Source organism: Agromyces sp. NPDC056523 (genome assembly GCF_042794545.1).
Lineage (GTDB): Bacteria > Actinomycetota > Actinomycetes > Actinomycetales > Microbacteriaceae > Agromyces.
Genome location: NZ_JBHTTM010000003.1, coordinates 452,340 through 508,600, shown reverse-complemented (window position 1 = coordinate 508,600; position 56,261 = coordinate 452,340). Strand labels below are relative to the sequence as shown.

The window sequence follows — 56,261 nt, the reverse complement described above, 5'->3', positions numbered from 1 at the left end:
AGCAATTCGAGTTCGTCCATCGCCGTGCCGACGACCGTGTCGTCCGCGGCATCCGGGCACGCGATGCCGGAGGCGCGAAGGGTGTCGAGGATCCGCGCGACCTCGGCCGAGCGGACGGGATCGGCGGTCGGGACCCGCACCAGGTCGGCCGCAGAGGCGGCCGGAGTGCGCAGCGCCTCCGGGTGGTGGGCGACCGGGCTGCGCTCCACCAGTTCGAGTCCCCTGCCGCCCGGCGGGAGGTCCTCGTCGAGCAGCGAGCCCCAGCCGTCGGCGGCCACGCAGAGCGCGTCGCGGACGAGGAATCCCGCCTGCTCGGCACGTCGCACGACCTCCGTGAGCAGCTCGGCCTCCGGCAGTCCGTCGCCGGCGAATCCGGCGTCGGTGTACGCGACGGGGACGACGGCGTCCACGTGCGGCATGCGGCAGAGCGTGCCCACCACGGCGGTCACGAGCACCTCGCGGTCGGCCGCGCCGCGAGGCAGGTCGTGCCTGAGGACCCCGGCGGTGCGGTTGCCGTCGAAGGCGACGCAGAGCAGCGATCGGGACGGGAGGTAACCGACCAGGGTCGGGACGAGGGCGAGGAAGTCGTGGGCGGCGCGAGCGCGGATGATGGTGGTCATCCCGCGAGGATGGCGACAGGCCGCGGACCGGCGCGGCGGGCGCTCGCAGACGGGTCGCGCGATGCCCTGGGCGGTTCTGTGGAGGACGAGTGGCGGGGACTCGTCCTCCACTGCACGCCGCCGGCGAGGACTGTTCGCGGTGTCCGATTCCCGCCAGTCGATGACGGTGGGCGCGGTTACCCTCGGAACATGACCACCCCAAACCTCCTCCGGTTCGAGAGCCCGATCGGCCGCATCGAACTGGTCGGCGATGACGAACGTCTCATCTCCCTCTCGATCGAGCGCGACGGCGCGCTGCCGCACGACGACCAGCCCGATCGTCCGAATGCCGTGCTCGAGTCCGCGCGCGACCAACTGGTCGAGTACTTCGCCGGCAGGCGCACCGCGTTCGACATCCCCGTCCGGCTCGACGGCACGCCGTTCCAGCAGGCCGTCTGGGCCGAACTCGTCCGGCTCGGCTGGGGCGAGGCGACCTCCTACGGGGCGCTGGCCGCCGCGGTCGGGCGCCCGGGCTCCGCTCGTGCGATCGGCGGCGCCGTCGGTGCGAACCCGGTGCCGATCATCGTGGGCTGCCATCGCGTCCTCGCCTCCGACGGGCGCATCACGGGCTACTCCGGCGGCGACGGCATCCCGACCAAGCTGTGGCTGCTCGCGCACGAGCAGATCGGCTTCGCGGCGTGAGCGGCCCGGCCCGCGCCGAGGTGGTCGTCGGCGACGACGGACTCGCACGCTGCGCCTGGGGCGCGTCCGATCCCGAGTACCGCCGATACCACGACGAGGAATGGGGCACGCCGCAGCACGATCCCAGCCGTCTCTACGAGAAGCTCTGCCTCGAGGGCTTCCAGGCCGGCCTGTCCTGGATCACGATCCTCCGGCGCCGTCCCGCCTTCCGCGAGGCATTCCTCGGCTTCGATCCCGAGCGCGTGGCGGCCATGACGGACGACGATGTCGACCGGCTCGTCGCTGATGCGCGCATCATCCGCCACCGCGGGAAGATCGAGGCGACGATCGCCAACGCGCGTGCCACGCTCGACCTCGACGGGCCGCTCGACGAGTTGCTGTGGAGCTTCGTACCCGCGCCGCGGGCGACGCCGCCCGTGTCGTTCACCGAGGTCCCCGCGACGACGCCGGAATCCACGGCGATGAGCCGGGCCCTGCGCGCTCGCGGCTTCCGGTTCGTCGGCCCGACGACGATGTACGCGCTGATGCAGTCCACCGGCATGGTCGACGATCATCTCGCCGGCTGCTTCCGCTCCCCGGCCGCTGCGGCATCCGTCGCCTGACTCCGCGGCGCGGACTCGTCAGGCGACGAGATGCAGTTCGTGGTGCGCCGTATCCTCGTCAACCGGTTCGAGGCGGATGCCTCGTCCACGGGCCCACGCGAGCAGGCCGGCGACGTCGGCCGGATCGGCGCGGTCATCGAGCAGGGCGCGGGCGAACAGGCCCTTCGCCCGCTTGTTGAAGTGGTTCAGCGCTCGGCGTCGGCCGCCCTCGTCGATCGTGACGACCCGGACGAACACCGAGTCCGGGCGCTGCGGTGCCGGACCGAGCTCGGCGTACCCCTCCGAGCGCAGGTCGACGACGAGTCCGGCCGTCGCTTGGAGCTCCGCGCCGATGGGTTCGCGCCAGTGGGCCTTGAGTCGGAGCCCGGGCAGTCGCGAGTCGTGCGACAGCCGGTACGCGGGGATGCGATCTCGGGCGCCGACGAGACCCAACAGTGCAGAGTGCACGGCGACGTGCCGGCCGGCGTGCGAGCGGGTCGCGGCATCCAGCGACGGCGCGTCGAGCGCGTCGTAGAGCACGCCGGTGTAGCGGTCGATCGCGGGCATCGTCGGAGACTCACTGAGTCGCCGGTTCCGGTCGACCTCGGCCGCCTGTCGCGGGCCCAGTTTGAGGGCGCGCATCATCTGGTCGGAGTCGGCCGCCAAACGCACCGTGGCATCGAGCACCGTCGCGCGCGCGTCACGCAGGCTCGAGAACGAGAGCTCGCTCAGCTCGAGCGGTGGACCATCCCCTCCGTCGCGCTTCGTCTCGGAGGGTGGCAGGAGGAGCAGCACCGGGGGCGCCCTCCTAGGCGGCGATGAACGCGAGCGCGGCCTCGACATTCACGCCGAGGGGCTGGGCGCTGTCGATCGTGACGCGCGGGAGCGCCGAGGACGGACCGGACCACGGCGCGTAGCCCTCGAGGCTCTGCTCGACGGCGCGCCACGTGGTCTCGTCGAGGTGCGGCAGCCTGCGCTCCCGCTTCTCCAGCCGTTCCCGGTGAACGCGAGGGTCGGAGCACACGACCTCGATGACCCGGAGGCGAACGTCATTGCGCTCGGCCAGATCGCGCCACTGGAGCCTCGCAGACTCCGCGGCGTTGACCGCATCGACGATGACGGTGCGACCCGAGGCGAGCTCCTTCTCGGCGATCTGCTCGGCCACCAGGTACGCTGCGAGCCCGGTCGGCTGGTCGGCCTCGATCCCCGCGCGCAGGATCGAGGACTCGATTGGATCGACCGACACGACCGTGGCGCCGAGCCGGGCGCCGACGATCTCGCCGATCGTCGACTTGCCCGCGCCCGGCAGCCCGGCCATGACGATGAGCTGGGTGACGCTGAGGTCACCGAACTGGCGGTCGAACGGCTGCTCCCCCTGCATCCGCGTCCTCTCAGGCCAGCGACGCTCGGGAAGCCACGACCTGGACGGCGTCGGAGTGGACCGAGAGGAAGCCGTCCTCCGCGTCGGCGGTGATCTTCTCTCCACCGGGCAGGGTGACACGCACCTCGCCGCCGGCGAGGATCGCGAGCATGGGCTCGTGACCCGGCAGGATGCCGATCTCGCCTTCGACCGTGCGCGCCACCACCATGGCCGCCTCGCCCGACCAGACCTCCTGGTCGGCCGAGACGACGCTCACGTTGAGGGCGGCCATGATCAGCCGTTCTCCTTCTGGATCTGCGCCCACTTCTCCTCGACGTCGGAGATCGGGCCCACGTTGAAGAAGGCCTGCTCGGCGACGTGGTCGAAGTCACCGCGAGCGATCGCGTCGAACGACTCGATGGTGTCCTTCAGCGGAACCGTCGAGCCCTCGACGCCCGTGAACTTCTTCGCCATGTAGGTGTTCTGCGAGAGGAACTGCTGGATCCGGCGCGCACGCGACACCGTGATCTTGTCCTCCTCCGACAGCTCGTCGACACCGAGGATCGCGATGATCTCCTGCAGCTCCTTGTTCTTCTGGAGGATCTGCTTGACCGTGGTCGCGACGCGGTAGTGGTCCTCGCCCAGGTACCGCGGGTCGAGGATGCGCGACGTCGAGGTCAGCGGGTCGACCGCGGGGTAGAGACCCTTGGACGCGATCTCACGCGAGAGCTCGGTGGTCGCGTCGAGGTGCGCGAACGTGGTCGCGGGCGCCGGGTCGGTGTAGTCGTCGGCGGGCACGTAGATGGCCTGCAGCGAGGTGATCGAGTGGCCGCGCGTCGACGTGATGCGCTCCTGGAGGATGCCCATCTCGTCGGCGAGGTTCGGCTGGTAGCCCACGGCGGAGGGCATGCGGCCGAGCAGCGTCGACACCTCGGAACCGGCCTGCGTGAAGCGGAAGATGTTGTCGATGAAGAGCAGCACGTCCTGCTTCTGCACGTCGCGGAAGTACTCGGCCATGGTGAGGGCCGAGAGGGCGACGCGAAGGCGGGTCCCGGGCGGCTCGTCCATCTGGCCGAAGACGAGGGCCGTCTTGTCGAAGACGCCCGCCTCCTCCATCTCGTGGATGAGGTCATTGCCCTCACGCGTGCGCTCGCCGACGCCGGCGAACACGGACACACCACCGTGGTCCTGCGCCACGCGCTGGATCATCTCCTGGATGAGGACGGTCTTGCCGACGCCCGCACCACCGAAGAGGCCGATCTTGCCACCCTGCACGTAGGGGGTGAGGAGGTCGATGACCTTGATGCCGGTCTCGAAGAGCTGCGTCTTCGACTCGAGCTGGTCGAAGCTCGGCGGCTTGCGGTGGATGGGCCAGCGCTCGGTGATCTCGATGGTCTCGCCCGGCTCGCCGTTGAGGATCTCGCCGATGACGTTGAAGACCTTGCCCTTGGTGACGTCGCCGACGGGGACCGAGATCGCCTCGCCGGTGTCGTGCACCTCCTGGCCGCGGACCAGGCCGTCGGTCGGCTTGAGCGCGATCGCACGGACCACGTCGTCGCCGAGGTGCTGCGCGACCTCGAGGGTCAGCTCGGTCGTCTGGCCCTCGATGTCGATCTTCGTCTTCAGGGCGTTGTAGATCTCGGGGATCGAGTCGTGCGGGAACTCGATGTCGACGACGGGGCCGGTCACGCGGGCGATGCGGCCCACGGTGCCCGCCGTGCCCTGGACTGGCGCGGTAGCGGTGTCAGTCATGTTCTCTTCCTTCTGGTGAATCTGTAGCTACTTGGAGGAGGAGAGCGCGTCCGCTCCACCCACGATTTCTGCGATCTGCTGCGTGATCTCGGACTGGCGTGCCTCGTTGGCCAGGCGCGTGTAGTCGAGGATCAGCTTGTCGGCGTTGTCGGTGGCCGACTTCATGGCCTTCTGCGTGGCCGCGTGCTTCGCGGCGGCCGACTGCAGCATGGCGTTGAAGATGCGGCTCTCGATGTAGACCGGGAGCAGCCCGTCGAGGACCGTCTCGGCGTCGGGCTCGAACTCGTAGAGCGGGAAGACCTCGGCCTTGCCCGACGGGGCCGCCTCTGCCTCGGCCTCGACGACCTCGAGCGGGAGGAGGCGGGTGACGACCGGCACCTGGCTGATGCGGCTGACGAAGCGGTTGTAGACGATATGGATCTCATCGACGCCGCCGTCGGCCGAGTCGCGGAGGAACGCCTCGAGCACCGCGTCGGCGATCTCCTTGGCCGTCTCGAACTCCGGGTTGTCGGTCCCTCCGATCCAACTGCGCTCGAAATCGCGCCGACGGAATGAGAAGTAGCCCACCGACTTGCGGCCCACGAGGAAGTACACGACCTCCTTGCCCTGGCTGCGGAGCAGCTCGGTGAGCTCCTCTGCCTCACGCAGGACCTGCGAGTTGAAGGCGCCCGCGAGGCCGCGGTCGGAGGTAAAGATCACGACCGCCGCGCGGTCGACGCGCTCGGGCTCGGTGGTCAGCACGTGCGACACGTTCGAGTAGCTCGCCACCGCCGAGACGGCGCGAGTGATCGCGTTCGAGTACGGCGTGGACGCGGCGACGCGCGCCTGCGCCTTGGCGATCCGCGAGGCGGAGATGAGCTCCATCGCTCGCGTGATCTTCTTGGTCGTCTGCGCCGACTTGATCTTCTGGCGGTAGACCCGAAGCTGCGCTCCCATGTTTCTCCTGTGTCCTGGGTTCCTGTCCCTGAGGCTGTCGGCCCGGCCGATCCGACCGGTTCCCCGAGAGCCTCAGGGAACGGAGGAATCGACTAGCGACGGCCCTTGACGATCTTCTCCTGCACGACCTCGTCCTCGCCGATCGCCTCGAACTGCTCCTTGCCGACCGACGCGAGGGGCTTGCCCTCACCGGTCTGGAATTCGAGCTTGAACGTGTCGACTTCGGACTCGAGCGTGGCGACGGTCTCGTCGCTCAGCACGTTGGTGTCGCGCAGGTCGCCGAGCACGGTCGTGTTGCGGCCGAGGTAGTCGAGGAACTCGCGCTCGAAGCGCAGGATGTCCTCGACCGGCACCTCGTCGAGCTTGCCGTTCGTGCCGGCCCAGATCGAGACGACCTGCTCCTCGACGGGGTACGGCGAGTACTGCGGCTGCTTGAGAAGCTCGGTCAGGCGCGCGCCGCGCGCGAGCTGACGGCGGCTCGCCGCGTCGAGGTCGGACGCGAACATCGCGAAGGCCTCGAGCGAGCGGTACTGGGCCAGCTCGAGCTTGAGCGTTCCCGACACCTTCTTGATCGACTTCACCTGGGCGTCACCGCCGACTCGCGAGACCGAGATGCCGACGTCGACCGCAGGACGCTGGTTGGCGTTGAAGAGGTCGGACTGCAGGAAGATCTGGCCGTCGGTGATCGAGATCACGTTGGTGGGGATGTACGCCGAGACGTCGTTCGCCTTGGTCTCGATGATCGGCAGGCCGGTCATCGAGCCCGCGCCGAGCTCGTCGGACAGCTTCGCGCAGCGCTCCAGCAGCCGGGAGTGCAGGTAGAACACGTCGCCGGGGTACGCCTCGCGGCCCGGCGGGCGACGCAGCAGCAGCGAGACGGCGCGGTAGGCCTCGGCCTGCTTCGACAGGTCGTCGAAGATGATCAGGACGTGCTTGCCGGCGTACATCCAGTGCTGGCCGATGGCCGATCCGGTGTACGGGGCGAGGTACTTGAAGCCCGCGGGGTCGGAGGCGGGAGCGGCGACGATCGTCGTGTACTCCATCGCGCCGGCGTCTTCGAGCGCACCCTTCACCGAGGCGATGGTCGAGCCCTTCTGGCCGATCGCGACGTAGATGCAGCGGACCTGCTTGGTCGGGTCGCCCGACTCCCAGTTCGCCTTCTGGTTGATGATCGTGTCGATCGCGATGGCGGTCTTGCCGGTCTGGCGGTCGCCGATGATCAGCTGGCGCTGGCCGCGGCCGACCGGGATCATCGCGTCGATCGCCTTGATGCCGGTCTGCAGCGGCTCGTGCACCGACTTGCGCTGCATGACGCCGGGCGCCTGGAGCTCGAGGGCACGACGACCCTCGGTCGCGATCTCGCCGAGGCCGTCGATCGGAGCGCCGAGCGGGTCGACGACGCGGCCGAGGTAGCCCTCGCCGACGGGCACCGAGAGGACCTCGCCCGTGCGGGTCACCTCCATGCCCTCCTCGATGCCGGTGAACTCGCCGAGCACGACGACACCGATCTCGTCCTCGTCGAGGTTCAGCGCGAGGCCGAGCGTGCCGTCGGCGAAGCGCACGAGCTCGTTCGCCATGACCGAGGGCAGGCCCTCGACGTGCGCGATGCCGTCGGCGGCGTCGCGCACGTAGCCGACCTCGGTCTTCTGGGCCGCGCCCGGCTCGTACGCCTGGGCGAACTCCGAGAGAGCCGAACGGATCTCGTCGGGGCTGATGGAGAGTTCTGCCATTGCCATTTCCTTTAGCTACTGGGATGTCGTGGCGCGGACGCCGGTCGTGGTCGGTCGGCGTCAGCCGGCGAGCTTCTGCCTCAGGTCGTTGAGGCGGCTGGCGACGCTGCCGTCGATGACGTCGTCGCCGATCTGCACCCGGATACCGCCGAGCAACGAGGGATCGACGATGGCGTCGAACCGGACGCGGCGGCCGGCCTGGGCCCCGAGCGACTGCTCGAGGCGGGCGAACTGGGCGTCGGTGAGCGGCACCGCAGTGGTCACGGTCGCCACGTCGAATCCGCGCTGGTCTGCGACGACGGATGCCGCGCCGCGGAGCATCTCGCCGATGCGGCGGCCCCGGGGCGACTGCACCAGGTGGCGCACGACGAGCGTCGTCGCGGGCGACGCGGCCGGAGCGAGCAGGCGCTCGACCAGCTTCACCTTGGCGTCGCTCGAACCGAGCTTCGACCCGAGCGCGAGCTCGAGCTCGGCGTCGGAGGCGACGGTCCGCTGGAACGCGTACAGCTCGGCATCGACCTCGGCGTCGGCGGCATCGGCCGCGACGCGCAGGCCGAGCTCCTCGAGTCCGTCGAGGAAGTCGGCCGACGAGGACCACCGCAGCGACGCCGCGCTCACGAGGAGCGTGACCGCCGCCGGCGCGATCCGGCCGCCGAACACGCGCTCGGCGAGCGCGCGCTTCTCAGCCGGGTCCACCTCGTTGTCGGTGAGCGCCGTGCGCAGCTGCGGCGTCGCGGCGACCACCCGGGTCGCGGCGAGGAGGTCGCCGGCCACCGGGAGCTCGGCCCGGCCGAGCTCCGCGAGCTCGGCTCGCGTGCCGGCCAGGGCCTCTCTCGTAGCGCTGCCCATGGACTACTTCTTCCCTCCTGCGGCGGCCTGCTCGGACGCCTCGAGGTCGGCGAGGAAGCGGTCCACGACCGCCTGGGCCTTGGCATCCTCGGAGAGCGACTCGCCCACGACGCCCGACGCGAGGTCGATGGCGATGGTGCCCACCTCGCTGCGCAGCGACACGAGCGCCGCCTGGCGCTCGGCCTCGATCTGGGCCTGGGCGCTCGCGGTCACCCGCGCCGCCTCGGTCGTCGCCTGGTCCTTGGCCTCGGCGACGATCCGCTTGCCGTCCTCGCGGGCGGTCTCGCGGATCCGGCCTGCCTCGCTCCGAGCATCGGCGAGCTGCGCCGTGTACTCCTCGAGCGCGGCCTCGGCCTTGCGCTGGGCCTCGTCGGCCTTCGCGATGTTGCCCTCGATGGCCTCGGCACGCTCGTCGAGCAGCTTCTGCATGCGCGGCAGCACGTACCGCCAGAAGAAGACGAGGATGACGATGAAGCAGACCGCCGACCAGACGATGTCGTAGGTCGCCGGGAGGACCGGGTTCGGAGTCGCCTCGTGACCCTCCTCAGCAGCCCTGAGTACTGCGTGAAGCACAGTTGCCTCCTTGGTGGCCGCGGAGCGACTAGGACGTGAAGATGAAGTAGGTCGCGATACCGATGAAGGCGAGCGCCTCGGTGAAGGCGATGCCGATCCACATCAGGACCTGGAGGCGACCGGCGAGCTCGGGCTGGCGAGCCACGCCCTCGATGGTCTTGCCGACGACGATGCCCACGCCGATGGCGGGGCCGATGGCGGCGAGGCCGTAGCCGACCGTCGCGATGTTGCCGTTGATCTCAGCGAGAACGGTGGTTGCGTCCACGTTGGGGTTTCCTTTCTTGGGGTTCTCTTCGGGCGGATGCCCTGGCTCAGTGCTCCTCCGCCACCGCGAGCTGGATGTAGACCGCGGTGAGGAGCGTGAAGACGTAGGCCTGCAGGACGGCGACCAGCACCTCGAACAGCGTGAACACGAGGCCGAAGGCCAAGCTGCCCGCGCCGAGCAGGGTGTACCAGCCGCCGAGCGTGAAGACGAAGAACTGCGTCGCCGCGAAGAAGAGCACGAGCAGCAGGTGGCCGACGATCATGTTCATCATGAGTCGCAGCGTCAGCGTGACGGGGCGGATGATGAACGTCGAGATCAGTTCGATGGGCGTGACGATGATGTACACCGGCCACGGGACGCCCGACGGGAAGAGGGAGTTCTTGAAGAAGTTGCCGGGGCTCTGCTTGATGCCGGCGTAGATGAACGTGACGTACGACACGATCGCGAGCACGAGCGGCACGCCGATGACCGAGGTTCCCGCGATGTTCAGGCCGGGGATGACGCCCGTCAGGTTCATGAAGAGGATCAGGAAGAACATCGTCGTCAGGATCGGCAGGAACCGCTTGCCGTCCTTCTTGCCGAGCAGGTCGTCGGCGACGTTCACGCGGACGAGGTCGAGCCCCATCTCGACGAGGCTCTGGAACCGGCCGGGCACCACGCGCATGCTGCGCGTGCCGAGCCAGAACACGAGGAGCAGCGCGATGACGGCGACCCAGCGGACCAGGATGATGCGGTTGATCTCGAAGGGCGTGCCCTCGAATGCGATCGGGTCGGGGAAGAACTCCTCGATCGAGGGCCCGTGGAATTCACCATCGTTGGTTTGGATTCGAACCAGCAGGTTCACAGCGTTCGCTAGCAGCGCTATCTCCTGTTTCGGGGCGTGGAGCGGGGCTCTCGCGTCGACGAACATCGGAACACGGCCCGGCGCACATGCCGGAGCAGGGCGGAGCCGTGGGGGATCGCCCCTACTCTAGCAACAACTCGGCCCCCCGACGAATCGCTACGGCGTGTAGAAGTGCGTCACGACCGGGCCGCATGCCGATCGCAGCATGACACGGGCGACGGAGGCGCACCGAGGCCCGCGCTCAGTCGTCCGACGGGGCCGGCGGGAGCTGGGTGTCGCTCGCGTAGGGCAGCCGCGCGCGGGCGACGACGAGCACGTCGACCACGAGCGATCCGATGACGCCCGCGACGATCGAGAGGAACAGCACCACGGGGTCGAGCCAGTCCGCTCCGCGCAGCAGCACCACGAGGACGATGAAGAGGATGAACTTCAGCAGCCAGCCTCCGAGCACGATGCCGAAGAAGGCGCCGACGAACACGTCGGACCCGGCGAACCGGTTCGCGAGCAGGATGCTCGCCGCCGTGATGCCCATGAAGACCACGGCGATCGCGGTGCCGAGCAGCGCGCTCACGAGTCCTTCGACCCCCGCCACCGCGAAGCCGATGACGCCGCCGACGACGGCGATCACGGCCGCGAGGACGGCGCCCCACAGCAGGGCGCGCCGCAGCACGGGGTTCGAGGTGGGCGTGCGGTCGGCGCGGTCGCGCGGCGCGGTGCTCATCGGGCTCCTGGGGGGTGCTCGTCCGGCATCGCCGAACGGTCGGTGGTGGTGAGGGGTCGTGCGCCCGAGAGCTCGTCGAGTCCGGGTTCGTACGGGGCGGTCGCGGACTCCGCCTCGGCGGCGACGGTCTGGCGCTTGCGTCGCCCGAGCGGCGCGAGCGTCAACGCGGCGAGGACCACGAAGCCGACGCCGAGGATGAGGAACGCCCAGCTCGAGTCGATCCCGAAGTAGACCGGGAACACGAAGGCGAGGAGGCACCCGAACGAAGCCACGGCCGTCCACCCGTAGAAGATGAGCACGGCGTGCAGGTGCGAGTGGCCCATGTCGAGCAGCCGGTGGTGGAGGTGCTTGCGATCGGCCGCGAACGGCGACTTGCCGGCGCGCAGCCGGCGGATGACGGCCAGGCCGAAGTCGAGCAGCGGGATGATGAGCACCGCGAACGGGATGATGATCGGGATGAAGGCCGGGAACAGCTCGTCGGTGCCGAGCAGCGACGGGTCGACCTGGCCTGTGACCGCGATCGCGGACGTGGCCATGAGCAATCCGACGAGCAGGGCGCCCGCGTCGCCCATGAACAGCTTCGCCGGGTGCCAGTTGAGCGGCAGGAATCCGAGGCACGCGCCGACCACCAGCACCGCGAGCAGCGACGCGAGGTTGAAGTAGTTGGTCGGCGAGGTCTGCTGCACGAGCAGGTACGAGTACAGGTAGAACACGCCGCTCGAGATGAGGGCGACGCCGGCGACGAGGCCGTCAAGTCCGTCGATGAAGTTGATCGCGTTCATCACGAGCACGATCGTGAACACCGTGATGGTCGCGCTCATCCACGACGAGCCGACCGTGATGCCGCCGTCGGGCCCGCCGATCGGCAGCGACACGATCGACACGCCCTGCCAGGCGATGAGGCCGGCGGCGATGAACTGGCCGGCGAGCTTCGTGACCCAGTCGAGGTCCCAGATGTCGTCGGCGACGCCCATCGCGACGATCAGGGCGGCGGCGAGCAGGATGGCGGGGACCTGCCAGCGGTCCTGGAAGATGATCGACACGTTCGCGAACCGCTCGATGCCGAGCGTGGAGACCCACGCGGCGGCGCCGAACGCCACCAGGATGCCGACGAACATGGCGATGCCGCCGAGCCGAGGCGTCGGGCGCGTGTGGACGTCGCGCTCGCGGATCTTGGGATAGAGCCGGTACTTCAGGCTCAGCTTCCACACGACCAGCGAGCCGCCGAACGTCACGACCGCGGCGACGAGCGCGAGGACGACGAACAGGGTCATGAGGCGGCGGCGTCCGTCCGGTCGGCCGGGCCGGGAGTGGCGTCGGGTGCGTCAGTCGCGTCGACGGATGGCGCGACTTCGGCCTCCGCCTCGGCGTCGACCGTCTCCGGCTCGACGGCCGGCGCGAGCAGCTCCTCCCCCACGACCTCGGCGATGCGCTCGCGCGAGATGACGCCCGCGCGGACGATGCGGAGCACGCCCGTGCCGTCGGCGTCGATGCCCGTGGCATCCACGATCGTCGACGACGTGTCGCCGGGACGCTCGCCGATCGCCTGGTACTCCGCGCCCGCCTCACCGCCGTCGAGGTAGACCGCGACGAGGTCGCCCAGCATGCCGGCGGCGTCCTGCGCGGAGGTGGCCGACGGCTGGCCCGAGAGGTTCGCCGACGACACCGCCAGCGGCCCGGTCTCGGACAGCAGCTCGAGCGCGATGCGGTGGTCGGGCATCCGGAGCGCCACCGTCCCGCGGGTCTCGCCGAGGTCCCACTGCAGCGAGGGCTGGGCGCGCAGGATCACCGTGAGACCGCCCGGCCAGAACTCGGCGACGAGCGAGCGGACCGCGTCGGGGACCTCGACCGCGAGCGCGTCGAGCGTGGGGATGCCCGGCACGAGCACGGGCGGCGGCGACGTGCGTTCGCGACCCTTCGCGTCGAGGAGTCGCTGCACGGCCGCGGGGCTGAACGCATCGGCCGCGAGGCCGTACACCGTGTCGGTGGGGATGACGACCAGCTCGCCGCTGCCGATGGCGCGACGGGCCAGGCGCATGCCGGCGAGGAGCTCGGACTCGACCGAGCAGTCGTGGATGACAGTCATGACCGATCGATTCTAGACGCGGAGCGGGTGCGAGGGCTGGGCATGACGGATGCCGCGGAGCGTGTCGGCCCCGCGGCATCCGTCACCGGCTCGCCGTCGCGTCAGCGGCGGGCGGCCTTGCGGCGGAAGAGCCAGGCGCCCCAGACGGCGGCGATCGCGATGAACAGCCCGCACCAGCCGACCGCCCACCAGGCCGCGTCGCCCATGGGCGTGCCCATGAGCAGGCTCCGGATGGCCTCGATGACCGGCGTGATCGGCTGGTGCTCGGCGAACCACGCGAGCCAGTCGGGCAGCGTCTCGACGGGCACGAACGCGCTCGAGAGGTAGGGCAGGAACAGCAGGATGAAGCCGTAGGCGTTCGCGGCGTCGGGGCTCGACGCCGCGAGTCCGATCGCGGCGAAGAGGTACGTGATCGCGAGGATGTAGAGCGCGATGAGCCCGATCGCAAGGACCCACTCGAACGGCGTCGCGGTGGGCCGGAAGCCGACGAGCAGGGCGACGCCGATGACGACGCCGGTCGCGAAGAGGTTGCGCAGCACGCTCGCGACGACGTGGCCGGTGAGCACGGCGCCGGCACGCAGCGGCATCGTGCGGAACCGGTCGATGACGCCCGTGGTCATGTCGCGCGCGACGTAGAGCGCGGTCGAGCTCGCCCCGAATCCGGCGCAGAGCAGGATGATGCCGGGCACGACGTAGTCGACGTAGCCGCCCGAGGGGTCGAGCGCGCCGCCGAACACGTACGTGAAGAGCAGCATGAGCATGGTCGGCAGGAACACCGCCATGAGCAGCGCCTCGGTGTCGCGCAGCGAGTGCGTGATGCTCCGGCGGATGAAGACGGCCTCGGCCGTGAACCCGGCGGGGCGGGACCGCACGAGCGCGGGGGTGGAGCCGGCGCGGGACGGCGCGGTGTCGATGAGGGTGGTCATGGTCAGCCCTTCGTTCCGATGAGGTCGGCCTCGCGCCCGGCCTCCGCCGGGTTCGAGGTGATGGCGAGGAAGACGTCGTCGAGGCTCGGGCGTCGGATCGCGACTCTGGTGCCGTCGACGGCGGAGGCCGCGAGCCGGTCGAGCTCGTCGACCGCGGCCCGGAGCCCGTGCACCGTGCCGTCGGTGGGCAGCTCGGCGAGCACCTCGTCGTGGGGCCCGAGCAGCTCCACCACCTCGCCGCCGACCTGCGCCTTGAGCACGCTCGCGGTGCCCTCGGCCGCGACTCGCCCACGATCGAGCACCGCGACGCGGTCGGCGAGCCGGTCGGCCTCCTCGAGGTACTGCGTGGTGAGGAAGACCGTCGCCCCCTGGTCGGCGACCTCGCGGATGATGCGCCAGAGCTCCTGCCGGCTGCGGGTGTCGAGGCCCGTGGTCGGCTCGTCGAGGAAGATCACGGGGGTCGGCACGACGAGGCTCAGCGCGAGGTCGAGTCGCCGCCGCATCCCGCCCGAATAGGTGGCCACGCGTCGGCCGGATGCCTCGGCGAGGTCGAATCGGTCGAGCAGCTCGTCGGCGCGGGCGCGGGCCGCACGGGCGCCGAGGCCCGAGAGCCGCGCGAGCATGACGACGTTCTCGCGCCCGGTGAGGACCTCGTCGACCGCGGCCGACTGGCCGGTGAGGCTGATGCGCGCGCGGACGCCGTCGGGGTCGGCGAGCACGTCGGCGCCCGCGACGACGGCCGTGCCGGCGTCGGGTCGCACGAGCGTCGTGAGGATGTTGATGGTCGTGGTCTTGCCGGCGCCGTTCGGCCCGAGGAGGGCGAACACGCTGCCGGTCTCGACCGCGAGGTCGAGGTCGCTGAGGACCTCGGTGGAGCGGAATCGCTTGGCGATGCCGCGCGCGTCGATCGCGAGGGTCATGGGCTGCGCCTTTCCAGTGTACGGATTAAACTGTGTATGCCATGCACGACTGTTTAAGTAATACACAGTTCTACACTGGACGCAAGCATCGCCCGCCGATTGGAGCCGGATGACCCCCGAGACGCCCGTCGAGCCCGAGCTGCCGCGCGGCGTCGCCCTCGCATGGGGCGTCGCCGCCAACCCCCAGCGCGGCCCCAAGCGCGAGATGAGCATCGAGCGGATCGTCGACGCGGCCGTCGAGATCGCCGACGCCGAGGGGCTCGCGGCCGTGTCCATGAGCCGGGTGGCCCAGTCGCTCGGCTACACGACGATGTCCCTCTACCGGTACGTCACGGCGAAGGACGACCTGCTCGTGCTCATGCAGGAGCGCGGCACCGGGCTGCCGCCCGAGCCCGCCTCCGAGCTCGACGCGTCCGACTGGCGCGGCCGGCTCCGTGCCCTGGGCCGCGCGCAGCTCGAGATGCATCGCGAACACCCCTGGCTGCTCGACATCCCCATCCAGGGCACGCCGGTCACGCCGAACAACCTCGCGTGGATGGACTCCATGCTCGCGGCGCTCGCCGACGCGCCCCTCGACGAGGACGAGCGCGTGGCCGTCATCCTGCTCGTGACCGGGCAGCTCCGGTGGCAGAGCACGATCGAGCGCTCGTACGAGGTCGCCGCCGGCGCGGCCGGCATCGACCCGCAGGCGATCGACGACGGCCGGTCCGCAATCCTCGACGCGTTCGTCACGTCCGACGACTACCCGGCGCTCCGGCGAGCCATCGATGCCGGCGTGTTCGCGACCGGTGAGGACCCGTTCGCGTTCGGGCTCGAGCGCGTGCTCGACGGGGTCGCCGACTACCTCGCGAAGCGTGCCGCCGGCGAGCGACCCGCTCCCCCGGCGCACGACGACGCACCCGAGGTCGCGTCCGACAAGCGCGTGCGCGAGGCGCGCAAGGGCGTGCGCGAGGCCGAGAAGCGGCTGCGCGACGCCCGGAAGCTCGAACGCCAGGCGGTCCGCGAGGCCCGCACCCGCCTCGAAGGCCGTTGAGCCGGGCGAGCGGATGCCTCGGCGTCAGCGCCGGGCGGTGGTCACCCGGTCGCGACCGGTGAGGTCGCGGTGGTGCGCGATGGCGTGCCATCCGTCGCCGGACAGCAGCGCGGCGATCTCGGCGGACTGCGACTCGCCGTGCTCGATCATGAGCGCGCCTCCCGGATGCAGCAGGGCGAACGCCCGCCGGGACAGGACACGCACCACGTCGAGGCCGTCCTGACCCCCGTAGAGCGCGTGCTCGGGATCGTGCAGGCGCACCTCGGGGTCGCGCGGGATCGCGCCGGCGGGGATGTACGGCGGGTTCGACGCGACGACCGCCGCGCGCCCGTCGAGCTCGGGCAGCGCCTCGGCGAGGTCGCCGAACACGAGCTCGAGGTTCGGCGCGCCGACCTCCTCGACGTTGCGGCGCGTCCACGGGAACGCCGCGGGCGAGTTCTCGACCGCCCACACGCGCGCATGCGGCACCTCGGTCGCCATCGCGAGTGAGATCGCCCCGCTGCCGGCTCCGAGGTCGAGCGCGATCGGCTCGGGCTCGGCCGCTGCGCGCAGTGCGTCGATCGCGAGCTGAGCGAGCAGTTCGGTCTCGGGACGCGGGACGAACACGCCCGGTCCCACGGCGAGGTCGAGCGAGCGGAAGGCGGCCCGGCCGGTGAGGTGCTGCAGCGGTTCGCGCCGCGCGCGCCGCTCGACGAGCGCGGCCAGCGCCGCGACATCCGCCGTGGCCATCTCGCCGCCGACCACGAGCCGCGCGTGCACGCCGCCGCGCGACAGCTCGAGCACGTGCCCCATGAGGAGGTCGGCATCCACCTCGGGATCCGGCACGCCCGCCGCCGTCAGCGTGCGGACGGCCTCATCGCGGACCTCGCGGAGCGACCGCGGCGAGTGGGCGTCGGAGGGTGCATTCACGCAATGGAATGTAACCCACTCCCCCGCACGCGCCCCCCTCCGTATGCTGGACCGCGGCACGACGCCGTCAGGAGAGGGAGCATCATGGCTCAGGTCTACGAGAACATCACCGAGGTCTTCGGGCGCACCCCGCTCGTGAAGCTCAACAAGGTGACCGACGGCGCGGCCGCGACGGTCTACGCCAAGCTCGAGTTCTACAACCCCTCCGCGAGCGTGAAGGACCGCCTCGGCATCGGCATCGTCGACGCCGCCGAGGCCTCGGGCGAGCTCCGGCCCGGCGGCACCATCGTCGAGGGCACGAGCGGCAACACCGGCATCGCGCTCGCCATGATCGGCGCGGCCCGCGGCTACCGGGTCGTCATCGCGATGCCCGAAACCATGTCGAAGGAGCGGCGCGCGCTGCTGCGCGCCTACGGCGCCGAGCTCGTGCTCACCCCCGGATCCGAGGGCATGAAGGGCGCCGTCGCACGCGCCGAGCAGATCGCGTCCGAGACGCCCGGCGCCGTGCTCGCCCGCCAGTTCGAGAACCAGGCCAACGTCGACATCCACCGCCGCACCACCGCCGAAGAGGTCTGGGACGACACCGACGGCGGCGTGGACATCTTCGTCTCGGGCATCGGCACGGGCGGCACCCTCACGGGCGTCGGCCAAGTGCTGAAGGAGCGCAAGCCCGACGTGCAGATCGTCGGCGTCGAACCGCTCGAATCGCCGATCCTGAACGGCGGCGCACCCGGACCCCACAAGATCCAGGGCATCGGCGCGAACTTCGTGCCCGCCATCCTCGACCGCGAGGTCTACGACGAGATCATCGACGTGAACATCGAACAGGCGGTCGCCACGGCGCGCCGGCTCGGCGTCGAGGAGGGCATCCTCGGCGGCATCTCGTCGGGCGCCACGGTCCACGCGGCGACCCAGCTCGCGCAGCGGCCCGAGAACGCCGGCAAGACGATCGTCGTGATCGCCGCCAGCTACGGCGAGCGGTACCTCTCGACGGTGTTGTACGAGGACCTGCTGGACTGAGCGCCGCCCCTCGATCTGCTTGACTGAACGGGTGGGATTCTTCGACCGGCTCAGGGAGGACGTCGCCACCGCGCGCTCGCACGACCCCGCCGCCCGCAGCCGCCTCGAGGTGATCCTCGCGTACTCGGGCCTGCACGCGATCTGGGCGTACCGCCTCGCGCACCGCATGTGGCAGGTCCCCGTGCTGCGCCTGCCCGCGCGCGTGGTCTCGCAGCTCACGCGCTTCCTCACCGGAATCGAGATCCATCCCGGCGCGACCATCGGCCGTCGGTTCTTCATCGACCACGGCATGGGAATCGTGATCGGCGAGACGACCATCGTCGGCGACGACGTGATGCTGTACCACGGGGTCACGCTGGGCGGCAAGGCGCCGCGCGGCGCGCCCAGGGGCGCCAAGCGCCATCCGACCCTCGGCGACGGCGTGACCGTCGGCGCCGGGGCGAAGGTGCTCGGCGACATCGAGATCGGCGAGGGCAGCGCCATCGGCGCGAACGCGGTCGTCACCAAGGGGGCTCCGCCGCAGTCGCTGCTCGTCGGGATCCCCGCCGTGGCGAAGCCGTTGTCGCCCGCGACGGCGGCCGCGGCCCGAGGCGAGCACGACTGGCACGTCGACTGGCACATCTGAGCGAGCGGATGCCGCCCGCCTGCCTGGCGACCGCGTGCACGGGCCCTCTCCTGCGCGCCACTTCGGCGGGCGGTGCGCCACGACGAGTGGCGCGCGTGACGCGGAGATGGCGCAGCGGCGGCCCGCCTGCCGGGCGGATCACCGCAGGCGCGGTAGCCCGGCTTCGATCAGGATGTCGCGCAGGAGTCGCGCGTTCCACGCCTCCGACCAGTCCCACCGCGCGCAGGCCCAGCCCGTCGCCGCCCTGACCTCGTTCTCGCGCCCCTTCTCGTCCGCCACGATCTCCTGGACCGGACGGCGATCGCCGTTCCGTCTGGCAGTGCCGAGGTACTTGCCGTCGCCATCCGCCTCACCCCATACGCGGTACTCGGGCCAGGCGAAATCGAGGAATGCGACGGAGCGCCGTCTCGGGCGCACGACCGACCACTGCAGGACGGGCGCGGGGAATCCGAATTCCTCGAATCGCAGGCGGCTGAGCGTCTCGAGCGGGGTCTCGGCGAGATCCGTCGCCCGGTCGAGTACGGCCGCGACCCTTCGGCTCCCGGGGAACGGCAGCATGCCCGCGTACACCTCCTGAAGCTGCTCGACGGTGCACTGCGCTTCGCCGGTGCCGAACCGCGGGCGGAAGAGCGCGGCATCCGTCATCGCAAGTGCGGTGAGCAGCGGCCGCGTGCGCGCCACTTCGATCAGCGTCTGGATCGGCTCGGTGGTCCAGACCCCCTCAGCGGTGAGGATCCGGCCAGCACCACCTCGGACGATCTCGACGACCCCGTTGCGTCGTCGACCGGACGCTCCCTTGGCGAGGACGGTCACGTGTTCCGGGACCGCGCCGACGATCGGCATGCCGAGCAGTAGCGCAGCCGTGAATCCGGCGAAGACGACACCAGGGCGCTGGTGAGCTACCGCGAAAGCCTGGGAACGATGCCGTTCGGTCGCGGTCATCGCTTCTGCGCCGGCGGACGGAAGGTAGACGCCCCGCCGCACCGCGACCAGTCGGCCTGCGTCACGCGCCGTCAACAGGGATGAGGACACCCCGGCGGAGCGCGCTCGCGAGGACGGGATCACTCCGCCTGCGGCGATCGGGAAGGAATCGAGGTCCATGCGCCGAGCATCGCCGGCGGTGCATGCCGGCCGCGCCATCCGCTCGCACTCGAGGGCCCTGTGCCCCGTCCGCGAGCTGGGGAGGAGGGGTCGCTCAGAGGTCCGCGCGCCAGTTCGAAGGCCGCTGCGCCTTCGCGGATGGCGCTGAGGCCCGCGAACTGGCGCGGAGGCGCGGCCGAGAGCTAGTGGTCGCCGAGGTCGGCGAGCCGGGCCTCCTCGTCGGCGCGCACGGCCGACTCGATGACGGGTTCGAGCGAGCCGTCCATGACCTGGTCGAGGTTGTACGCCTTGTAGCCGGTGCGGTGATCGGCGATGCGGTTCTCGGGGAAGTTGTAGGTGCGGATGCGCTCGGAGCGGTCCATCGAGCGGATCTGCGACTTGCGGGCGTCGGATGCCGCGGCCGCGAGCTCCTCCTGCTGTCGCGCGAGCAGGCGCGCGCGGAGCACGCGCATCGCCGCCTCGCGGTTCTGCAGCTGCGACTTCTCGTTCTGCATCGCCACGACGATGCCCGTGGGGACATGCGTGATGCGGACCGCGGAGTCGGTCGTGTTGACCGACTGCCCACCCGGGCCGCTGGAACGGTAGACGTCGATCTTCAGGTCGTTCTGGTTGATGTCGACCTCTTCGGGCTCGTCGACCTCGGGGAAGACCAGCACCCCGGTCGTCGACGTGTGGATGCGACCCTGCGTCTCGGTGACCGGCACGCGCTGAACCCGGTGCACGCCGCCCTCGTACTTGAGGTGCGCCCACACGCCCTGCGAGGGGTCGCTCGCGTTCGACTTGATCGCGACCTGCACGTTCTTGTAGCCGCCGAGGTCGGACTCGTCGCGCTCGAGCAGCTCGGTCTTCCAGCCCTTCGACTGCGCGTACTGGATGTACATGCGCAGCAGGTCGGCGGCGAACAGCGCGCTCTCGGCGCCGCCCTCGCCGCCCTTGATCTCCATGATCACGTCGCGGCCGTCGTCGGGATCGCGCGGGATGAGCAGTCGCCGCAGCTTCTCCTGCGCGTCCGCGAGCTGCTCCTCGAGCGCGGGCACCTCCTCGGCGAAGGCCTCGTCCTCCTTGGCCAGCTCGCGCGCCGCCTCGAGGTCGTCCTCGGCCTGCTGCCACGCGACGTGCGCGGCGACGATGCGGCTGAGCTCGGCGTAGCGCCGGTTCACCCGCTTCGCGCGCGCAGCGTCGGCGTGCAGTGCCGGGTCGGCGAGCTCCTCCTGGAGCGCGGCGTGCTCGGCGATCAGGGCCTGGACGGACTCGAACATCGGATCAGCGGTGGTGATCGTTGTCGTGGCCGTTGCCGTTGCCGCCCACCGGCGACGCCTTCTGCATGAGCAGGAGGAACTCGGTGTTCGACTGCGTCTCGCGGAGGCGTCCGAGCACGGCCTCGAGGGCCTGCTGCGGCTCCAGGCCGGCGAGCGCGCGGCGCAGCTTCCACGTGATCTTGACCTCGTCGGCCGAGAGGAGCATCTCCTCGCGACGCGTCGACGACGCATTGACGTCGACCGCGGGGAAGATCCGCTTGTCGGCGAGCTGGCGCGACAGGCGGAGCTCGGAGTTGCCGGTGCCCTTGAACTCCTCGAAGATCACCTCGTCCATCTTGGATCCGGTCTCGACGAGCGCCGTGGCGAGGATCGTCAGCGAACCGCCGTTCTCGATGTTGCGCGCGGCACCGAAGAAGCGCTTCGGCGGGTAGAGCGCCGAGGCGTCGACGCCGCCCGAGAGCACGCGACCCGATGCGGGCGCCGCGAGGTTGTAGGCACGGCCGAGGCGCGTGATCGAGTCCAGCAGGACGACCACGTCGTGGCCGAGCTCGACGAGGCGCTTCGCGCGCTCGATGGCGAGCTCGGCGACCGTCGTGTGGTCCTCGGCGGGCCGGTCGAAGGTCGAGGCGATGACCTCGCCCTTCACCGTGCGCTCCATGTCGGTGACCTCCTCGGGGCGCTCGTCGACGAGCACGACCATGAGGTGGACCTCGGGGTTGTTGATGGCGATGGCGTTCGCGATCTGCTGCAGGACGATCGTCTTGCCGGCCTTCGGGGGCGAGACGATGAGGCCGCGCTGGCCCTTGCCGATCGGCGCGATGAGGTCGATGATGCGCTGGGTGAGCTTGGTGGGCTCGGTCTCCATGCGCAGGCGCTCCTGCGGGTAGAGCGGCGTGAGCTTGCCGAACTCGATGCGAGCGGCGGATTCCTCGGCGGTCTGGCCGTTGACCGAGTCGACCTTGACCAGCGCGTTGTACTTCTGGCGCGTGTTGGCATCGCCGTCGCGCGGCTGCTTGATCGCGCCGACGACCGCGTCGCCCTTGCGGAGGTGGTACTTCTTCACCTGGCCGAGGGACACGTAGACGTCGCTCGGGCCGGGGAGGTACCCGGTGGTGCGCACGAACGCGTAGTTGTCGAGCACGTCGAGGATGCCCGCGATGGGGATGAGCACGTCGTCGTCGAGGATCTCGGGCTCGACCTCGTCGGTGCCGCCCTGGCCGCGACGCTTGCGGTCGCGGTAGCGGTTGCGGCGACCGCCGCCCTCACCCTCGGCCTGCGGCTGCTGGTCGCCGCGGCCCTGCTCGCCGCGGCCCTGCTGGCCGCGCCCGCCCTGCTCCTGGCGGCCCTTGTCGGACTCGCCCTGGCCCTGCCGGTCGCTCTCGGCCTGCTCGTCCGTGCGACGGCCCGGACGCTCGCCACCCTGTGCGGCCTGGCCGCCCTGGCGCTCGCCGCCCTGCTCGCCCTTCTGGGCCTCGCCGCGGTCGCCGCGGTCGCCGCCCCGCCGGCCGCGGTTGCGGCTCCGGCCCTGGCGCGGCTCCTGCGCGGGCTGCTCGGCCGGGGCCTCGCCCTCGGCTTCGCCCTCGGCGGCCTCCGCCCGGCGCGGCTCGCCGGTCGCCGCCGCGAGCTCCTCGCGGACGGCTGCACGAGCCGCCTCGCGTGCGGCGTCGGTCGACGGCTCCTCGGCCTGCGACGGCACGAGGTCGACGCCGGTGGCGCCGGCGTTGGCGTGCTGCGCCGCTGCGGTCGCGCTCGTGGCACGGCGCGGCTGGCGGCCGCGGCGGGCCGGCTCGGCCTGCGTCGGGGCCTCGGGCTGCTCGGCCTCGGCGGCCTCCGCGGGCTGCTCGGCCGCGGCGGGCTCAGCGGCCTGCTCGGCAGCTGCGGCCTCGACGGGCTGCTCGGCGACGATGGGCTCGGGCTGCTCGGTCACAGGGGCCTCGACGCCGGCGGTGTCGGCGGGCGCGCCCGCGTCGACGACCTCGTCGAGCTGAGCGGTGCCGGCGCCGTCGGTGTGGGCGGAGATCAAGTCCACGAGTTCTCCTTTTCGACGCTTCGATGCGCCTGCGATGCCGAGCGAGGCGGCGAGCTCCTGGAGCTCGGCGACACGCATGGCGGTCAGGCGGGAGCGGTTCGCCACGCCCTCGGCGTAGTCGGTTCCGTTGGTCACTGGGATCGTTCCTTTCCCCTGGCCAGGCAACTGGGTTGGCCGAGGAGAGCTGGGTCGCGGCACGCGGAAGGTGTTGCGCACGGGGCGCAGACCTGCGCGTTTGCGAAAGCATGAAATGCCGGGAATTGCACGATATGGCTGGGCGCAGACGCTGCGCCTGCCCGGGGTGCGCGTTCAGTCTAGCACCGACCCGGGGGCCGTCCGACCACGCGCCACGCCGGGCGACGCCCGATGACATGGGGCGGATGACGCGACGCGTCGGCGTCCTGCCGGGTCAGTCGGCGCCGGCCGCCTGCACGGTCGCGCCGAGGAAGTCGACCGCGAGCGGCAGCGCCTGCCAGGCGGTCTGCGCGGACTCCTCGACGAGCCGGATCGCGTCGGCGCGCTCGCTGGGGTCGCTCGCGAGCACGAGGATCGACGGGCCGGCACCGGACACGACGGCGGGGTGTCCGGCGGCGCGCAGCGCCCGGATGAGCCGGTCCGTCTCGGGCATGGCCTCCGCGCGGTAGTGCTGGTGCAGCTTGTCCTCGGTGGCCGCGAGCAGCAGCTCGGGGCTCTGGATGAGCGCCGCGACGAGCAGGGCCGAGCGCGAGACGTTGAACACCGCATCCTCGTGCGGCACCGACGTCGGCTGGAGGCTGCGCGCGAGCGCGGTGGACATCTCGTGCTCGGGGACGAGCACGAGCGGCGAGACGCCGCGGTGCACCATGAGCTTCTTGTGCCGGGGGCCCTCGGGCGTGACCCACGCGATCGTCAGGCCGCCGAAGAGCGCCGGCGCGACGTTGTCGGGGTGCCCCTCGAGCTCGGTCGCCAGCTCGAGGAGCTCGTCGGGTGAGATCTCGATCTCCGGCTCGAGCAGGCCCTTCGCCGCCATGATCCCCGCGACGATCGCCGCGCCGGACGAGCCGAGCCCGCGGCCGTGCGGGATGGCGTTGTGCGCGACGAGCCGGAGCGGGGGCCGCTCGAGGCCGTAGTGTGCGAACGTGTGCGCGATCGCGCGCACGACGAGGTGGGACTCGTCGAGCGGGACCTCGCCTCGCCCGACGCCCTGGACGTCGATCTCGAGGCCCTCGTCGACGACCTCGACCTCGAGCTCGTCGTACCGCGCGAGCGCGAGGCCGAGCGTGTCGAAGCCGGGACCCAGGTTCGCGGAGGTCGCGGGCACCTTGACCCGCACGCGGCGGCCGGCGAGATCGGCTGCGCGCGGCGCCGTCGCCGCGGCCGACGCGGCGGTCATGAACCGAGCCCCAGCACCTCGGCCACGTGCGCGACGTCGGCGGGCACGACGGTCGGCTGCACCTCGGAACCGTCGGGCAGGCGCAGGGCCCACTGCGGGTCCTTGAGACCGTGTCCCGTGACCGTGAGCACCACGCGGGAGCCCCTGGGCACCTCGCCCGCGGCCGATCGCTCGAGCAGTCCGGCAACGCTGATGGCCGACGCGGGCTCGACGAACACGCCGACCTCGGCCGAGAGGATGCGCTGCGCCTCGAGGATCTTCTCGTCCTCGATGGCCCCGAAGTAGCCATCCGTGAGCTCGCGCGCCTCGAGGGCGAGCTGCCACGACGCCGGGTTGCCGATGCGGATGGCGCTCGCGATCGTCTCGGGGTTCCGCACGGGTTCGCCCAGCACGATGGGTGCCGACCCGGCCGCCTGGAAGCCGAACATGCGCGGGAGCCGCGTCGCGTTGCCCGCTGCGATGTCCTCGCGGTAGCCCCGCGTGTAGGCCGTGTAGTTGCCGGCGTTGCCGACGGGGATGAAGTGCAGGTCGGGTGCGTCGCCAAGCACCTCGACGACCTCGAACGCCGCGGTCTTCTGGCCCTCGATGCGGTCGTTGTTCACGGAGTTGACCAGGTGCACGGGGTAGTTCTCGGCGAGGTCGCGCGCGATGTCGAGGCAGTCGTCGAAGTTGCCCTGGATCTGGATGAGGTGCGCGTCGTGCGCGATCGCCTGGCTGAGCTTGCCCATCGCGATCTTGCCCTCGGGCACGAGCACCGCGGCCTTGATGCCGGCGTGCGTGGCGTAGGCGGCGGCGGAGGCCGACGTGTTGCCGGTCGACGCGCAGATGACGACCTCGGCGCCCCGCTCGACGGCCTTCGTCACGGCCATGGTCATGCCGCGGTCCTTGAAGGAACCGGTGGGGTTCATGCCCTCGAACTTCACCCACACGTCGGCGCCCGTCCGGCGCGAGAGCGCCGGCGCCGGCAGGAGCGGCGTGCCGCCCTCGCCGAGGGTGACGACGGGCGTGGCATCCGTCACGTCGAGGCGGTCGGCGTACTCGCGGATGACGCCGCGCCACTGCCGGGACGGCGCCTTCGTTGCCTGCTGGTTCACTCTGCTCCTTCGACTCGGATCACGGATGCGACGGAGGTCACGACGGGGCTGTCGGCGAGCGCGCGCACCGTCTCGGCGAGCGCGGACTCACGCGCCTCGTGGGTGCCGATGACCAGCGTAGCCCGCCCCGTACCGTCGTTGATGGTCTGCTCGAGCTCGCCGACGCTGACCCCGTGGTCGGCGAAGACGTGCGCGATCGTCGCGAGCACGCCGGGCTCGTCGGCGGCCTCGATCGTGATGGCGTACCGCGTGCTGATGCGTCCGATCTCGAGCACCGGCAGCTCGGCGTGCGTCGACTCGGCCGTGCCCGGCCCGCCGAGCACGTGGCGCCGCGCGATCGCGACCAGGTCGCCCAGCACGGCCGAGGCGGTCTGCACCCCGCCCGCTCCGGCACCGTAGAACATGAGCGGTCCGGCGGCCGCGGCCTCGACGAACACCGCGTTGTTCGCGCCGTGCACGGCCGCGAGCGGATGGGTGCGGTGCACCATCGCGGGGTAGACGCGCGCGGACACGCCCTCCTCCCCCGTCTCGGGATCGACGAGCCGCTCGCAGATCGCCAGCAGCTTGACGACGTAGCCCCCTCGCCGGGCGGACTCGACCTGCGCCGCGGTCACGCCTGTGATGCCCTCGCGATGCACCGTCTCGACGGGAACGCTCGTGTGGAAGGCGAGGCTCGCGAGGATCGCGGCCTTCTGGGCGGCGTCGTAGCCGCCGATGTCGGCCGTCGGGTCGGCCTCCGCGTAGCCCAGCTCGGTCGCCGTCGCGAGCGCGTCCTCGAGGGAGGCTCCCGTCGTGTCCATCCGGTCGAGGATGAAGTTGGTGGTGCCGTTGACGATGCCGAGGATGCGGTCGATCCGGTCGCCCGCGAGGCTGTCGCGCAGCGGCCGGATGATCGGGATGGCTCCGCCCACCGCGGCCTCGTATGAGAGCTGGGCGCCGACCTGCTGCGCGGCGGCGAACAGCTCGGGACCGTGCGTGGCGAGCAGGGCCTTGTTGCCGGTGACGACGTCGGCGCCCGACGCGATCGCCTCGAGCACGAGCGTGCGCGCCGGTTCGAGTCCGCCCATGAGCTCGATCACGACGTCGGCGCCATGGATGAGCGACTCGGCGTCGGTCGTCAGCAGCTCGCGGGGCAGCTCGACGTCGCGAGGCGCGTCGACGTCGCGCACCGCGATGCCGACGAGCTCGAGGCGGGCACCGATCCGGTTGGCGAGCTCGTCGGCGTGCTCGCGCAGCAGGCGCGCGACCTGCGAGCCGACCGAGCCTGCGCCGAGCAGCGCCACGCGGATGGAGCGGTATTCGATCATGCGGTGACTCCGTCTGCGTCGTCGTCGTGGTCGTCGAGCCCGGCGTCGCGGGCGAGGAGGTCGGCCTCGGTCTCGCCGCGCACGATCACGCGGGCGCGCCCGTCGGCGACCGCGACGACGGGCGGGCGAGGGACGTGGTTGTAGTTCGAGGCGAGCGACCAGCAGTACGCGCCCGTCGCGGCGACCGCGAGGAGGTCCCCCGGTCCGACGTCGTGCGGGAGCCAGTCCTCGTCGACGACGATGTCGCCCGACTCGCAGTGCTTGCCGGCCACGCGCACGAGCGAGGGGCGCTCGTCGGAGGTGCGGGCGGCGAGCCGCACGGTGTAGTCCGCGCCGTACAGGGCCGTGCGGAGGTTGTCGCTCATGCCGCCGTCGACCGACACGTAGTGGCGCCATCCGCCCTCGATCGGCACCGGCTTGACCGTGCCGACGGTGTACAGCGTGATGCCGGCCGGTCCGATGATCGAGCGGCCCGGCTCGAAGGCGAGCCGCGGCACGGGCACGGCGTGGCGGCCGCATGCCTCGGCGACCGCGGCGGCGATGCCCTCGGCGATCACCTCGATGGGGCGCGGGTCGTCGGCCTCGGTGTACGCGATCCCGAAGCCGCCACCGAGGTTGAGCTCGGGCACCGGCGCGACGGCTGCGAGCTCGGCGTGCGCGGCGAGCAGGCGCTCGGCCGACTCGGCGAACCCGGCGGCGTCGAAGATCTGCGAGCCGATGTGGCAGTGCAGTCCGAGGAACTCGAGCGAGTCGTGCGAGCGGATGGCGCGGCCGACCCGTACCGCGTCGCCGAGCGCGACGCCGAACTTCTGGTCCTCGTGCGCGGTCGCCAGGAACTCGTGCGTCGACGCGTGCACGCCCGAGTTCACGCGCAGGCGCACGCGCTGCACGCGACCGGCCCGCGCCGCGGCATCCGCCACCCGGCCGACCTCGATCTCGCTGTCGAGGATGATCGTGCCGACGCCCGCCTCGACCGCGCGGTCGATCTCGCGCACCGACTTGTTGTTGCCGTGGAAGCCGATGCGCGCGGGCTCGACGCCGGCGGCCAGCGCGACCGCGAGCTCGCCACCCGTGCACACGTCGATCGCCAGGCCCTCATCGCGCATCCACCGCGCGATCGCGGTCGAGAGGAACGCCTTGCCGGCGTAGTACACGGTCGCCGAGGTGCCGATGGATGCCGCAGCCGACTCGAACGCGGCACGGGTGCGCGCCGCACGACGGCGGGCGACCCGCTCGTCGACGACGTACAGCGGCGTGCCGAATCGCTCGGCGAGCGTGGTCGCGTCGACGCCGCCCACGACGAGCCGGCCCTGGGCGTCGCGATGCGCACCCTCGGGCCAGACGTGCGCCGCGAGCCCGTTGGCGTCGCGGGGCGCGCCCCGACGCGCGGGGACGGGTGCGCTGGATGCCACGGGGAACCTCACGGGACGATGGAACGACGGATCACTCGGGACGGCGAGCGAACCCGGATCGGTTCCTGAAGCCTCGGTGCGGACCACCCTTGTGGGGCGGTTCCCGGGCGAGTCTACCGAGCGGCGGCGCGGCGACCGAATCGGGGCGACGCCCGATGACTCAGCCGCAGCTGCCCGTCGTCGCGAGCGTCTCCTCGACCAGGGGGAGGTCGCTGGCCTCCGCGCGGACCGTCACCCCGTCGGACGAGACCTCGATGCCGGTCACCTCGACGCCCTCGGGAAGGCGGTCGGCGACGCAGATGGGCAGCGGGTCGCCCCCGAGCAGCCGGTCGACGAGCCCGGAGACGTCGATGCTGCCGCCGCCCGCCTGGACGTCGGCCCCGACGGGCGTGAGGAGCACGCGGTCGCCCGCCGCCTCGGGCTCGGCCGTGATCGTGAACCCGATCGGGATCCCCAGGACGGCGATCTCGTCGCTGTACGCCACGGTGCCGTCGCCGAGCTCGAGCCCACCGGGCACGCCCTGCGACTCGGCGATCGCGTCGACGGCCGCCTCGTCGATGCTGGCCACGGCCTCGGCCCGCTCGACCGAGCCGCCCTCGGCGAGCGGGACGCCGTACGCGGTGACCGTGGCGTCGACCGTGACGCCGGAGACGTCGAGCTCGGGTGCCGTGGCGACGATCTCGTCCATGCTGCCCCGCAGCACCTGCCACAGCGCCGAGATCCCGTGGATCTGCACGTCGACGTCGCCCTCGACGCCCTCGGGCAGGTCCTGCTCGATCGACTCCGCGATGTTGCGCTCGGCGATTCCGCGGCCCACGGTCTCGACGACGACGAGGAGGCCGACGACCACGACCAGGAGCACGACGACGACGATGAGCGCGCGAGTGCCCGCGGACGTGCGTCGGCGAGGTCCGCCCGCTTCGTCGAGCGGCTGCAGGCGGACGGTGTCGGCGTCGGAGGCGGCCATGCCTCGGAAGGCTACATGCGGTCGGGCGCCGACACGCCGAGCAGGTGCAGGCCGTTGCGGATCACCTGGCCGGTGGCGTCGTTCAGCCACAGGCGCGTTCGGTGGAGGTCGCCCACCGACTCGTCGCCGAGCGGGAGCACGCGGCAGTTGTCGTACCACCGGTGGTAGAGGCCCGCGAGCTCCTCGACGTAGCGCGCGACCCGGTGCGGCTCGCGCAGCTCGGCCGACTGCGCGACGATCCGGGGGAACTCCTGGAGGGCGCCGAGCAGCGCCGACTCGGTCTCGTGGTCGAGCAGCTCGGGCGCGAACGCCGAGCGGTCGACGCCGCTGGCGTGCGCGTTGCGGGCGACCGCCGCGGTGCGCGCGTGCGCGTACTGCACGTAGAACACCGGGTTGTCGTTGGTGCGCCGGCGCAGCTGCTCGGGATCGATCGCGAGCGGCGAATCGGCCGGATAGCGCGCCAGCGTGTACCGGAGGGCGTCGGTGCCGAGCCACGCCTGCAGGTCGTCGAGCTCGATGATGTTGCCCGCGCGCTTCGACAGCCGGGCGCCGTTGACCGACACCAGCTGCCCGATCAGGACCTCGACGTCCTTCTCGGGGTCGTCGCCCGCGGCGCCCGCGAGCGCCTTGAGGCGGTGGACGTACCCGTGGTGGTCGGCGCCCAGGAGGTAGATCTTGTGCTCGAAACCGCGGTCGCCCTTGTCGAGGTAGTAGGCGGCGTCGGCGGCGAAGTAGGTGTAGACGCCGTTGGCGCGCCGGATGACGCGGTCCTTGTCGTCGCCGAAGTCGGTCGTGCGCACCCACACCGCGCCCTCGTCGTCGAAGACGTGGCCCTGGGCGCGGAGCCGCTCGACCGCGGCGTCGATCGCCGAGACCCCGTCGTCGTCGCTCGCGTGGAGCGCGCGCTCGCTGGTCCAGACGTCGAAGTGCACCTCGAACCGGGCCAGCGACTCGCGGATCTCGCCGAGCTGCAGCTCGTACGCGATCTCGCGCGCCGTGTGCAGTGCCACCTCGTCGTCGAGCTCGAGCAGGTGCGGCTCGCGCTCGAGCACCTTGGCGGCGAGGTCGGCGATGTACTGCCCGGGATAGCCGTTCTCGGGCGTGGGCTCACCCTTGGCGGCCGCGAGCACCGAGGCGCCGAAGTTGTCCATCTGCGAGCCTGCGTCGTTGATGTAGTACTCGTTCGCGACCTTCGCCCCGGCGGCGCGGAGCACGCGCCCGATCGAGTCGCCGAGGGCCGCCCACCGGGTGTGGCCGATGTGGAGCGGACCGGTCGGGTTCGCCGAGACGAACTCGAGGTTGATGACCCTGCCGGTGAGCGCGTCGACGTGGCCGAAGGTGTCGCCCTGCTCGACGATCGTCTGCGCGAGGGCGCCGGCCGCCGCGGCATCCAGCCGGATGTTGATGAACCCGGGACCGGCGACCTCGGCGCTCGCGACGCCCTCGACCCCGGCGAGGCCCTCGGCCAGCTCGGCGGCGAGCGCGCGCGGGTTCGTGCCGAGCGGCTTGGCGATACGCAGGGCGATGCTCGATGCCCAGTCGCCGTGCTCGCGCAGTTTGGGCCGTTCGAGGGTGACGGCCTCGGGCGCGAGTTCGAGCGCCACGACGTCGCCGGCCTCGCGTCGGCGCGCGACCAGCCCCATGACGAGGTCGTACAGGGCACGCGAGAGATCGGCGGGAGTCACTCGAAGATCCTAGCGTTCGGCGTTGGTAGGGTTTCCCGCATGTCGCGCCCGAACACCCCCTCCTCACGACTCGCCGGGCTCGCCCTCGCCGCGCTCGCGACCGCCGCCGTGCTGAGCGGCTGCACGACGGGGTCCGACCCGGGCGCGACCGACGCACCCACGGCGTCGGGCAGCCCCGCTCCCTCCGGCCCGGCGACCGCCGTGCCGACGCCCGAGCCGACCGAGGAGCCGATCCCGTTCGAGATCGCCTGCGACGCGATGCTCACGGCCGACCAGCTGTACGCGTTCAACCCCAACTTCGGCACGGCGCCCGGCTACGAACCCTCGGACGGCGCAGTCAGCGAGGTCGTCGACGCCGAGGGCACCGCCTGCGGATGGAGCAACCAGACCAGCGGCGAACTCATCGAGATCGGCGTCGCGACGCTGCCGCCGGGGGCGTTCGACCTGCGCGTCGGCCAGGCGGCGATGTCGAGCAACCCCGTGCCGACCTATGGCACGCCGCCCGACGTCGAGGGGTTCTTCCTGCTCTCGGGCGGGGTCGGCCAGGCGCAGGTCTTCACCGGCGAGCGCTGGATCGTCGTCGAATCCGAGGTGCTCGTCGAGCCCGGCGATGCCCAGCAACTGGTCGCCTCGGTCCTGGCCAACCTCCCCTGAGCCGGAGGGCCCTCGAGGTCGGGGTCGGTGGCCGGCAGGTGGTAGTGTTGCTGGCTGTGCGCCTCCGTAGCTCAGGGGATAGAGCGCCGGTTTCCGGTACCGTAGGTCGGGGGTTCGAATCCCTCCGGGGGCACGTTGTGAAGAGCCGGGTCCACTCAGCCAGCTGAGGGCCCGGCTCGTTCCGTCTCCGGGCATCGTGTGTGGTCGAGACCTCCGCTCGCGCCCTCCCCGTCGGCTCCTCTGGAGGTTGACTGAACGTCCGCCGGGAATCCGTGGACGGGCTCTCCGCGCCCCCCATAGACTCCAGACATCCGGTCGAGGGGAAGGCAACGGGTGGGCATGCGGTCGGTGCGCAGGAGTTCGATCGCGGTGGCCGCAGCGTTGGGGCTCGCCCTCGCCGCGCTACCCCAGGTCGCCCACGCCGAAGACCCGGTCTCGTTCGGGTCGAGCCCGATCGTCGACGCCGCGGGGGCGCTGACCGGGGGCGAGGCCGCCGATGTCGAGGCCGCGATCGACGCCGCAGCCGACGACACGGGCCGGCAGCTGTTCGTCGCCTACGTCGACGAGTTCACCAACCCCGCGGATGCCGCGTCATGGGCGACCGACACCGCGAACGCGAACAACATGGGCAGCGAGGACTACCTGCTCGCCGTCGCGATCGAGGGTCGGGCGTACTACCTCTCCGCCGCCGATGACGCCTCGCTGTCGGCATCCGACATCGACCGCATCGCGGTGGAGGTGGTCGAACCCGAACTGCGCGACGAGGACTGGGCGGGCGCCGCGATCGCCGCCGCCGACGCCATCGGGGGCGGGTCGGCCGGCGGCGGGGGCGGGTTCGGTCTCGGATGGATCTGGCTCCTGCTCATCGGCGTCGGCATCGTCGTCGTCGTGGCGGTCGTCCTCGCTCGCCGTCGCCGCGCGGCGCCCGGCGGCGGACCCGCCGTGCCCGGCATCCCGCCCGCTGAGCCGCCGGTTCCGGTCGAGGAACTCCGTCGCCGTGCCGGTGGAGCGCTCGTGCAGGCCGACGACGCCCTCAAGACGAGCGACGAGGAGCTCGGCTTCGCCGTCGCGGCCTACGGCGACGAGGCGACCGCCGGGTTCCGCAGCGCCCTCGAGACCGCGAAATCGAAGGTGCGCGAGGCGTTCACGCTGCAGCAGAAGCTCGACGACCACGAGCCCGACACCGAGGCGCAGCAGCGCGAGTGGTACGAGCGCATCGTCGCGCTGACCGGTGAGGCCGACGACCTGCTCGACGAGCAGGTCGAGCGGTTCGACGAGCTCCGCTCGCTCGAGCAGAACGCGCCCGAGGCGCTCGCCCGGGTCGAGGGTGCCGCGCGGGCCGCCGAGGGGTCGATCGCGCCGGCCGCCGAACGCCTCCACGCCCTCGGCGCGCGCTACGCCGCGACCGCGCTCGCCTCGGTCGCCGACAACGCCGAGCAGGCCCGGGCGCGGATCGCGTTCGCGCGCGACTCCATCGAGCAGGCGCGAGCCGCGATCGCGAGCGGAGAGGTGAGCGACGCCGCAGTCGACATCCGCGCCGCAGAGGAGGCGGCCGACCAGGCCAGGCTGCTCGGTGCCGCGGTCGAGCGCCTCGCGGCCGACCTCGAGGCCGCCGACCGCGCCGTGGCATCGGGGGTGGACGACCTCGACGCCGACGTGAGGACGGCACGTTCGATGCCCGACACCGGCCTCGCACCGCTCGCCGACCGCGTCGAGGCCGAGGCGTCGGCCATCCGCGCCGAACTGTCCCGGCCCGATCGTTCGCCGCTCGAGCTCAAGGCCCGGCTCGACCGCGTCAACGCCGAGATCGACCAGGCCGTCCAGGGTGCGCGGAACGCGCAGGTCGCGGCGGAACGCGCACGAGCCCAACTCGATCGGACGCTCCTGACGGCGCGCTCGCAGGTGCAGGCCGCCGAGGACTACCTCGTCGCGCGTCGCGGCGCGATCGGCAGCGAGGCGAGGACCCGCCTGGCCGAAGCGGGTCGCCTGCTCGTCGAGGCCCAGTCGCTCGCGGGCACCGATCCCGCGCGGGCGCTCGCGTCGGCGCAGCGAGCCGAACAGCTCGCAGGCCAGGCCATGTCGCTCGCCCAGCAGGACGTCGGCGGGTTCAGCGGGAGCTACGGCGGGTACGGGCCCGCCCGCTCCGGCGGGGGCGGCGGGGGCGACCTGTTCGGTGCCGTGCTCGGCGGCATCCTCATCAACTCCGTCCTCGGCGGCGGGAGCGGCGGCGGAGGCGGCATGTTCGGCGGCGGCGGCGGCGGGTTCGGCGGGGGCTTCGGCGGCGGCGGGCGGCGATCGCCCGGGAGCTTCGGAGGCTCGGGCACGCGGTCCCGCCGCGGGAGCGGAGGCCGCTTCTGATTCGACCCGTTCCACACCGACGGCACTGACCACCACACGGAAGGAGACCAGGATGGTCAAGCAGTCCATCTTCGGACGCATCTCGCAGCTCATGCGAGCGAACATCAACGCACTCATCGACCAGGCCGAGGACCCGCAGGTCATGCTCGACCAGATGGTCCGCGACTACACGAATTCGATCGCCGACGCAGAGGCCGCCATCGCCGAGACCATCGGCAACCTGCGCCTGCTCGAGGACGACCACCGCGAGGACGTGGACGCGTCGCGCGAGTGGGGTGACAAGGCGCTCGCCGCGAGTCGCAAGGCCGACGAGCTCCGCACCGGGGGCGACACCACGGATGCGGACAAGTTCGACAACCTCGCCAAGGTGGCCCTCAGCCGCCAGATCTCGTCCGAGAACGAGGCGCGGGCCGCCGAGCCGCAGATCGCCGCCCAGACCGAGGTCGTCGACAAGCTCAAGAGCGGCCTGAACGGCATGAAGCAGAAGCTCGTCGAGTTGCAGAACAAGCGCAGCGAGCTCATCGCCCGGGCGAAGACCGCGCAGGCGCAGCAGCAGGTGCACGAGGCGGTCAAGTCGATCGACATCCTCGACCCGACGAGCGAGATCGGGCGGTTCGAGGACAAGATCCGGCGCGAGGAGGCGAAGGCCCGCGGCCAGGCCGAGATCGCCGCGTCGAGCCTCGACGCCCAGTTCAACGAGCTCGACGACCTCGGAGAGCTCACCGAGGTCGAGGCACGACTCGCCGCGATCAAGGCCGGCGGCTCGCCGTCGGCCTCGCAGGGCCAGATCTCCGGCTCCTGATCCTCGGTGCGGATGTCGCGGGCCGACGCCGCGGCATCCGCACCGTCGCACGTCCCGGTGCCGGGGAAGGAGCGGTCGTGGCTCGCGCCTCCGACCTCACGCCCGACGAGGCGGCCTCGGTGCTCGGCGTGCCGCGCGACGCCGAGCTGCCCGAGGTCGAACGCGCGTATCGGCGACTGGCGCGCGAGCTGCATCCCGACCGCTACGCCGGCCGGCCCGTCGATGAGGCCGCGGCGGCCGCGGCCCGGTTCGTCCAGGTGGCCCGAGCACACGAGGTGCTCCTCGCCGCCGCGGCCGACCGCGCCGCGACGTCCGACCGGTCGGTCGCGGAGCCGGTCCCGGCTGAGGGCTTCTCGCGGCCTCCGAGGCCGCTCCCCCGGTTCAGCTGGTGGCTGTTCGGCACGTGGGCGCTCATCCTCGTGATCGGCGCGCTGCTGTCGACCGCGACCGGCCCGATCCTCACACCCCTCGACGTCTGGGGCCGCCTCGGCCTGCTCGTCGCATTCGCCCTCGCGACCGCGCTGACGCGGCGGCGATGGGTGTGGTGGACCACGCTCGCGCTGCTGCTGCTGAGCGGGGTCGCCGTGATCGCCTCGACGACCGTGATCGGACTGCTCGGGCTCGGGTTCATGGCGGTCGCGAGCGTGGGTCTCGCCGTGCAGGCGGGTCTCGTGCGCTTCCCCGAGCAGTAGTGCCGGAACCACGCCTCGGAACATACTGGGAGGCATGCCGGCCACCTTCCTCGTCGTCCCCGAGTGGCAGGGCTCCGTGTCCGCGCGCGCCATGAGCCACGCCGACGGGGCCTTCGCGATCCACGGCGACCTCCCCTCGTCCGCGACCGTCCTGGTCGACGTGCCCGTCGAGGCGGGAGACGCCCTCGGCACCGGCGTGCACCGGTACAGCGCGGTGCGCCGCGTGCGCGAGCGCACGGCCGAGGCCCTCGCCGGGGTGCACGGCACGCCCATCGCGGTAGGCGGCGACTGCGGGATCGCGCTCGCCCCGGTCGCCGCCGCTGCGGCGTCGCATCCCGGAAGCCTGGCGGTGCTGTGGCTGGACGCGCACCCCGACCTGAACACGCCCGAGACGAGCCCATCCGGCGCGTTCAACGGCATGGTGCTCCGCGCGATCACCGGCGAGGGCGCTGAGGGACTCGTGCTCGAGGGCGACGAGCGCGTTCCGGCCTCGCGCATCGTGCTCGGCGGCGTACGCGCGGTCGATCCCGGCGAGCAGGCGTTCATCGACGCCGAGCGGATGGCGGTGCTCGGCGTCGACGCGTTGGTCGACCACGGCGCGGCCCTCGCGGCGATCACGGCCACCGGAGCCACGCACGTGTACGTCCACATCGACCTGGACGTGCTCGACCCGTCCGCGATCGCCGGACTCTCGTACCCGCTGCCCTTCGGGACCCAGCCCGACGCGCTCGTGGCGCTCGTGCGCGAGGTGGTGGCGACGGTCCCCCTTGCGGGCGCATCGATCGCGGGGTTCGCGCCGTCATCGCCCGACGCGGCGATCGACGACCTGCCGACGATCCTGCGGCTGGTCGGAGCGCTCACTTCCGGCGCCTCCTGAATCGGCGCGCCGAACCGCCATCGTGGTCCGCGCGCACGCCGCTCCCTAGGCTGGTCGGGTGGCCGGGCGACATCCGGCGCCGGAAGGGAGCCGAGATGGTCCGCCAGTTCGACGTAGTGGTGCTCGGAGCGGGTCCGGTGGGCGAGAACGTCGCCGACCGCGCGAGGGCCGCGGGCCTCGAGGTCGCGATCGTCGAGCACGAGCTCGTCGGCGGCGAGTGCTCGTACTGGGCATGCGTACCGTCGAAGACGCTGCGGCGCAGCGGCGCGGCGCTGCGGGCGGCGCGCCGGGTGCCCGGTGCGGCCGAAGCGGTGGACGGCGAGCTCGACGTGGCCGCGACCCTCGCCCGGCGCAACTGGTTCGTCTCGGATTGGAACGACCAGGGCGGGCAACGCTGGCTCGAGAGTGCGGGGATCGAGCTCGTCCGCGGGCACGGGCGGATCGACGGCGAGCGTCGCGTCGTCGTCGCGTCATCGGGTGGTGGCGAGGACGTCGTGCTCGAGGCCCGTCACGCCGTCGCGGTGTGCACGGGTTCCGATCCCATCGTCCCGGATGTCACCGGGCTGGCCGAGGCGCGACCCTGGGTCAGCCGCGACGCCACGAGCGCGCAATCGGTGCCCGGCCGGCTCGCGGTCATCGGCGGCGGCGTCGTCGCGGCCGAGATGGCCACCGTGTACGCATCGCTCGGCGCCGAGGTGACGGTGCTCGTGCGGAGCACGATGCTGCGTGGCATGGAGGAGTTCGCCGGCGAGGCGGTCATGGCGGGGCTTCGGGCGCTGGGCGCGACGGTCCGGCTCGGCGTCACGCCGCAGCGGGTCGAGCGCACGGCCGACGGCGAGGTGCGCGTCGAGCTCGACGACGGATCCGCCGTCATCGCCGACGAGGTGCTCGTCGCCACCGGCCGCCGCGCCCGAACGGACGGGATCGGGGTGGACGCGGTCGGGCTCGAGCCCGGTGTGTTCATCCAGGTCGACGAGACGCTCGCCGTGCCATCCGCCGCACGCGACGACGGCGCGCCCTGGCTCTACGCCGTCGGCGACGTGACCGGGCGTGCGCTCTTCACGCACCAGGGCAAGTACCAGGCGCGTGCGGCCGGCGACGTGATCGCGGCGAGGGCCCTCGGCCGCCCCGTCGACGAGGCGCGGTACGGCGTGCATGCCGCGACCGCCGACCACACTGCCGTGCCGAACATCGTGTTCGCGGACCCCGAGGTCGCCGCGGTCGGGCTCACCGCCGCCGCGGCCGAGGAGTCCGGCATCGCCGTGCGCACGGCGGAGGTGCCGTTCTCGAGCGTGAGCGGCGCAGGCATCCTCGCCGACGGATACGAGGGCCGTGCCCGTCTCGTCATCGACGACGAGCGGGACGTGGTGATCGGCGCGACGTTCGTGGGCCAGGGCGTCGCCGAGCTGGTGCAGCAGGCGACGATCGCCATCGTCGGCGAGGTGCCGGTGCACCGGCTCTGGCACGCGGTCCCCGGCTTCCCGACCCTGAGCGAGGTCTGGCTGCGCCTCCTCGAGGCCGACGGCAGGCCCGAGGTCGTCGCATGAGCCGGATGGTGCGGGTCCGGCTGACGGATTCACGCCTGAGCCATGCGGGCTACTGGTGGGCGACCGCGGTCGGCTTCGCGTGGGGGTTCCTCTGGAGCCGTGGCCCGATCGAGGTCCGGCAGGGGCTCGTGGTCTTCCGCGGGATGCCCAAGTGGACGTTCGGGCGCGGAGGTTCGTGCGTCGGCGGCTGCTACCTGACCGACCGCAACGACTCCGACGCGGTCCTCGGTCACGAAGCCGTCCACAAGGCGCAGTGGCGCACGTACGGGGTGCTCTTCCCGATCCTGTACTGGATGTCGGGGCTCGATCCCCTCCGCAACCGGTTCGAGATCGAAGCGGGGCTCGAGGCCGGCGGCTACCTCCGACGACGGCCCGGGCGCAGCGCGCGCCCGGGCCGTCGTGCGGCATCCGCCTGAGGACGCCGTCGGTTCAGCGCGCCGTCACTGCTCGACGGCGCCGGCGATGGCCTCGACGAGGGTCGGCATGCCGCCCTCCCAGTCGAAGCTGAGCGCGGTGGGCGGCGAGACCGACGAGACGGTCACGGGGTCGTACACCTGCGCGACCCGGCCCGCGGCGACGGCCGGGATGGCCTGCAGCTCGGGCTTGGCGAGGAAGGCCTCCGCCTCCTCCTTCGAGTCGTGGTAGCTCACGATGACATCGGCCTCGAGCTGGTCGAGCTGCTCGTAGCTGAGCTCGTAGAAGAAGCCGCCGTCGCTCGTGTCCAGCTCGGACACGCTCGGCGCGACCTCCAGGCCGAGCTCGGTGAGGACCTCGATGCGCGAATCGGCGCCGGTGTAGACGTAGACGAATCCGTCGCCGTCCCACACGCCCGCGAAGGTCGTCCCCGCGAACTCGGGGTGCGCCGCCGCCTGGTCGGCGAGTCCCTCGGTGATCCCCTGGAGCACCGCGGCGCCCTCGTCGGCACGACCGAGCGCCTCGGCGGTGATCTCGATGGTCTGGTCCCAGGGAGTGGTCCACGGCGCCTCGGGGTACGCCACGACCGGCGCGATCTCGGAGAGCGTGTCGTACTGCTCCTCGGTCAGCCCGGAGTACGGAGCGAGGATCAGGTCGGGCTCGGCCTCGATGAACTCCTCGTACGGCACCGTGGCGCCGCCCTCGGGGTCGCTGATGAGCGTGGGGAGCTCCTCGCCTGCCTCCTCGTAGGCCGCCTCGACCCACGGGAGGTAGTTGCCCTCGCCGACGGTCCACGCCTGCTCGGCGATGGCCACCGGGTAGACGCCGACCGCGACCGCGGCCTCGGTGGAGCCCCAGCCCCAGGTGGCGACGCGCTCCGGCGCGTCCTCGATCACCGTGTCGCCGAACGCGTGCTCGACCGTCAGGGGGAAGCCCTCGGCCGCGCCGGAGTCGGCCCCGCCCTCCGACGACTCGGCCGAGGGGCCGGCGCAGGCGGACAGCGCGAGCGCGGCCACGGCGGCGCCGGCCACGGTGAAGAGGGAACGTCGAAGACGCACGGGAACTCCTTGATTCAAAGGGGGTGAGTAAGGTAAGCCTACCCTAAAATCTGATCAGATGACGCGGGTGCGTCACGCCGGGTCACGCGGCGTGGAACCGCCCGACCGGCACCACCATCGGTCCTCCCGAAACCGGGTCCGACACGACGTGGGCCTCGAGCCCGAACGCCCCGCGCACCGTCTCGACCGTGAGCACGTCGTCCGGCGCGCCCTCGGCGACGATCCGTCCCCCCGACATGACCACGAGGTGGTCGGCATAGCGCGCGGCCAGGTTCAGCTCGTGCAGCACCATCACGACGGTGGTCCCGCGCTCCCGGTTGAGCTGGGTCAGCAGGTCGAGCAGCTCGAGCTGGTGCGTGACGTCGAGGAAGGTCGTCGGCTCGTCGAGCAGGACGAGGTCGGTCTGCTGCGCGAGCACCATCGCGATCCACACGCGCTGGCGCTGGCCGCCCGAGAGCTCCTCGATCGGGCGGTCCGCGAGATCGGCCACCCCGGTGGCCGCGAGCGCCTCGGCGACCACCTCGTCGTCGTCGCTGGAGTGGCGGCCGAACCATCCCTGATGCGGGTATCTCCCCCGCCCGACGAGGTCGGCCACGCGGACGCCGTCGGGCGCGATCGACGACTGCGGCAGGACGCCGACGCGCCGAGCCACGTCGCGCCGCGGCATCCTGGCCACGTCCTGCCCGTCGAGCGTGACGCGTCCGGACTCGAGCGGGTGCAGGCGCGCGAGGCCCCGGAGCAGCGTCGACTTGCCGCACGCGTTCGGCCCGACGATCGCCGTGATCCGGCCGGGCGGGATCACGAGGTCGAGTCCGTCTATCACGCGACGTCCGTCGTAGCCGAGGCTCACGCCCTCGGCGGCGAGCCGCACGGCCTCGCGAGGCGCGGGAACGGTCGGGGAGCTCATGTGCGGGTCCTCTCGGTGCGGGCGAGCAGCCACAGCAGGTACGGGGCGCCGATGACGCCGGTCACGACACCGAGCGGCGCCGTGAAGCCGGGGACGGCGAACTGGCCGACGACGTCGGCCGCGAGGGTGAGCACCGCGCCGACCGCACCGGCGGCGGCCACCGACGCTCCCCCGCCGCCGGCGAGTCGGCGCGCGATCGCCGGCGCGATGAGCGCGACGAAGGCCACCGGCCCCGCGACCGAAGTGGCCAGCGCCACGAGCGCGACGGCGATGACGAGCAGCACGACCCTCGCCGCATCCGCCCGGACGCCGAGCGCGATCGCGTGCTCGTCGCCGAGGGCGAGCGCGCGCAGCGGACGGGTGGCGAAGGCCAAGGCGAGCCCGCACGCCAGCGTGCCGATCGCCAGCACCGCGAGCTCGTCGCCGCGGACGTCGGCGACGCTGCCGACCGTCCAGTGCAGTGCGGCCTGCGCTTCGCGGACGTCGGAACGCGCGAGCAGCCAGGCCACGGTCGAGCCGCAGAGGTACGCCATCCCGACACCCACGAGCACGAACCGCACGCCGTGCAACCCGCGGCGCCACGCCGCCAGCCAGATCACGAGCGCCACGAGCAGCCCGCCGCCGAACGCGGCGCCCGCGACCAGCGCGCCCCCCGCGCCGAGCACGAGGATCGCCCAGACCGCGGCCAGGCTCGCCCCCGTCGAGATGCCCAGGATGTCGGGACTCGCGAGCGGGTTGCGCAGCGTCGCCTGGAACACCGCGCCCGCGAGCGCGAACGCGGTCCCGACGAGCACCGCGGCGAGGATCCGCGGCAGGCGCAGGTCGAGCACGACGAGGCGGTCGAGGCGATCGCCCCCGCCGAGCAGCACCGCGAGGACGCGGTCGGCGCTCACGCCCGCGGCGCCGAACGACAGCGCGGCGAGGCCGACGGCGACCGCCACGGCGATCCCGATGCCGACGACGGCCGCGTGCCGCCGGCGATCGGACCGGCGGACCGCCTCGACCTCGAGGACGGCCGTCACAGCCCGGCCACCCGTCGGCTCCGGGCGATCGCGATGAGCACCGGCGCGCCGAGGAATGCCGCGACCACGCCGGCCTCGAGTTCGGCGTTCGGCACGACCAATCGCCCGATGACGTCGGCGGCCAGCAGCATGATGGGGCCGAGCAGGACCGCGGCGGCCGTCATCCAGCGGTAGTCGCTGCCGACGAGGCGGCGCGCGACATGCGGGACGACGAGTCCCACGAGCGCGATCGGCCCGGCGAGCGCGACGGCCGTGCCGCACAGCAGCACCAGCGCGAGGCCAGACACGGCTCGGGTCACGCCGACGCGCTGGCCGAGCGCGGCGGCGACGTCGTCGCCGAGCGCGAGGAGGTTGAGGCGATGCGCGAGGCCCGCGGCGAGCACGACGCCGACCGCGAGGAACGGCCAGAGGGCCGCGACCGTCGAGAGGTCGCGCCCGGTCAGCGACCCGACGGCCCAGAACCGGTACTGGTTGAACGCTTCGGTGTCGCGCAGGAGCACGAGTGCGATGAGCGGGGTGAGCAGCGCGGTGAGCGCGGCACCCACGAGCGCGAGGCGCACCGGCTGCGCGCCGCCGATCGCGAAGACGATGACGGCTGCCGCGGCGGCGCCTGCGAAGGCGAACCAGATGTAGCCCAGCGGCGAGCCCACACCGAGCAGCGAGATGCAGAGCACGACCGCGAGCGAGGCGCCCGCGTTCACCCCGAGCAGGCCCGGATCGGCGATCGGGTTGCGGGTGACACCCTGGATGAGGGTGCCCGCGAGGCCGAGCGCGACGCCGGCGGCGATCCCGAGGATGGTGCGGGGCACGCGCAGCTGCACGACCACCGCCTGGTCGGGGTCGGTGAGGTCGGGTGCGACGAGCGCCTGCCACACGTCCGCCGGGTCGATCAGGCGCACGCCCAGCGCGAGGCTGACGGCGACGACCGCCACGAGCGCCACGGCCGCGATCGCGAGCACTGCGATGCCGCGCCGGGCCCGGGGCCGCTCGACCGTCGAGTCCCGAACGGACGGGCGAGCCGGCGACGCGGTGACCACGGTGGTCGCCGCGCTCACGAGAGTTCGGCGCGGCCCCGCCGCCAGTAGCCCATGAACGCCACCTGGCGGCGGTCGAGGCCGGCCTCGCGCACGAGGAAGCGCCGGAGCGCGGTGATGACGGAGGCCTCGCCCGCGAGCCAGGCATAGCAGTCCCCGTCGAGGCTCGTGCCTTCAGGCACGTCCCAGAGGATGCCGTCGGCATCGGCCGCGGCCTCGAGCTCGGCGAGCGTGCGGCGCTCGATCTCGGCCTGCGCGCTCGCCGGGTCGGCGCAGTCGCGAAGCCAGCACGTGCGGGCCACCCAGTCGCGCACCGCCGGAACGAGCCGTTCGCCGTGGGCCTGGCCATCCGCACGCGGCAGCCAGCGCACTTCGATGCCGGCGGGCGCGCGCAGCTCGAGCACGTCGTCGGCGGTGGGCACCTCGATGATGGCGGCGCCGGTCGCGTCGGCGGGCAGCGACTCGACGATCGCGCAGATGGCGGGCGCCGCGGTCTCGTCGCCCGCGAGCAGGACCGTGTCCACCGCGCCGGGACGCCAGTCGATGCCGATCGTGCGGCCCCCGCTCAGCTCGTCGGGCCCGACCAGGACGGCCTCGTCGCCGATGCGGGCGCGCGTGGCCCACGCCGAGCCGGGGCCGGTGTCGCCGTGGGCGACGAAGTCGATGTCGACCTCGCGGAGCTCGGGGCGCACCGCGCGGATCGTGTACGTGCGGAACGGGTTCCGCCGCTCGGCGGGGAGCTCCCGCCAGGCCGCGTACCAGTCCTCACCCGCCGGGAAGTCCGCGAACCCGGTGCCCGGGAGCGGCAGCACCACCTTCACGCGCTGGTCGAGGCCGGCCGTGCCGAAGCCCGCCAGGTCGTCGCCACCGAACGTCACGCGCGTGAAGTGCGGCGTGAGGTGCCGCACACGCGACACGGTCGCGCGGAACGAGCGGTACGCGGGGCGCGGGCGTGCGGCGACGTCGGTCGCGGCGAGTGAGGTAAGCATTACCTAAGTCTTGCACACGGACCGCGGCCTCCGGAACGGCTCGTCACCGGCCGTCACGCGCGCCGCGCCATCCCCCGACCGGGAACCGCCTCACCAGACGGGCGGCCTCCGCCGCCCGCGTCGCGCCGCACGCTCGAGCTGCGCGGCGATCGCGAACAGCGCGGCCTCGCCCCCGGGGCGACCGATGAGCTGCACGCCCATCGGCAGCCCCGCCGCCGTGTCGTGCACGGGCAGGACGAGCGCCGGCAGCCCCGCGACGTTGACGAACGAGGTGTACGGCGTGAACCGCACCTGCTGGGCGAAGTTCTCCTCGCCGTCCTCGGCGTCGTACCAGCCCACCGGTCGCGGCGTGAGGGCGAGCGCAGGCGTGAGCACCGCGTCGAACGGCGCGAAGCGCGCGATCGTGCGGCGCTCGAAGCCCACGAGCCACGACAGCGCGGCCGCGAGGTCGCCCGCCGACCGCTCGCGCCCGCGCGCCATGAGCCAGCGCGTGAGCGGCTCGAGCAGGTGGTGCCGCTCGGGGGGCACGTCGATCGTGGCCGCGCCCGCCTGCCAGATGGTGCGGAAGGCCGCCGGATAGCCCGGTTCCGAGGTCGGCGGCACCTCCTCGACGCCGTGCCCGAGCCGGTCGAGCAGGGCGATACCGGCGTCGAGCGCGTCGCGCGCCTCGGGGTCGAGACGGATCTCGGTGAAGGTGTCCCACGGCGTGTCGCGCAGCACGCCGACCTGGAACCGCCCCTCGCCGCGGATCGCCGCCCCGAGGAAGGGACCGTCGTCCCCGGGCGCGCGCACCGCGAACGGATGGCTCGCCGGGTACCCGTGCGGCGCGACCATGCCGTCGAGCAGCAGTGCGGCGTCCGCGACGGTCCGGGCGAGCGGCCCGACGACGCCGAGCCCGGCGAGGCGGTCCAGGCCGGAGCCCGAGGGCACGCGTCCCCGCGACGGCTTCACGCCGACCAACCCGCAGGATGCCGCGGGGATGCGGATCGATCCGCCGCCGTCGTTGCCCGGGGCGAACGGCAGCAGTCCCGCCGCCACGGCCGCGGCTGCTCCTCCGCTGGATCCGCCGGCCCCCAGCTCGAGGTTCCACGGGTTGCGCGCCGGCCGCCCCGCGAGCGGCTCGGTGTACGACGGCAGCCCGTACTCGGGCGTCGCCGTCTTGCCGAGGCTGACCGCCCCCGCAGCGTCGAGCGCGGCGACCAGGTCGTCCGACTCCTCGGGCACCTCGCCCGCGTGCGCGCGCGAGCCGAACGCGGTCGGCACGCCGGCGCGAGGGTGCAGGTCCTTGTCGGCGAGCGGCATGCCCCAGAGCGGCGCGGCCGTCGGCACGTCGCGTTCGACCGCACGGGCCCGCTCGAGCGCCGCGTCGGGAGTCACGTGCGCGAACGCGCCGACGACGGCATCGAGTCGCCCGACGCGTTCGAGGTAATGCGCGGTCGCCTCGACGGGCGAGACCTCGCGGCGCTGCAGCAGCTGGTGGAGTTCGAGGGCGGTGTACTCGTGCAGGGCGTCGACCACGCGTCGAGCCTATGCCCCGGATCTGGCCGCTACTTCAGCGTCTTCTGCAGCAGGATGGTGCCGAGCCAGCGGTCGAACTTGAATCCGACGCGGCCCATGCGGCCGATCTCGGTGAACCCGAAGTTCTCGTGCAGCGCGATGGACGCCTCGGCGCCCTGGTCGGCGATGACGGCCAGCATCTCCTTGAGCCCGGCGGCCTTCGACGCGTCGATGAGGGCCCCGAGCAGCGCGCGGCCAAGCCCCTTGCCGGATGCCGCGGGGCCGAGGTAGATCGAGTCCTCGACCGTGTACCGGTAGGCGCGCTTGGGCTTCCACGGCGCCACGAGCGCGTACCCGAGCAGCTGACCCGACGGCGACGCGGCCACGAGGAAGGGGAGCCCCAGCTGCTGGAGCTGCGCGAATTTCTGCTTCCACTCGCGCAGCGTCATGGCGTCCTCGTCGAAGGTCACCGTCGAGTTGGCCACGTAGTAGTTGTAGATCTCGCGCACGGCCGGGAGGTCTCCGGCACGCGCGGGCCGGATCTCGTACGAGAACGGCGGCTCGACGGGCTCGGGCGTGCGAAGGTGACGCGGCAGCACGCGCCGCTGCTGGTATTCCTCCTCGAGCATTCCGCCATGCTACGCGTGCGACATTGCGGGCGGATGTCGGGACGACGCGTCAGTCGGGGATCGACCAGTCCACCGGCTCCCCGCCCTGTTCGACGAGCAGCGCGTTGGCGCGGCTGAACGGCTTCGACCCGAAGAACCCGCGCGACGCCGAGAGCGGGCTCGGATGGACCGACTCGACGCGCGGGACGTCGGCGAGGAGCGGTCGCAGCGACTGGGCGTCGCGGCCCCAGAGGATCGCGACGAGCGGGCCGCCGCGCGTCACGAGCGTGCGGATCGCATGGTCGGTGACGCGTTCCCACCCGGCCCCGCGGTGCGAACCGGGATCCCCCGGCCGCACGGTGAGCACCCGGTTCAGCAGCATCACGCCGCCGCGGTTCCAGGCGCCGAGGTCGCCGTGCGAGGGTGCACGCACGCCGACGTCGTCACCGAGTTCGCGGTAGATGTTCGCGAGGCTCCGCGGCAGCGGACGCACGTGCCGCTCGACCGCGAACGACAGGCCGATGGGGTGCCCAGGCGTCGGATACGGGTCCTGCCCGACGATGAGCACCCGCACGTCGTCTAGCGGTTGCTGGAAGGCGCGCAGCACGCGATCGCCTGCGGGCAGGTACGGTCGCCCGCCGGCGACCTCGGCCCGCAGGAACTCGCCCATGCGCGCGATGTCCGGGGCGACCGGCGCGAGCGCCGCGGCCCACGACGGATCGATGAGGCCCGACTCGGCGAGCTCGGGCAGCGTGCGCGCCATCAGCCCGCGAGGCTCCGGACCGCCACGCCGTCGCCGGACGCGGTCACGCTCCAGACGGTCCCGGCACCGGCCACGCGCAGCCCGGCGGTGCCGATCGAGAACAGGGTGTCCTCGTCGATCGCGATGCCGCCGTCGACCAGGCCCGCCTCGGTGGCGGCGATGAGCCGCGTGAGCGTGCCCCATTGCGCGGCGTGGCAGTCGACCGTGAGGTCGACGAGTCCGATCCCCGCCTCGGCCGTGACCTCGTCGAGGTCCTCCGATGCCTCCTCGGGCGCGACGGGGACGCCCCCGATGCGCCATCCGCCGAGCAGGGCCGTGTCGGAGGCGATCGCGGCTCCGGCCGAGAAGCCGAGATAGGGCAGCCCGGATGCCACGAGCCGGCGCAGCTCCCCGGCGACCGGTTCCACGGCGCGCCGGTACGAGGGCGTGAGACCGCCGCCGACGAGCACGGCATGCGCCCCGGCGAGCACGGACGGCTCGAACGAGCCGTGCTCGGGAACGGCCGTGATCGCGACCTCCGCGTCGGCGACGGACTCGAGAGTCGCCCGCCATCGCGACGCCTCCTCGGCGGCCTCGGTCCCGCCCGTCACGAGGAGCACCGCGACGCGAGGGCGATCCAGGCCGTCCCGTGCCGCCGCCTCACTCGCTTCGGCGAGGAACGGGCCGTAGACGGATGCCGCGTGCTCGGGGCGCCATCCGCCGCCGACGAGGTGCACGCTCACCGGACGCCCTCCGCCGCCTCGACGGGCGGCAACGACGACCAGGGGAACACGATCCAGTCGTCGGTCTCGCGATACGCGAAGTCGGGCACCAGCACCGTGCGCGGCTTGACGTAGAGCGTGGCGGTGCGCACGTCGGCGCCGGCCTCGACGAGCAGGTCGACGACCTTGGCGAGCGTCCGTCCGGAGTCGGAGACGTCGTCGATCAGCAGCACGGACCTGCCCGCCACCGCCGGCACGTCGAGCATCGGCGGATGCAGCACCGGCTCGGGCAGTCTCTCGTCGACGCCCGTGTAGAACTCCACGTTGATCGAGCCGCACTGCTTGGTGCCGAGCGCGTACGAGATCGCTCCGGCCAGCAGCAGTCCGCCGCGCGCGATCGCGATCACGACATCGGGACGGAAGCCCGACGCCAGCACCTCGGCGGCGAGCCCGCGCGCCGCCGACGAGAAGTCGTCCCAGGTCAGGATCTCGCGGCGGACCCCGTCCGCGCCGCTCGCGGCGTCGTTCGCATCGAAGCTCATTCCGCCAAGGCTAGCGGGCGGGGCGGCCGCCGGCAGGGCCGTCTCCGTTCGACCGGCCGCCGTCGTCGACGGCGGGGAGGTCCTCGCGCAGACCGGACGCCGGTGCGCCGGTGGCGTCGTCGAGGAGGCCCGTGCGCTCCGCGAGCGGTGTGTCCGCACCGGCTCCGCGCCGAAGCTTGGACAGGCGTTCGTTGAGCACCGACACCAGCGCCGCCGACGCGGTGCCGAGGATCGCGACACCCCCGGCCATGAGCAGCACGGCGTACGTGCGGCCGAGCGTGGTGATCGGGTACATATCGCCATAGCCCACCGTCGCGAGGGTGACGAACGCCCACCAGATCGCATCGCCGAAGGTGACGATCGTGGCGCCAGGAGCGTCCCGCTCCGCGTGGTAGGTCACGAGTGCGATGAAGAAGACGAACACGATCGCGTAGGTCAGCGCCTCAGACACGAATCGTGCCCGCACGGCGCCCGTCGTGTGGCGTTCGAGCGCCGGGAGGTGCCGGACGAGGGAGACTACGCGGAGCGCCCGGAACAGCGGCAGAAGCGCCGAGAGCACCTCGACCGGATGGCGCCACATCCACGACCACCGCCGGCCGCGCGGGGTGAGCGCGATCTGCACGATGACGTCGGTGACGAAGGCGGCCCAGCCGGCGACGAGAAATGTCACGAGGATCGGCCGGAGCCAGTCCGGCAGGTCGATCCACAGCACGTAGATGACGTACGACACCACGAAGAGGACGCCGAACACGGCGAGCGGCCGCGATGTCGCATGGACCCAGCGATGGCGCCGTTCCTCGTCGGCTGGGATCGGGCTGGTCACGGCGCCTCGCTCCCCCGCACCCGCAACGCGCCCCTCGCGAGCCGGTGGGCCGCGGCCTGGGCGACGGGCCGGACCACGATGAGATCCAGGTCGACGTGGCGCGGGCGCGAGATGGCGTCGACGATGACGGCGCCGACGTCCTCCGCGACGAGCGGCTCGGGGACGTCGTCGTAGACCGCGTCGGCTCTGGCGCGGTCGCCGCCGAACCGCACGAGGGCGAACTCCTCCGTCCGCACCATCCCGGGCGCGACCTCGATCACGCGGATCGGCTCGCCGTTGAGCTCGAGCCGGAGCACCTGCGTCATGGCGTGAGCGGCGAACTTCGCAGCGTTGTACCCGCCGCCGCCGGCGTACACCTCGTGCCCGGCGACCGAGGTGACGTTCACGAGATCGGCGACGCCGCGCTCCTCGGCGCCTCGCCGGAGCAGCGGAAGCAGCGCGCTCGTGACGCGCTTCACGCCGAGCACGTTGACCTCGAACATCCACGCCCAGTCGTCGAGGTCGGACTCCTCGACGGAGGCCAGGCCCTTCGCGCCGCCCGCGTTGTTGACGAGGGCATGGATGCCGCCGATGCCGGCCAGGTGACCGCGCAGGGCCGCGACATCCGCGTCGCTCGTGACATCGGCGACGAACGTCGACGCGCCCGTCTCGTCGGCGAGCGCGGCGAGCCGGTCCGCGCGTCGCGCGACCGCGACCACGTCCCATCCGGCGGCCCGGAGGCCGCGCACCGTGGCGGCGCCGATCCCCGAACTCGCTCCCGTGACCACCGCGCGCATGCCGTCCATGCCGTCATTCTGCACTGGACGGGAAGCGGCGACGTGCCGGAGGTCCCGGCGGTGCGGGAGAATGGGCGGATGCTGCCGACGCCCGCCGCCCGCGCACCCCGGCCGCCGAACCGCAAGCGCCGGGTCCCCCTCTGGGACAACGCGCGCTGGATCGCGATCACGCTCGTGGTGGTGGGGCACGGCATCCTGCCGCTCATCGGCGAGGACGACGCGGCATACAGCGTCTACCTCTTCATCTACTCGTTCCACGTCGCGGTGTTCGTGACGGTGGCCGGGTACTTCGCCAAGTCCGGTCCGCCGAACGCGCGCGCCATGCGGCAGATCCTCACCGACATCGTCTTCCCCTTCCTGATCTTCGAGACGATCTGGACGATCGTCCGGTTCCTCCTCGGCGGCGGGTTCGCGCTCGACTACACGACCGCGTCGTGGACACTCTGGTTCCTCATCGCCCTCGCGATCTGGCGCATCGTGCTGCCCTACCTGGTGCTGCTGCGGTTCCCGTTGCTCATCGCCATCGCCATCTCGATCGGCGCCGGCTACACCGCCGAGATCGATTCGACGCTCGCACTCTCGCGCACCTTCGGGATGCTGCCGTTCTTCGTGTTCGGCTGGAAGCTGCGGCAGTGGCGCATCACCGACCGCTGGCTCGACCTGACGACCGCCTCGACCTGGCGCTGGCGAGCGGGCGCCATCGCCGTCTTCGCGGCGCTGCTCGTGCTCATGCCCGTCGCCATCGAGACCTGGCGCGACCTGAAGCTGCGCCGGTTCATGCTCTACGACGAGTCGTACGTCGCGATCGGCTACGACGAACCGTGGTCGGGCGCCATCCGCCTCTTCCTGCTGCTGCTCGCCATGCTGCTCTCGGTGGCGTTCCTCATGCTCATGCCCCGCCGCACCACGTGGTTCACGGCGTTCGGCAGCGCGACCATGTACATCTACCTGCTGCACTCGTTCGTGCTGTTCCCGCTGCGCGAGACGCCGATCCTCGAGGGCGAGCAACCGTGGTGGGTGCTGCCGGCCATGATCGTCTTCTGCGTGCTCGTCTCGGTCGTGCTCTCGCTGAAGCCCGTGCGCCGCGTCTTCCGCCCGCTCGTCGAGCCCCGCGCGCGATGGCTGTTCCGGCCCGAGCCGATGACCGCCACCGGCACGATCGTGCTGCCACCCGAGGCGCTGCCGCCGCTGCCGGCCGCACCGCGCTCGGAGGCCGAGGATGCGACGGCGCCGGATGCCGCGCCGAGCCGGGAGGCGCGGAAGGACGGCGAGCCCACCGGATGACGCCGTGTTGCGGCATCCGTTGAACCCCCAGGGGGTCGCTCGTACGGTGGTCGACGGATGCGGCGGGGCCGCACCCCGACGCTGAAGGAGTCCCACATGGCTGAGAACGCCGCCGCCGACTGGCGCTTCGAGACGAAGCAGGTGCACTCGGGCGCTGCGCCCGACCCGGTGACCAAGGCTCGCGCCACCCCGATCTACCAGACCACGTCGTACGTGTTCGACTCGGCCGAGCACGCGCAGAACCTGTTCGCGCTCGCCGAGTTCGGCAACATCTACACGCGCATCATGAACCCCACGCAGGCCGTGGTCGAGGAGCGCCTCGCCGCGCTCGAGGGCGGCAGCGGTGCCCTCCTCGTCGCGTCGGGCCAGGCGGCCGAGACGTTCGCCGTGCTGAACATCGCGCAGGCCGGCGACCACATCGTCTCGTCGAGCTCGATCTACGGCGGCACGTACAACCTCTTCAAGTACACGCTGGCCAAGCTCGGCATCGAGACCACCTTCGTCGAGAACCAGGACGACGCCGACGAGTGGCGTCGCGCGGTCCGCCCCAACACCAAGCTGTTCTTCGCCGAGACGATCGGCAACCCGAAGATCAACGTGCTCGACATCGGGCTCGTCGCAGGCATCGCGCACGACAACGGCATCCCGCTCATCGTCGACAACACGATCGCGACGCCGTACCTCATCCGGCCGTTCGAGCACGGCGCCGACATCGTGATCCACTCGGCGACCAAGTTCCTCGGCGGCCACGGCACGGTCATCGGCGGCGTCATCGTCGACGGCGGCCGCTTCGAGTGGTCGAAGAACGTCGAGAAGTTCCCCGGCCTCACCGAGCCCGACCCGTCGTACCACGGCGCCAGCTACACCGCCGCGGTCGGCGACGCGCTCGCGTACGTCATCAAGGCGCGCGTGCAGCTGCTTCGCGACCTCGGCTCCTCCATCGCCCCCGCGAGCGCCTGGCAGCTCATCCAGGGCATCGAGACGCTATCGCTGCGCATCGAGCGCCACGTGCAGAACGCGCAGGAGATCGCCGAGTGGCTCGACGACCACCCCGATGTCGCGCACGTGAACTACTCGGGCCTGCCGTCGAGCCCCTGGTACGCCGCGGCCAACACGTACGCGCCCAAGGGCGTGGGCGCGGTGCTCTCGTTCGAGCTCAAGGGCGGCGTCGACGCCGGCCGCGCGCTCGTCGACAGCCTGTCGCTGTTCAGCCACCTCGCGAACATCGGCGACGTGCGCTCGCTGGTCATCCACCCCGCGTCGACCACGCACTCGCAGCTCACCCCCGAGCAGCAGCTGACCACCGGCGTCACACCGGGCCTCGTGCGGCTCTCGGTCGGCATCGAGAACATCGACGACCTCAAGGCCGACCTCGAGGCCGGCCTCGCCGCCGCCCGTCGCGCCACCGAGGCCGCGCGCGTGTGAGCCCCCACCTGAGCATCGACCGGATGCCGCGTCCCGCCCGGGACGCGGCATCCGTCGTCTCGGCGCGACGACGTAACAGTCGCCCGGGCGGTGCGGCGGTCCGGGAGAATCGAGGCATGGACTGGCAGACGATCTCGGAGACGGTGCCCGCGAGCATCGTGCCCGAGGCCCGTGCCGCCCACCAGCTCGCCGGGCGCGCACCGGTCACGGGCGCGTGGCGCGAGGGCGATCCGCCCGGCGACCGCCGCTTCGCACGCATCGGCGACCTCGCGCTCGAGTCCGGCCTGGTGCTTCCGGGGGTGCGCATCGCGTACGAGACGTGGGGCGAGCTCTCGACCGCCCGCGACAACGCGATCCTCGTGCTGCACGCGCTCACGGGCGACAGCCACGTGATCGGCCCGTCCGGCCCGGGGCACCCGAGCGCCGGGTGGTGGCCGGGCGTCGTCGGGCCCGGCCGCGCCATCGATACGGAACGGTACTTCGTGGTGGCGCCGAACGTGGTCGGCGGATGCCAGGGCTCGACCGGCCCGGCGTCGGTCGCCCCCGACGGCGTGGAGTGGGGCGCGAGGTTCCCGTTCCTGACCATCCGCGATCAGGTGCGCGCACAGGTCGCCTTCGCCCGCGAGCTCGGCATCGACCGCTTCGCCGCGGTCGTCGGCGGCTCCATGGGCGCCATGCACGTGCTCGAGTGGGCGGCGATGGCGCCCGAGGCGGTCGAGCGGATCGCCGTGCTCGCGGCGCCCGCGGCCTCGACGGCCGACCAGATCGCGCTGAACTCGGTCCAGCTCGAAGCGGTGCGCAGCGACCCCGCCTACAACGGCGGTGCCTACTACGACGCGCCCGACGGCGAGGGGCCGACGCGCGGGCTCTCACTCGCGCGCCGCATGGCGATGCTCAACTACCGCACGCCTGCCGAGCTGAACCACCGATTCGAGCGCAGCTGGCAGTCGAGCCTCGACCCGCTCGGCGGCGGCGGGCGCTTCGCGGTCGAGTCCTACCTCGACTTCCACGGCAACAAGTTCACGCGGCGCTTCGACGCGAACAGCTACCTCGTGCTGACCGAGGCGATGAACTCGCACGACCTCGGCCGCGGCAGGGGTGGGGTGGATGCCGCGCTCGAGCGCATCACGGCGCGCAGCCTCGTGCTCGGCATCGACAGCGACCGGTACTTCCCGCTCGACGGGCAGCGCGAGATCGCCGGCCGGCTCACCCGCAGCGTCCACGGACCCGAGCCCGTCGTGCTCCGATCCGACTACGGCCACGACGCCTTCCTCATCGAGGACGACGCGGTCGGCGCCGCCATCGCGAACCTGCTCGCGGCATGACGTTCCGGGCGGAATAGTCCGCTTCGAGAGCGATTGACCCGCATACGGGGGTCGTACTGCGTTATCTTCGTACCTGACGGCGATGCAGTGCGCCGTGCCGACGGGCGTCACAGGAGGGGGTGGCATGCGTCGCATCGACAAGGAACGCGACCGGCTGCTGCGCCGCCTCGCGCGCGCCGGGGGGCTCACCGGCGGGATCCTCGCGCTCGCCTGCCTGCTCGTGCCAGGCGCGCTCGACGACGAGCGCTTCGCCGTCGTCGTGGCGCTGGACCTGCTCGTCATCGTCCTGGTGGTGCTCGCGACGTCTCGCGGCGCCCTGCTCCCCACCGTGGGCGCCATCGTCGCGACGGTCGGGCTCCTCCTCGCGATCGGGGTCGACACGGTCCTCGATCCGGCAGCAGCCACGGCGATGGCCATCACGGCCGGGCTCACCGCGCCCGCCATCGCCGTCCCGACGCTCGTCCGGCCGAACGGAACCGGCATCATCGTCGCGGCCGTCGCCGCCGTGCTCGGCTCGCTCGGCATCTGCGCGGCCACCGGCGCCCAGGTCGGCCTCGTCCTCGTCGCGGCGATGGCCGGCTGGATCGCGATGATCGTCACCGGCGTCTGGCTCGCGCGCGCGATCGACCGCGCGGCCGAGCGGATCGACGAGGTCGGCCGCGCCCACGAGGCCGAGCGGCTCGCGAGCGAGTCCGAGGCGCAGCAGCGCCAGGATGCCCGCGTGCTGCACGACACCGTGCTGGCGACGCTGAGCCTGCTCGCACATTCCGGCGTCGGCGTCGGCGCGAGCGCGCTTCGCCAGCAGGCCGGCGACGATGCACGGCTGCTTCGGCAGCTTCGACTCGGGGCGCCGCTCGAGAACGGGTCGAGTGCCATCTTCTCCCCCGAGTCCTCGGTCGCCGGCGGCGGACTGGGTGCCACGTTCGAGTCGGTCCGCAAGCGGTTCGCGCGCATGGGCCTCGACGTGAAGTGGCATGGCGCGGGCCAGCTCCTACTCCCTCGCGACACCCTCGACGCGCTGCTCGGCGCGCTCGGCGAGTGCCTCGAGAACGTGCGGCGCCACTCGGGCGTCAACGAGGCCGACGTCACGATCACCGACGACGAGCGCACGGTGCGTGCCATGGTGACCGACCAGGGCAACGGGTTCGAGCCCGCGGCCGTCGATCCGGCGCGGCTCGGCTTCGCCGAGTCCGTCGTCGGCCGCTTGCACACCGTCGGCGGGCGGGCTCGGGTCTTCAGCTCGCCTGGCTCGGGCACGACCGTGATGCTGGAGGTGCCGAAGCCGTGAACCTGCTGCGACGCACCTCGGGCGACGAGGCGCCCCGAGACACCACGCACGAGAGCCAGTTCCGCCGGCCGAAACGGTCGGCGCGTGCCGCCGAGGACATCCGCAGCGCCCACGGCGGGCGGCGGCTCGCCGCCGGCGTCGCGCTCGCAGCGGGCGCGATCGTGCTCGCGCACCTCGTCCACGTGATCTCGCTGGCGTCGACCTTCCCGCCCGGCACGTCGCCGCTTCCCGGCTGGATCGCCCTCGCCGTGGTGATCCTCGGCGGCGTCGTGGCGACGCGCGGGCTGAGCCAGGTCTCCGACACCGTGCTCGTCGCCCTCCTCATCGGCCTGGCGGTGCCCGTCTGGCTCGACGTCGCCGCGACGTCCTCGCTCCTGCCGCTCGGCATCACGCCCACCGCCGCCCCTGCGGCCGCGGCCGTGCTCATGCCGGTGGCCGCCCTCCGCGAGACCCGGACGCCGGTCGCCGCGGCGTCCATCGTCGCCGCCGTCCTGGCGGTCTTCGCGCTCCTCCAGGCCCCGGAAGCCGAGACCATGACGGTCGTCGGGCTCGGCATCGCAGCGAGCGCCGTGGTGCCGGTCGTGCTCGTGACGGTCGCGGTCCGCGGGTTCCGGCGGCTCGTCGGCCGCGAGCTCGACCTCTCGCTCGTGCAGTCGACCGTGGCCACGCCGCGATCGGCGGTCGGCATGCGCGCGTCCGAAGAGCTGGCCGAGCTCGACTTCGACGCCGAGTCGCTGCTCGACGACGTCGGATCCGGACGGATCGCGATCCCGCTGCCGGCCGATGCCGCCGACCGCGCGGGCCAGCTCGCTGCCCGGTTGCGCATCCGGCTCATCGAGGGACGCACCGACACCTGGCTGCGCCACGCCGTCACCGAGTCCGCGTATCTCAGCCGTCGCGTGACGGTCGACGATCCCGGCGGCCTCGCGGGGCTCCTCGCACCGCCGCAGCGCGACGGCCTCCTGCTCGCGCTCTGGCTCATCGCGGGGCAACGCCGTCGCAAGGCGTCGGAGCCGCCGCTCGAGGTGCGCGTCCTGTGCCGCGATGCCGAGGCCGACCCCGACGTCGACGCCGACCCCCTCGGCGACGCGTCGCGCGTCGCCATCCGATTCGAAGTTGCCGGTGTCACTGCACGGAAGGTCGACGCCGCGACCTGGGAGGCACTCGCTAGTGTCGGAGGACATGACGTCGCCCAAGGACCCGACGGGTTCCGGGTCGACGTGGACTGCCGGATCGAGCCCACGGTCCGGGGAGGCACATCGGCGCCACGCAGCGCCGCCTATCCGAGGGGAGTATGACGTGGCCGACCTGGAACCGTCGCGCATCCGACTTGCCATCGTCGACGATCACCGCATGCTCCTCGGTGCGCTCTCCGAGTGGCTCCGAGGTGCTGCGTCCGACATCGACCTCGTGGCCGCCGTGCCGTCGTGGTCCGAACTGCTCGCGCATCCGGAGTTCCCCGTCGACGTGGTCCTGCTCGATCTCGACCTCCGCGACAACATCCCGATCTCGATCAAGCTGTCGACCCTGAAGTCGGCGGGCGTGCGCACCATGCTGATGAGCACGTACTCCGAGCCCGCGGTCGTGCGCGAGGCGCTCGGCGCGGGCGCACTCGGCTACCTCGTGAAGTCCGAGCCCGTCGAGACGATCGTCGAGGCCCTCCGCGCCGCGCAGCGCGGCGAGTCCTACCTGAGCCGCGAGCTCGAGGATGCGCTCGACGACGATGGTGCCGCCCCTCGCCTGAGCGCGCAGGAACGTCGCGTCATGGCGCTCTACGGCGCCGGTCAGCCGGTGAAGGCGGTGGCGTTCCAGCTCGGCATCTCCGAGGAGACCGCGAAGAGCTACCTCAAGCGCATCCGCGAGAAGTACCGCCTCGCCGGCTACGACGTGGGAACCAAGGTGGCGCTGCGCAAGCGCGCGATCGCCGACGGCATCCTGCTGCAGTCCGAGTGAGCCGCGGCCTCAGTCGCCGACCGCGCCGATCGCGCCCGTGACCGACGGCATGGGGATGCCGCGACGCCGGCGCACCCGGTCGAGCGAGAACGTCGCGACCGCCAGGGCGCTTCCGGCGACGGTGAAGAGGAGGCCGACCCACACGGGTGCGACGTAGCCGAGCCCGGCCGCGATCACCATGCCGCCGACGATGGCGCCGAGGCTGTTGCCGATGTTCAGCGCGGAGTGGTTCAGGGCCGCGGCGATCGACTGGCTGTCGCGCGCG

At 72.2% G+C, this 56,261-nt stretch carries 57 protein-coding genes and 1 tRNA gene (2 of these 58 cut by a window edge); 19 read left to right on the top strand and 39 right to left on the bottom strand.

Annotation, left to right across the window (positions count from 1 at the left end; genetic code table 11):
* Window positions 1–620 carry the 5' portion of a DUF4192 family protein gene (locus tag ACFQ58_RS13235; protein WP_376951593.1) on the bottom strand. The gene continues 601 nt to the left of window position 1, outside the view, so only the first 620 of its 1,221 coding nucleotides appear in the window; it begins with the start codon at window positions 618–620; the stop codon falls past the left edge of the window.
* 189 nt (window positions 621–809) lie between these two features.
* Between ACFQ58_RS13235 and ACFQ58_RS13230 the strand changes: the two genes are divergently transcribed.
* Both ACFQ58_RS13230 and ACFQ58_RS13225 read left to right on the top strand, forming a co-directional pair.
* On the top strand, window positions 810–1,301 hold the full coding sequence (locus tag ACFQ58_RS13230) for a methylated-DNA--[protein]-cysteine S-methyltransferase (protein ID WP_376951592.1): 492 nt from the start codon (window positions 810–812) through the stop codon (window positions 1,299–1,301).
* Complete coding sequence (locus ACFQ58_RS13225) at window positions 1,298–1,903, top strand: DNA-3-methyladenine glycosylase I (RefSeq protein ID WP_376951591.1); 606 nt, start codon at window positions 1,298–1,300, stop codon at window positions 1,901–1,903. Before ACFQ58_RS13230 ends, ACFQ58_RS13225 begins: the two co-directional genes overlap by 4 nt.
* Before the next feature lie 18 nt (window positions 1,904–1,921).
* Here the strand turns inward: ACFQ58_RS13225 and ACFQ58_RS13220 are convergent, their stop codons facing one another.
* From ACFQ58_RS13220 to ACFQ58_RS13150, 15 genes are all read right to left on the bottom strand, one after another.
* The gene (locus ACFQ58_RS13220; protein WP_376951590.1) at window positions 1,922–2,677 is read right to left on the bottom strand and encodes a YaaA family protein; all 756 of its coding nucleotides are present in this window, start codon (window positions 2,675–2,677) and stop codon (window positions 1,922–1,924) included.
* Window positions 2,678–2,690: 13 nt separating this feature from the next.
* On the bottom strand, window positions 2,691–3,263 hold the full coding sequence (locus tag ACFQ58_RS13215) for an AAA family ATPase (RefSeq protein WP_376951589.1): 573 nt from the start codon (window positions 3,261–3,263) through the stop codon (window positions 2,691–2,693).
* Window positions 3,264–3,273: 10 nt separating this feature from the next.
* Window positions 3,274–3,534 (bottom strand): F0F1 ATP synthase subunit epsilon, encoded by a 261-nt coding sequence (locus ACFQ58_RS13210; RefSeq protein ID WP_376951588.1) that lies wholly within the window; start codon window positions 3,532–3,534, stop codon window positions 3,274–3,276.
* Between the two features lie 2 nt (window positions 3,535–3,536).
* Window positions 3,537–4,994 (bottom strand): F0F1 ATP synthase subunit beta, encoded by a 1,458-nt coding sequence (gene atpD / locus ACFQ58_RS13205; protein WP_376951587.1) that lies wholly within the window; start codon window positions 4,992–4,994, stop codon window positions 3,537–3,539.
* Between the two features lie 27 nt (window positions 4,995–5,021).
* Window positions 5,022–5,930 carry a F0F1 ATP synthase subunit gamma gene (locus ACFQ58_RS13200; RefSeq protein WP_376951586.1) on the bottom strand — a complete coding sequence of 303 codons (909 nt, stop codon included), beginning with the start codon at window positions 5,928–5,930 and terminating at the stop codon, window positions 5,022–5,024.
* Between the two features lie 92 nt (window positions 5,931–6,022).
* Complete coding sequence (gene atpA / locus ACFQ58_RS13195) at window positions 6,023–7,660, bottom strand: F0F1 ATP synthase subunit alpha (protein WP_376951585.1); 1,638 nt, start codon at window positions 7,658–7,660, stop codon at window positions 6,023–6,025.
* 60 nt (window positions 7,661–7,720) lie between these two features.
* Window positions 7,721–8,509: a F0F1 ATP synthase subunit delta gene (locus ACFQ58_RS13190; protein ID WP_376951584.1), complete on the bottom strand. Its 789-nt coding sequence runs from the start codon at window positions 8,507–8,509 to the stop codon at window positions 7,721–7,723.
* A 3-nt stretch (window positions 8,510–8,512) separates the two neighbouring features.
* Complete coding sequence (locus ACFQ58_RS13185) at window positions 8,513–9,082, bottom strand: F0F1 ATP synthase subunit B (protein ID WP_376951583.1); 570 nt, start codon at window positions 9,080–9,082, stop codon at window positions 8,513–8,515.
* A 28-nt stretch (window positions 9,083–9,110) separates the two neighbouring features.
* Window positions 9,111–9,347: an ATP synthase F0 subunit C gene (atpE, locus tag ACFQ58_RS13180; protein WP_092670904.1), complete on the bottom strand. Its 237-nt coding sequence runs from the start codon at window positions 9,345–9,347 to the stop codon at window positions 9,111–9,113.
* A 46-nt stretch (window positions 9,348–9,393) separates the two neighbouring features.
* Window positions 9,394–10,191: a F0F1 ATP synthase subunit A gene (gene atpB, locus ACFQ58_RS13175; RefSeq protein WP_376951582.1), complete on the bottom strand. Its 798-nt coding sequence runs from the start codon at window positions 10,189–10,191 to the stop codon at window positions 9,394–9,396.
* A gap of 241 nt (window positions 10,192–10,432) precedes the next feature.
* Window positions 10,433–10,912, bottom strand: coding sequence for a hypothetical protein (locus ACFQ58_RS13170; RefSeq protein ID WP_376951581.1), 480 nt, complete (start codon window positions 10,910–10,912; stop codon window positions 10,433–10,435).
* On the bottom strand, window positions 10,909–12,186 hold the full coding sequence (locus ACFQ58_RS13165) for an MraY family glycosyltransferase (protein WP_376951580.1): 1,278 nt from the start codon (window positions 12,184–12,186) through the stop codon (window positions 10,909–10,911). Before ACFQ58_RS13165 ends, ACFQ58_RS13170 begins: the two co-directional genes overlap by 4 nt.
* Entirely contained in the window at window positions 12,183–12,998 is an 816-nt protein-coding gene (locus ACFQ58_RS13160; RefSeq protein ID WP_376951579.1) for an L-threonylcarbamoyladenylate synthase, read from the bottom strand. The genes ACFQ58_RS13165 and ACFQ58_RS13160 overlap by 4 nt, the downstream gene beginning before the upstream one ends.
* 101 nt (window positions 12,999–13,099) lie before the next feature.
* Window positions 13,100–13,924 (bottom strand): ABC transporter permease, encoded by an 825-nt coding sequence (locus ACFQ58_RS13155; protein WP_376951578.1) that lies wholly within the window; start codon window positions 13,922–13,924, stop codon window positions 13,100–13,102.
* Window positions 13,925–13,926: 2 nt separating this feature from the next.
* Window positions 13,927–14,844 carry an ATP-binding cassette domain-containing protein gene (locus tag ACFQ58_RS13150; protein WP_376951577.1) on the bottom strand — a complete coding sequence of 306 codons (918 nt, stop codon included), beginning with the start codon at window positions 14,842–14,844 and terminating at the stop codon, window positions 13,927–13,929.
* 109 nt (window positions 14,845–14,953) lie between these two features.
* On the opposite strand from ACFQ58_RS13150, the gene ACFQ58_RS13145 reads away from it, so the two are divergent.
* Window positions 14,954–15,877: a TetR/AcrR family transcriptional regulator gene (locus ACFQ58_RS13145; protein WP_376951576.1), complete on the top strand. Its 924-nt coding sequence runs from the start codon at window positions 14,954–14,956 to the stop codon at window positions 15,875–15,877.
* Between the two features lie 24 nt (window positions 15,878–15,901).
* Here ACFQ58_RS13145 and prmC read toward each other — a convergent pair whose 3' ends face one another.
* Entirely contained in the window at window positions 15,902–16,786 is an 885-nt protein-coding gene (gene prmC / locus ACFQ58_RS13140) for a peptide chain release factor N(5)-glutamine methyltransferase (RefSeq protein ID WP_376951575.1), read from the bottom strand.
* An 84-nt stretch (window positions 16,787–16,870) separates the two neighbouring features.
* On the opposite strand from prmC, the gene cysK reads away from it, so the two are divergent.
* Both cysK and epsC read left to right on the top strand, forming a co-directional pair.
* Entirely contained in the window at window positions 16,871–17,806 is a 936-nt protein-coding gene (gene cysK, locus ACFQ58_RS13135) for a cysteine synthase A (protein WP_376951574.1), read from the top strand.
* Between the two features lie 31 nt (window positions 17,807–17,837).
* On the top strand, window positions 17,838–18,431 hold the full coding sequence (epsC, locus tag ACFQ58_RS13130; RefSeq protein ID WP_376951573.1) for a serine O-acetyltransferase EpsC: 594 nt from the start codon (window positions 17,838–17,840) through the stop codon (window positions 18,429–18,431).
* Window positions 18,432–18,569: 138 nt separating this feature from the next.
* Here the strand turns inward: epsC and ACFQ58_RS13125 are convergent, their stop codons facing one another.
* The 9 genes from ACFQ58_RS13125 to ACFQ58_RS13085 form a co-directional block, all read right to left on the bottom strand.
* Entirely contained in the window at window positions 18,570–19,274 is a 705-nt protein-coding gene (locus ACFQ58_RS13125; RefSeq protein ID WP_376951572.1) for a hypothetical protein, read from the bottom strand.
* Between the two features lie 440 nt (window positions 19,275–19,714).
* Window positions 19,715–20,791: a peptide chain release factor 1 gene (prfA, locus tag ACFQ58_RS13120; protein ID WP_376951571.1), complete on the bottom strand. Its 1,077-nt coding sequence runs from the start codon at window positions 20,789–20,791 to the stop codon at window positions 19,715–19,717.
* A gap of 4 nt (window positions 20,792–20,795) precedes the next feature.
* Entirely contained in the window at window positions 20,796–22,955 is a 2,160-nt protein-coding gene (gene rho / locus ACFQ58_RS13115; protein WP_376951569.1) for a transcription termination factor Rho, read from the bottom strand.
* A 274-nt stretch (window positions 22,956–23,229) separates the two neighbouring features.
* Complete coding sequence (gene thrB / locus ACFQ58_RS13110) at window positions 23,230–24,192, bottom strand: homoserine kinase (protein WP_376951568.1); 963 nt, start codon at window positions 24,190–24,192, stop codon at window positions 23,230–23,232.
* Complete coding sequence (gene thrC, locus ACFQ58_RS13105; protein ID WP_376951567.1) at window positions 24,189–25,286, bottom strand: threonine synthase; 1,098 nt, start codon at window positions 25,284–25,286, stop codon at window positions 24,189–24,191. The genes thrB and thrC overlap by 4 nt, the downstream gene beginning before the upstream one ends.
* A complete protein-coding gene (locus ACFQ58_RS13100; protein WP_376951566.1) occupies window positions 25,283–26,593 on the bottom strand; it encodes a homoserine dehydrogenase in 1,311 nt (436 codons plus the stop codon). The genes thrC and ACFQ58_RS13100 overlap by 4 nt, the downstream gene beginning before the upstream one ends.
* Window positions 26,590–28,017: a diaminopimelate decarboxylase gene (gene lysA / locus ACFQ58_RS13095; protein ID WP_376951564.1), complete on the bottom strand. Its 1,428-nt coding sequence runs from the start codon at window positions 28,015–28,017 to the stop codon at window positions 26,590–26,592. Before lysA ends, ACFQ58_RS13100 begins: the two co-directional genes overlap by 4 nt.
* Window positions 28,018–28,165: 148 nt before the next feature.
* A complete protein-coding gene (locus tag ACFQ58_RS13090) occupies window positions 28,166–28,972 on the bottom strand; it encodes a DUF2993 domain-containing protein (RefSeq protein WP_376951563.1) in 807 nt (268 codons plus the stop codon).
* 11 nt (window positions 28,973–28,983) lie between these two features.
* Window positions 28,984–30,657, bottom strand: coding sequence for an arginine--tRNA ligase (locus ACFQ58_RS13085; RefSeq protein ID WP_376951562.1), 1,674 nt, complete (start codon window positions 30,655–30,657; stop codon window positions 28,984–28,986).
* Window positions 30,658–30,696: 39 nt separating this feature from the next.
* Here ACFQ58_RS13085 and ACFQ58_RS13080 point away from each other — a divergent pair, with 39 nt between their 5' ends.
* From ACFQ58_RS13080 to ACFQ58_RS13045, 8 genes are all read left to right on the top strand, one after another.
* Window positions 30,697–31,311, top strand: a complete 615-nt coding sequence (locus ACFQ58_RS13080; RefSeq protein ID WP_376951561.1) for an iron ABC transporter ATP-binding protein — start codon at window positions 30,697–30,699, stop codon at window positions 31,309–31,311.
* A 60-nt stretch (window positions 31,312–31,371) separates the two neighbouring features.
* Window positions 31,372–31,444, top strand: a tRNA-Arg gene (locus ACFQ58_RS13075).
* 236 nt (window positions 31,445–31,680) lie between these two features.
* Window positions 31,681–33,669 (top strand): TPM domain-containing protein, encoded by a 1,989-nt coding sequence (locus ACFQ58_RS13070; protein ID WP_376951560.1) that lies wholly within the window; start codon window positions 31,681–31,683, stop codon window positions 33,667–33,669.
* A gap of 52 nt (window positions 33,670–33,721) precedes the next feature.
* Window positions 33,722–34,471 (top strand): PspA/IM30 family protein, encoded by a 750-nt coding sequence (locus tag ACFQ58_RS13065; RefSeq protein ID WP_376951559.1) that lies wholly within the window; start codon window positions 33,722–33,724, stop codon window positions 34,469–34,471.
* A 77-nt stretch (window positions 34,472–34,548) separates the two neighbouring features.
* The gene (locus tag ACFQ58_RS13060; protein WP_376951558.1) at window positions 34,549–35,163 is read left to right on the top strand and encodes a J domain-containing protein; all 615 of its coding nucleotides are present in this window, start codon (window positions 34,549–34,551) and stop codon (window positions 35,161–35,163) included.
* A 34-nt stretch (window positions 35,164–35,197) separates the two neighbouring features.
* Window positions 35,198–36,040: an arginase family protein gene (locus ACFQ58_RS13055; protein ID WP_376951557.1), complete on the top strand. Its 843-nt coding sequence runs from the start codon at window positions 35,198–35,200 to the stop codon at window positions 36,038–36,040.
* A gap of 95 nt (window positions 36,041–36,135) precedes the next feature.
* Complete coding sequence (locus ACFQ58_RS13050; RefSeq protein ID WP_376951556.1) at window positions 36,136–37,587, top strand: dihydrolipoyl dehydrogenase family protein; 1,452 nt, start codon at window positions 36,136–36,138, stop codon at window positions 37,585–37,587.
* Complete coding sequence (locus ACFQ58_RS13045; RefSeq protein ID WP_376951555.1) at window positions 37,584–38,003, top strand: Fe-S oxidoreductase; 420 nt, start codon at window positions 37,584–37,586, stop codon at window positions 38,001–38,003. The genes ACFQ58_RS13050 and ACFQ58_RS13045 overlap by 4 nt, the downstream gene beginning before the upstream one ends.
* Window positions 38,004–38,027: 24 nt before the next feature.
* Here the strand turns inward: ACFQ58_RS13045 and ACFQ58_RS13040 are convergent, their stop codons facing one another.
* From ACFQ58_RS13040 to ACFQ58_RS12985, 12 genes are all read right to left on the bottom strand, one after another.
* A complete protein-coding gene (locus tag ACFQ58_RS13040) occupies window positions 38,028–39,059 on the bottom strand; it encodes an iron-siderophore ABC transporter substrate-binding protein (RefSeq protein WP_376951554.1) in 1,032 nt (343 codons plus the stop codon).
* Window positions 39,060–39,141: 82 nt separating this feature from the next.
* Window positions 39,142–39,966, bottom strand: coding sequence for an ABC transporter ATP-binding protein (locus tag ACFQ58_RS13035; RefSeq protein WP_376951553.1), 825 nt, complete (start codon window positions 39,964–39,966; stop codon window positions 39,142–39,144).
* The gene (locus ACFQ58_RS13030) at window positions 39,963–40,988 is read right to left on the bottom strand and encodes a FecCD family ABC transporter permease (RefSeq protein WP_376951552.1); all 1,026 of its coding nucleotides are present in this window, start codon (window positions 40,986–40,988) and stop codon (window positions 39,963–39,965) included. The genes ACFQ58_RS13035 and ACFQ58_RS13030 overlap by 4 nt, the downstream gene beginning before the upstream one ends.
* Window positions 40,985–42,043, bottom strand: coding sequence for a FecCD family ABC transporter permease (locus ACFQ58_RS13025; RefSeq protein ID WP_376951551.1), 1,059 nt, complete (start codon window positions 42,041–42,043; stop codon window positions 40,985–40,987). Before ACFQ58_RS13025 ends, ACFQ58_RS13030 begins: the two co-directional genes overlap by 4 nt.
* Complete coding sequence (locus tag ACFQ58_RS13020; protein WP_376951550.1) at window positions 42,040–43,011, bottom strand: siderophore-interacting protein; 972 nt, start codon at window positions 43,009–43,011, stop codon at window positions 42,040–42,042. Before ACFQ58_RS13020 ends, ACFQ58_RS13025 begins: the two co-directional genes overlap by 4 nt.
* Before the next feature lie 90 nt (window positions 43,012–43,101).
* Window positions 43,102–44,529, bottom strand: a complete 1,428-nt coding sequence (locus ACFQ58_RS13015; protein WP_376951549.1) for an amidase — start codon at window positions 44,527–44,529, stop codon at window positions 43,102–43,104.
* A 29-nt stretch (window positions 44,530–44,558) separates the two neighbouring features.
* The gene (locus ACFQ58_RS13010; protein ID WP_376951548.1) at window positions 44,559–45,137 is read right to left on the bottom strand and encodes a GNAT family N-acetyltransferase; all 579 of its coding nucleotides are present in this window, start codon (window positions 45,135–45,137) and stop codon (window positions 44,559–44,561) included.
* Window positions 45,138–45,186: 49 nt separating this feature from the next.
* Window positions 45,187–45,879 carry a uracil-DNA glycosylase gene (locus ACFQ58_RS13005; RefSeq protein ID WP_376951547.1) on the bottom strand — a complete coding sequence of 231 codons (693 nt, stop codon included), beginning with the start codon at window positions 45,877–45,879 and terminating at the stop codon, window positions 45,187–45,189.
* Window positions 45,879–46,601, bottom strand: coding sequence for a peptidase S51 (locus ACFQ58_RS13000; RefSeq protein WP_376951546.1), 723 nt, complete (start codon window positions 46,599–46,601; stop codon window positions 45,879–45,881). The genes ACFQ58_RS13005 and ACFQ58_RS13000 overlap by 1 nt, the downstream gene beginning before the upstream one ends.
* Complete coding sequence (locus ACFQ58_RS12995; RefSeq protein ID WP_376951545.1) at window positions 46,598–47,122, bottom strand: phosphoribosyltransferase; 525 nt, start codon at window positions 47,120–47,122, stop codon at window positions 46,598–46,600. Before ACFQ58_RS12995 ends, ACFQ58_RS13000 begins: the two co-directional genes overlap by 4 nt.
* A gap of 10 nt (window positions 47,123–47,132) precedes the next feature.
* Window positions 47,133–47,945, bottom strand: a complete 813-nt coding sequence (locus tag ACFQ58_RS12990; protein ID WP_376951543.1) for a potassium channel family protein — start codon at window positions 47,943–47,945, stop codon at window positions 47,133–47,135.
* Window positions 47,942–48,730 carry an SDR family NAD(P)-dependent oxidoreductase gene (locus tag ACFQ58_RS12985; RefSeq protein ID WP_376951542.1) on the bottom strand — a complete coding sequence of 263 codons (789 nt, stop codon included), beginning with the start codon at window positions 48,728–48,730 and terminating at the stop codon, window positions 47,942–47,944. The genes ACFQ58_RS12990 and ACFQ58_RS12985 overlap by 4 nt, the downstream gene beginning before the upstream one ends.
* Window positions 48,731–48,799: 69 nt before the next feature.
* Between ACFQ58_RS12985 and ACFQ58_RS12980 the strand changes: the two genes are divergently transcribed.
* The 6 genes from ACFQ58_RS12980 (at window position 48,800) to ACFQ58_RS12955 (ending at window position 55,996) form a co-directional block, all read left to right on the top strand.
* Window positions 48,800–50,005 (top strand): acyltransferase family protein, encoded by a 1,206-nt coding sequence (locus ACFQ58_RS12980; protein WP_376951541.1) that lies wholly within the window; start codon window positions 48,800–48,802, stop codon window positions 50,003–50,005.
* A gap of 96 nt (window positions 50,006–50,101) precedes the next feature.
* The gene (locus ACFQ58_RS12975) at window positions 50,102–51,430 is read left to right on the top strand and encodes a bifunctional o-acetylhomoserine/o-acetylserine sulfhydrylase (protein ID WP_376951540.1); all 1,329 of its coding nucleotides are present in this window, start codon (window positions 50,102–50,104) and stop codon (window positions 51,428–51,430) included.
* Between the two features lie 116 nt (window positions 51,431–51,546).
* Window positions 51,547–52,755 (top strand): homoserine O-acetyltransferase, encoded by a 1,209-nt coding sequence (locus ACFQ58_RS12970; RefSeq protein ID WP_376951539.1) that lies wholly within the window; start codon window positions 51,547–51,549, stop codon window positions 52,753–52,755.
* Between the two features lie 124 nt (window positions 52,756–52,879).
* Entirely contained in the window at window positions 52,880–54,043 is a 1,164-nt protein-coding gene (locus tag ACFQ58_RS12965; RefSeq protein WP_376951538.1) for a sensor histidine kinase, read from the top strand.
* The gene (locus ACFQ58_RS12960) at window positions 54,040–55,341 is read left to right on the top strand and encodes a hypothetical protein (RefSeq protein ID WP_376951537.1); all 1,302 of its coding nucleotides are present in this window, start codon (window positions 54,040–54,042) and stop codon (window positions 55,339–55,341) included. Before ACFQ58_RS12965 ends, ACFQ58_RS12960 begins: the two co-directional genes overlap by 4 nt.
* 1 nt (window position 55,342) lies before the next feature.
* Window positions 55,343–55,996 (top strand): response regulator, encoded by a 654-nt coding sequence (locus tag ACFQ58_RS12955; protein WP_376951536.1) that lies wholly within the window; start codon window positions 55,343–55,345, stop codon window positions 55,994–55,996.
* A gap of 9 nt (window positions 55,997–56,005) precedes the next feature.
* Here the strand turns inward: ACFQ58_RS12955 and ACFQ58_RS12950 are convergent, their stop codons facing one another.
* Window positions 56,006–56,261: the 3' portion of an MFS transporter gene (locus ACFQ58_RS12950; protein WP_376951535.1), read on the bottom strand. The gene runs 1,019 nt beyond the window's last position; the window shows 256 of its 1,275 coding nt (coding positions 1,020–1,275); its start codon lies off the right edge, out of view — the gene reads right to left on this strand; the stop codon is at window positions 56,006–56,008.

Bases quoted from the DNA above. Each gene is read 5' to 3' on its own strand.
- ACFQ58_RS12975 (WP_376951540.1), top strand. From the start codon at position 50,102: ATGGCTGAGAACGCCGCCGCCGACTGGCGCTTCGAGACGAAGCAGGTG.
- ACFQ58_RS13090 (WP_376951563.1), bottom strand. From the start codon at position 28,972: ATGGCCGCCTCCGACGCCGACACCGTCCGCCTGCAGCCGCTCGACGAA.
- ACFQ58_RS12970 (WP_376951539.1), top strand. From the start codon at position 51,547: ATGGACTGGCAGACGATCTCGGAGACGGTGCCCGCGAGCATCGTGCCC.
- ACFQ58_RS13080 (WP_376951561.1), top strand. From the start codon at position 30,697: ATGTCGCGCCCGAACACCCCCTCCTCACGACTCGCCGGGCTCGCCCTC.
- ACFQ58_RS13145 (WP_376951576.1), top strand. From the start codon at position 14,954: ATGACCCCCGAGACGCCCGTCGAGCCCGAGCTGCCGCGCGGCGTCGCC.
- cysK (WP_376951574.1), top strand. From the start codon at position 16,871: ATGGCTCAGGTCTACGAGAACATCACCGAGGTCTTCGGGCGCACCCCG.
- ACFQ58_RS13020 (WP_376951550.1), bottom strand. From the start codon at position 43,011: ATGCTTACCTCACTCGCCGCGACCGACGTCGCCGCACGCCCGCGCCCC.
- ACFQ58_RS13065 (WP_376951559.1), top strand. From the start codon at position 33,722: ATGGTCAAGCAGTCCATCTTCGGACGCATCTCGCAGCTCATGCGAGCG.
- ACFQ58_RS13150 (WP_376951577.1), bottom strand. From the start codon at position 14,844: ATGACCCTCGCGATCGACGCGCGCGGCATCGCCAAGCGATTCCGCTCC.
- ACFQ58_RS13165 (WP_376951580.1), bottom strand. From the start codon at position 12,186: ATGACCCTGTTCGTCGTCCTCGCGCTCGTCGCCGCGGTCGTGACGTTC.
- ACFQ58_RS13100 (WP_376951566.1), bottom strand. From the start codon at position 26,593: ATGATCGAATACCGCTCCATCCGCGTGGCGCTGCTCGGCGCAGGCTCG.
- ACFQ58_RS13010 (WP_376951548.1), bottom strand. From the start codon at position 45,137: ATGCTCGAGGAGGAATACCAGCAGCGGCGCGTGCTGCCGCGTCACCTT.
- ACFQ58_RS13035 (WP_376951553.1), bottom strand. From the start codon at position 39,966: ATGAGCTCCCCGACCGTTCCCGCGCCTCGCGAGGCCGTGCGGCTCGCC.
- ACFQ58_RS12980 (WP_376951541.1), top strand. From the start codon at position 48,800: ATGCTGCCGACGCCCGCCGCCCGCGCACCCCGGCCGCCGAACCGCAAG.
- ACFQ58_RS13230 (WP_376951592.1), top strand. From the start codon at position 810: ATGACCACCCCAAACCTCCTCCGGTTCGAGAGCCCGATCGGCCGCATC.
- ACFQ58_RS13045 (WP_376951555.1), top strand. From the start codon at position 37,584: ATGAGCCGGATGGTGCGGGTCCGGCTGACGGATTCACGCCTGAGCCAT.
- ACFQ58_RS13160 (WP_376951579.1), bottom strand. From the start codon at position 12,998: ATGACTGTCATCCACGACTGCTCGGTCGAGTCCGAGCTCCTCGCCGGC.
- ACFQ58_RS13055 (WP_376951557.1), top strand. From the start codon at position 35,198: ATGCCGGCCACCTTCCTCGTCGTCCCCGAGTGGCAGGGCTCCGTGTCC.
- ACFQ58_RS13155 (WP_376951578.1), bottom strand. From the start codon at position 13,924: ATGACCACCCTCATCGACACCGCGCCGTCCCGCGCCGGCTCCACCCCC.
- prfA (WP_376951571.1), bottom strand. From the start codon at position 20,791: ATGTTCGAGTCCGTCCAGGCCCTGATCGCCGAGCACGCCGCGCTCCAG.
- ACFQ58_RS13050 (WP_376951556.1), top strand. From the start codon at position 36,136: ATGGTCCGCCAGTTCGACGTAGTGGTGCTCGGAGCGGGTCCGGTGGGC.
- atpD (WP_376951587.1), bottom strand. From the start codon at position 4,994: ATGACTGACACCGCTACCGCGCCAGTCCAGGGCACGGCGGGCACCGTG.
- ACFQ58_RS13170 (WP_376951581.1), bottom strand. From the start codon at position 10,912: ATGAGCACCGCGCCGCGCGACCGCGCCGACCGCACGCCCACCTCGAAC.
- ACFQ58_RS13210 (WP_376951588.1), bottom strand. From the start codon at position 3,534: ATGGCCGCCCTCAACGTGAGCGTCGTCTCGGCCGACCAGGAGGTCTGG.
- ACFQ58_RS13215 (WP_376951589.1), bottom strand. From the start codon at position 3,263: ATGCAGGGGGAGCAGCCGTTCGACCGCCAGTTCGGTGACCTCAGCGTC.
- ACFQ58_RS12985 (WP_376951542.1), bottom strand. From the start codon at position 48,730: ATGGACGGCATGCGCGCGGTGGTCACGGGAGCGAGTTCGGGGATCGGC.
- ACFQ58_RS13190 (WP_376951584.1), bottom strand. From the start codon at position 8,509: ATGGGCAGCGCTACGAGAGAGGCCCTGGCCGGCACGCGAGCCGAGCTC.
- atpA (WP_376951585.1), bottom strand. From the start codon at position 7,660: ATGGCAGAACTCTCCATCAGCCCCGACGAGATCCGTTCGGCTCTCTCG.
- ACFQ58_RS13005 (WP_376951547.1), bottom strand. From the start codon at position 45,879: ATGGCGCGCACGCTGCCCGAGCTCGCCGAGTCGGGCCTCATCGATCCG.
- ACFQ58_RS13200 (WP_376951586.1), bottom strand. From the start codon at position 5,930: ATGGGAGCGCAGCTTCGGGTCTACCGCCAGAAGATCAAGTCGGCGCAG.
- thrB (WP_376951568.1), bottom strand. From the start codon at position 24,192: ATGACCGCCGCGTCGGCCGCGGCGACGGCGCCGCGCGCAGCCGATCTC.
- ACFQ58_RS13125 (WP_376951572.1), bottom strand. From the start codon at position 19,274: ATGCCGATCGTCGGCGCGGTCCCGGAACACGTGACCGTCCTCGCCAAG.
- ACFQ58_RS12995 (WP_376951545.1), bottom strand. From the start codon at position 47,122: ATGAGCTTCGATGCGAACGACGCCGCGAGCGGCGCGGACGGGGTCCGC.
- ACFQ58_RS12965 (WP_376951538.1), top strand. From the start codon at position 52,880: ATGCGTCGCATCGACAAGGAACGCGACCGGCTGCTGCGCCGCCTCGCG.